This window comes from Arthrobacter subterraneus (assembly GCF_900099735.1).
GTDB classification, from domain to species: domain Bacteria; phylum Actinomycetota; class Actinomycetes; order Actinomycetales; family Micrococcaceae; genus Arthrobacter_D; species Arthrobacter_D subterraneus.
Genome location: NZ_FNDT01000017.1, coordinates 1 through 56682, shown reverse-complemented (window position 1 = coordinate 56682; position 56682 = coordinate 1). Strand labels below are relative to the sequence as shown.

51 protein-coding genes, 1 pseudogene and 1 riboswitch are annotated in these 56682 nt (G+C 65.4%); of the genes and pseudogenes, 22 read left to right on the top strand and 30 right to left on the bottom strand.

Annotated features, from left to right (window positions below; genetic code table 11):
• A partial coding sequence (locus BLS52_RS14865; protein WP_139186278.1) for an integrase core domain-containing protein occupies positions 1-304 on the top strand: 304 nt, incomplete at its 5' end.
• 194 nt (positions 305-498) lie between these two features.
• On the opposite strand, the gene BLS52_RS14860 is transcribed toward BLS52_RS14865, so the two are convergent.
• The 10 genes from BLS52_RS14860 to BLS52_RS14815 all read right to left on the bottom strand — a co-directional run bounded on the left by BLS52_RS14860 (position 499) and on the right by BLS52_RS14815 (position 13174).
• A complete protein-coding gene (locus tag BLS52_RS14860; RefSeq protein WP_090587740.1) occupies positions 499-1572 on the bottom strand; it encodes an alkene reductase in 1074 nt (357 codons plus the stop codon).
• A gap of 139 nt (positions 1573-1711) precedes the next feature.
• On the bottom strand, positions 1712-2617 hold the full coding sequence (purU, locus tag BLS52_RS14855; RefSeq protein ID WP_090587739.1) for a formyltetrahydrofolate deformylase: 906 nt from the start codon (positions 2615-2617) through the stop codon (positions 1712-1714).
• A complete protein-coding gene (locus tag BLS52_RS14850) occupies positions 2607-3437 on the bottom strand; it encodes a methylenetetrahydrofolate reductase (protein WP_090587737.1) in 831 nt (276 codons plus the stop codon). Before BLS52_RS14850 ends, purU begins: the two co-directional genes overlap by 11 nt.
• A gap of 34 nt (positions 3438-3471) precedes the next feature.
• The gene (lipA, locus tag BLS52_RS14845) at positions 3472-4479 is read right to left on the bottom strand and encodes a lipoyl synthase (RefSeq protein WP_090587736.1); all 1008 of its coding nucleotides are present in this window, start codon (positions 4477-4479) and stop codon (positions 3472-3474) included.
• Between the two features lie 13 nt (positions 4480-4492).
• Complete coding sequence (locus BLS52_RS14840) at positions 4493-5890, bottom strand: L-serine ammonia-lyase (RefSeq protein WP_090587734.1); 1398 nt, start codon at positions 5888-5890, stop codon at positions 4493-4495.
• A 96-nt stretch (positions 5891-5986) separates the two neighbouring features.
• Positions 5987-7318 carry a serine hydroxymethyltransferase gene (gene glyA, locus BLS52_RS14835; protein WP_090587733.1) on the bottom strand — a complete coding sequence of 444 codons (1332 nt, stop codon included), beginning with the start codon at positions 7316-7318 and terminating at the stop codon, positions 5987-5989.
• Positions 7315-7698, bottom strand: coding sequence for a glycine cleavage system protein GcvH (gene gcvH / locus BLS52_RS14830; protein ID WP_090587731.1), 384 nt, complete (start codon positions 7696-7698; stop codon positions 7315-7317). The genes glyA and gcvH overlap by 4 nt, the downstream gene beginning before the upstream one ends.
• 128 nt (positions 7699-7826) lie before the next feature.
• Positions 7827-8975, bottom strand: a complete 1149-nt coding sequence (gene gcvT, locus BLS52_RS14825; protein WP_090587729.1) for a glycine cleavage system aminomethyltransferase GcvT — start codon at positions 8973-8975, stop codon at positions 7827-7829.
• A gap of 10 nt (positions 8976-8985) precedes the next feature.
• A complete protein-coding gene (gcvP, locus tag BLS52_RS14820) occupies positions 8986-11841 on the bottom strand; it encodes an aminomethyl-transferring glycine dehydrogenase (protein ID WP_090587728.1) in 2856 nt (951 codons plus the stop codon).
• Positions 11842-11998: 157 nt separating this feature from the next.
• A riboswitch (glycine riboswitch) is annotated at positions 11999-12096 on the bottom strand.
• A 76-nt stretch (positions 12097-12172) separates the two neighbouring features.
• Positions 12173-13174: an Lrp/AsnC family transcriptional regulator gene (locus BLS52_RS14815; protein ID WP_090587726.1), complete on the bottom strand. Its 1002-nt coding sequence runs from the start codon at positions 13172-13174 to the stop codon at positions 12173-12175.
• A 136-nt stretch (positions 13175-13310) separates the two neighbouring features.
• Here BLS52_RS14815 and BLS52_RS14810 point away from each other — a divergent pair, with 136 nt between their 5' ends.
• Genes BLS52_RS14810 through BLS52_RS14800 form a run of 3 tightly spaced genes read left to right on the top strand, consistent with a single transcriptional unit; the run spans position 13311 to position 16077 of the window.
• Entirely contained in the window at positions 13311-14066 is a 756-nt protein-coding gene (locus BLS52_RS14810; protein ID WP_090587745.1) for a DUF5058 family protein, read from the top strand.
• A gap of 29 nt (positions 14067-14095) precedes the next feature.
• Entirely contained in the window at positions 14096-14803 is a 708-nt protein-coding gene (locus BLS52_RS14805; RefSeq protein ID WP_090587725.1) for a hypothetical protein, read from the top strand.
• A gap of 47 nt (positions 14804-14850) precedes the next feature.
• Complete coding sequence (locus BLS52_RS14800; RefSeq protein WP_090587723.1) at positions 14851-16077, top strand: amidohydrolase; 1227 nt, start codon at positions 14851-14853, stop codon at positions 16075-16077.
• Between the two features lie 57 nt (positions 16078-16134).
• On the opposite strand, the gene BLS52_RS14795 is transcribed toward BLS52_RS14800, so the two are convergent.
• On the bottom strand, positions 16135-17538 hold the full coding sequence (locus BLS52_RS14795; RefSeq protein WP_090587722.1) for an LLM class flavin-dependent oxidoreductase: 1404 nt from the start codon (positions 17536-17538) through the stop codon (positions 16135-16137).
• A gap of 165 nt (positions 17539-17703) precedes the next feature.
• On the opposite strand from BLS52_RS14795, the gene BLS52_RS14790 reads away from it, so the two are divergent.
• The 4 genes from BLS52_RS14790 (at position 17704) to xdhC (ending at position 23259) form a co-directional block, all read left to right on the top strand.
• On the top strand, positions 17704-18192 hold the full coding sequence (locus tag BLS52_RS14790; protein ID WP_090587720.1) for a flavin reductase family protein: 489 nt from the start codon (positions 17704-17706) through the stop codon (positions 18190-18192).
• Between the two features lie 387 nt (positions 18193-18579).
• On the top strand, positions 18580-20076 hold the full coding sequence (locus BLS52_RS14785) for a xanthine dehydrogenase small subunit (protein WP_090587719.1): 1497 nt from the start codon (positions 18580-18582) through the stop codon (positions 20074-20076).
• Positions 20073-22460: a xanthine dehydrogenase molybdopterin binding subunit gene (xdhB, locus tag BLS52_RS14780; protein WP_090587717.1), complete on the top strand. Its 2388-nt coding sequence runs from the start codon at positions 20073-20075 to the stop codon at positions 22458-22460. Before BLS52_RS14785 ends, xdhB begins: the two co-directional genes overlap by 4 nt.
• A gap of 1 nt (position 22461) precedes the next feature.
• Positions 22462-23259 (top strand): xanthine dehydrogenase accessory protein XdhC, encoded by a 798-nt coding sequence (gene xdhC, locus BLS52_RS14775; RefSeq protein WP_090587716.1) that lies wholly within the window; start codon positions 22462-22464, stop codon positions 23257-23259.
• Between the two features lie 30 nt (positions 23260-23289).
• Here the strand turns inward: xdhC and BLS52_RS14770 are convergent, their stop codons facing one another.
• From BLS52_RS14770 to BLS52_RS14755, 4 genes are all read right to left on the bottom strand, one after another.
• Positions 23290-23526: a hypothetical protein gene (locus BLS52_RS14770; RefSeq protein ID WP_090587714.1), complete on the bottom strand. Its 237-nt coding sequence runs from the start codon at positions 23524-23526 to the stop codon at positions 23290-23292.
• 237 nt (positions 23527-23763) lie between these two features.
• The gene (locus BLS52_RS14765) at positions 23764-24627 is read right to left on the bottom strand and encodes a formate/nitrite transporter family protein (RefSeq protein ID WP_090587713.1); all 864 of its coding nucleotides are present in this window, start codon (positions 24625-24627) and stop codon (positions 23764-23766) included.
• A gap of 175 nt (positions 24628-24802) precedes the next feature.
• Entirely contained in the window at positions 24803-26308 is a 1506-nt protein-coding gene (locus tag BLS52_RS14760) for an NCS2 family permease (protein WP_090587711.1), read from the bottom strand.
• A gap of 9 nt (positions 26309-26317) precedes the next feature.
• Complete coding sequence (locus BLS52_RS14755) at positions 26318-26812, bottom strand: nucleoside deaminase (RefSeq protein WP_090587709.1); 495 nt, start codon at positions 26810-26812, stop codon at positions 26318-26320.
• Between the two features lie 352 nt (positions 26813-27164).
• On the opposite strand from BLS52_RS14755, the gene BLS52_RS14750 reads away from it, so the two are divergent.
• Positions 27165-27752: a pullulanase X25 domain-containing protein gene (locus BLS52_RS14750; protein WP_090587708.1), complete on the top strand. Its 588-nt coding sequence runs from the start codon at positions 27165-27167 to the stop codon at positions 27750-27752.
• Positions 27753-27762: 10 nt separating this feature from the next.
• Here BLS52_RS14750 and BLS52_RS14745 read toward each other — a convergent pair whose 3' ends face one another.
• The 4 genes from BLS52_RS14745 to BLS52_RS14730 are packed head-to-tail and all read right to left on the bottom strand — an operon-like array spanning position 27763 to position 30960.
• Positions 27763-28023 carry a hypothetical protein gene (locus BLS52_RS14745; protein ID WP_090587706.1) on the bottom strand — a complete coding sequence of 87 codons (261 nt, stop codon included), beginning with the start codon at positions 28021-28023 and terminating at the stop codon, positions 27763-27765.
• A 48-nt stretch (positions 28024-28071) separates the two neighbouring features.
• A complete protein-coding gene (locus tag BLS52_RS14740; RefSeq protein ID WP_245702886.1) occupies positions 28072-28914 on the bottom strand; it encodes an ABC transporter permease in 843 nt (280 codons plus the stop codon).
• Positions 28915-28918: 4 nt separating this feature from the next.
• Positions 28919-29875: an ABC transporter ATP-binding protein gene (locus BLS52_RS14735; protein WP_090587703.1), complete on the bottom strand. Its 957-nt coding sequence runs from the start codon at positions 29873-29875 to the stop codon at positions 28919-28921.
• Positions 29872-30960: a LolA family protein gene (locus tag BLS52_RS14730; RefSeq protein ID WP_090587702.1), complete on the bottom strand. Its 1089-nt coding sequence runs from the start codon at positions 30958-30960 to the stop codon at positions 29872-29874. The genes BLS52_RS14735 and BLS52_RS14730 overlap by 4 nt, the downstream gene beginning before the upstream one ends.
• 180 nt (positions 30961-31140) lie before the next feature.
• On the opposite strand from BLS52_RS14730, the gene BLS52_RS14725 reads away from it, so the two are divergent.
• The 10 genes from BLS52_RS14725 to BLS52_RS14680 all read left to right on the top strand — a co-directional run bounded on the left by BLS52_RS14725 (position 31141) and on the right by BLS52_RS14680 (position 41898).
• Positions 31141-32136, top strand: a complete 996-nt coding sequence (locus tag BLS52_RS14725; RefSeq protein WP_090587700.1) for an acyl-CoA thioesterase — start codon at positions 31141-31143, stop codon at positions 32134-32136.
• 12 nt (positions 32137-32148) lie between these two features.
• The gene (locus tag BLS52_RS14720; RefSeq protein WP_026544380.1) at positions 32149-33045 is read left to right on the top strand and encodes a LysR family transcriptional regulator; all 897 of its coding nucleotides are present in this window, start codon (positions 32149-32151) and stop codon (positions 33043-33045) included.
• A gap of 69 nt (positions 33046-33114) precedes the next feature.
• Complete coding sequence (locus tag BLS52_RS14715) at positions 33115-34257, top strand: tartrate dehydrogenase (RefSeq protein WP_090587697.1); 1143 nt, start codon at positions 33115-33117, stop codon at positions 34255-34257.
• 70 nt (positions 34258-34327) lie between these two features.
• The gene (locus BLS52_RS14710; RefSeq protein WP_175460188.1) at positions 34328-35332 is read left to right on the top strand and encodes a tripartite tricarboxylate transporter substrate binding protein; all 1005 of its coding nucleotides are present in this window, start codon (positions 34328-34330) and stop codon (positions 35330-35332) included.
• A complete protein-coding gene (locus BLS52_RS14705; RefSeq protein WP_090587694.1) occupies positions 35333-36892 on the top strand; it encodes a tripartite tricarboxylate transporter permease in 1560 nt (519 codons plus the stop codon). It abuts the gene before it with no gap.
• Between the two features lie 2 nt (positions 36893-36894).
• On the top strand, positions 36895-37335 hold the full coding sequence (locus tag BLS52_RS14700; protein WP_090587693.1) for a tripartite tricarboxylate transporter TctB family protein: 441 nt from the start codon (positions 36895-36897) through the stop codon (positions 37333-37335).
• A gap of 26 nt (positions 37336-37361) precedes the next feature.
• The gene (locus tag BLS52_RS14695) at positions 37362-38453 is read left to right on the top strand and encodes a tartrate dehydrogenase (RefSeq protein WP_090587691.1); all 1092 of its coding nucleotides are present in this window, start codon (positions 37362-37364) and stop codon (positions 38451-38453) included.
• Positions 38450-39616 carry a mandelate racemase/muconate lactonizing enzyme family protein gene (locus tag BLS52_RS14690; protein ID WP_026544384.1) on the top strand — a complete coding sequence of 389 codons (1167 nt, stop codon included), beginning with the start codon at positions 38450-38452 and terminating at the stop codon, positions 39614-39616. Before BLS52_RS14695 ends, BLS52_RS14690 begins: the two co-directional genes overlap by 4 nt.
• Positions 39616-40608, top strand: a complete 993-nt coding sequence (locus BLS52_RS14685; RefSeq protein WP_090587689.1) for a 2-hydroxyacid dehydrogenase — start codon at positions 39616-39618, stop codon at positions 40606-40608. Before BLS52_RS14690 ends, BLS52_RS14685 begins: the two co-directional genes overlap by 1 nt.
• Positions 40609-40695: 87 nt before the next feature.
• Positions 40696-41898, top strand: a complete 1203-nt coding sequence (locus BLS52_RS14680; RefSeq protein WP_090587688.1) for an IS30 family transposase — start codon at positions 40696-40698, stop codon at positions 41896-41898.
• Between the two features lie 78 nt (positions 41899-41976).
• Here the strand turns inward: BLS52_RS14680 and BLS52_RS14675 are convergent, their stop codons facing one another.
• The 6 genes from BLS52_RS14675 to BLS52_RS14650 are packed head-to-tail and all read right to left on the bottom strand — an operon-like array spanning position 41977 to position 48486.
• Entirely contained in the window at positions 41977-42831 is an 855-nt protein-coding gene (locus BLS52_RS14675; RefSeq protein WP_175460187.1) for an HpcH/HpaI aldolase family protein, read from the bottom strand.
• Positions 42816-43601, bottom strand: coding sequence for a 2-oxo-hept-4-ene-1,7-dioate hydratase (gene hpaH, locus BLS52_RS14670; protein ID WP_090587686.1), 786 nt, complete (start codon positions 43599-43601; stop codon positions 42816-42818). The genes BLS52_RS14675 and hpaH overlap by 16 nt, the downstream gene beginning before the upstream one ends.
• Before the next feature lie 2 nt (positions 43602-43603).
• Positions 43604-44689 carry a 3,4-dihydroxyphenylacetate 2,3-dioxygenase gene (hpaD, locus tag BLS52_RS14665; RefSeq protein WP_090587685.1) on the bottom strand — a complete coding sequence of 362 codons (1086 nt, stop codon included), beginning with the start codon at positions 44687-44689 and terminating at the stop codon, positions 43604-43606.
• Positions 44690-44724: 35 nt separating this feature from the next.
• Positions 44725-46260 carry a 5-carboxymethyl-2-hydroxymuconate semialdehyde dehydrogenase gene (gene hpaE / locus BLS52_RS14660; protein WP_090587684.1) on the bottom strand — a complete coding sequence of 512 codons (1536 nt, stop codon included), beginning with the start codon at positions 46258-46260 and terminating at the stop codon, positions 44725-44727.
• Positions 46257-46985 (bottom strand): GntR family transcriptional regulator, encoded by a 729-nt coding sequence (locus BLS52_RS14655; RefSeq protein ID WP_245702887.1) that lies wholly within the window; start codon positions 46983-46985, stop codon positions 46257-46259. Before BLS52_RS14655 ends, hpaE begins: the two co-directional genes overlap by 4 nt.
• 1 nt (position 46986) lies before the next feature.
• The gene (locus BLS52_RS14650; RefSeq protein WP_090587682.1) at positions 46987-48486 is read right to left on the bottom strand and encodes a fumarylacetoacetate hydrolase family protein; all 1500 of its coding nucleotides are present in this window, start codon (positions 48484-48486) and stop codon (positions 46987-46989) included.
• 227 nt (positions 48487-48713) lie between these two features.
• Between BLS52_RS14650 and BLS52_RS14645 the strand changes: the two genes are divergently transcribed.
• Together BLS52_RS14645 and rraA are read left to right on the top strand one after the other, a co-directional pair.
• Entirely contained in the window at positions 48714-50609 is a 1896-nt protein-coding gene (locus BLS52_RS14645) for an FAD-binding monooxygenase (RefSeq protein ID WP_090587680.1), read from the top strand.
• Complete coding sequence (gene rraA / locus BLS52_RS14640) at positions 50606-51082, top strand: ribonuclease E activity regulator RraA (RefSeq protein ID WP_090587679.1); 477 nt, start codon at positions 50606-50608, stop codon at positions 51080-51082. The genes BLS52_RS14645 and rraA overlap by 4 nt, the downstream gene beginning before the upstream one ends.
• 336 nt (positions 51083-51418) lie before the next feature.
• Here the strand turns inward: rraA and BLS52_RS14635 are convergent, their stop codons facing one another.
• Genes BLS52_RS14635 through BLS52_RS14615 form a run of 5 tightly spaced genes read right to left on the bottom strand, consistent with a single transcriptional unit; the run spans position 51419 to position 56361 of the window.
• Complete coding sequence (locus tag BLS52_RS14635) at positions 51419-52105, bottom strand: HAD-IA family hydrolase (protein WP_090587677.1); 687 nt, start codon at positions 52103-52105, stop codon at positions 51419-51421.
• Positions 52102-53148 carry an NAD(P)-dependent alcohol dehydrogenase gene (locus BLS52_RS14630; RefSeq protein ID WP_090587676.1) on the bottom strand — a complete coding sequence of 349 codons (1047 nt, stop codon included), beginning with the start codon at positions 53146-53148 and terminating at the stop codon, positions 52102-52104. Before BLS52_RS14630 ends, BLS52_RS14635 begins: the two co-directional genes overlap by 4 nt.
• 26 nt (positions 53149-53174) lie before the next feature.
• Positions 53175-54074 (bottom strand): carbohydrate ABC transporter permease, encoded by a 900-nt coding sequence (locus BLS52_RS14625; protein ID WP_090587674.1) that lies wholly within the window; start codon positions 54072-54074, stop codon positions 53175-53177.
• Complete coding sequence (locus BLS52_RS14620; RefSeq protein ID WP_090587672.1) at positions 54071-54928, bottom strand: carbohydrate ABC transporter permease; 858 nt, start codon at positions 54926-54928, stop codon at positions 54071-54073. The genes BLS52_RS14625 and BLS52_RS14620 overlap by 4 nt, the downstream gene beginning before the upstream one ends.
• Before the next feature lie 59 nt (positions 54929-54987).
• Complete coding sequence (locus tag BLS52_RS14615; protein ID WP_090587671.1) at positions 54988-56361, bottom strand: ABC transporter substrate-binding protein; 1374 nt, start codon at positions 56359-56361, stop codon at positions 54988-54990.
• Between the two features lie 126 nt (positions 56362-56487).
• Here BLS52_RS14615 and BLS52_RS14605 point away from each other — a divergent pair.
• Positions 56488-56682: pseudogene (locus tag BLS52_RS14605) on the top strand (ISL3 family transposase); the annotation flags it as partial.

Below are 56682 nucleotides of genomic sequence, written 5' to 3'. Positions count from 1 at the left end.
ATACCGGGCCATCCGTTACGCCGAGCGACTCGCCGCCGAGGACGCCGTCGCTTCTGTGGGTTCCCGCGGGGATAGCTACGACAATGCGATGGCCGAGGCGCTGAACTCGCTGTTCAAAGCCGAGCTGGTCCGCAACAAAGGCCCCTGGAAGGACATCAACCACCTCGAAGTCGCCCTCGCCGAATGGGTCGACTGGTACAACCACCGACGCCTCCACGGCGAACTCGGCCACGTCCCACCCAGCGAATACGAACAACAACACGCCGGTGTCAATGCCGGCCTACTAACCACAATTTCCAACTAAAAATCTCTCCACCAAACCCGGGGCTTGACAAGATATCCGGCGATCAGTTCACCGACGAAACCGGTCACACCGAAAAGGACAAGGTCGTGGTCGCGCGCCGGGGCCTCCATGCCAGCAGTTTGTCACGGCAGCGGACTGACCGCGGGGTCGATGCCCTGACCAATCATCGACTTGTTTCTGGTCCCCTTACGGGATCAGGCCGGCTGGTACACCGGGTAGTCCGTGTAACCCTCGGCGCCGCTCGTGTAGAACGTCGCCATGTCCGGTTCATTGACCGGCAGGTTCTCCTGCCAGCGGCGTACCAGGTCCGGATTGGCGATGGCCGGACGGCCGACGACGACGGCGTCAGCCAGCTCCCCCTCGACCAGGGAGATCGCTTCATCCCGGGTGGTCATGACGCTGAAGCCGGTGTTCAGCAGAAACGCGCCGTTGAACTCTCCGCGGAGTTCCCGGACCAGCCCGCCGGACGGCTCGTTGTGCAGCACGCTCAGGTAGGCCAGGCCCAACGGAGAAATCGCCTGCACCAGTAGGGAGTAGGTGCGGTGGAGGTCTTCGCGGTCCAGCTCGACGGCACCCTGGACGTTGTGCTCCGGCGAAATGCGGATGCCCACCCGCTCCGCTCCGACCGCCTCGACAACCGCTTGCACCACCTCGACGACAAACCGGATGCGGTTTTCGGGTGAGCCGCCATACCGGTCGTCGCGCTGATTGGCTGCCGGCGTGAGGAATTCGTGGAGCAGGTAACCGTTGGCGCCGTGCAGTTCAACGCCGTCGAACCCGGCCTTGATCGCGTTGACCGATCCCTGGACGAACTCCTGGATTACGCCCGGAATCTCATCCTCCGTGAGGGCATGCGGAACGGGGAAGGGCTGCTTGCCCTTGTTGGTGCGGGTCAGGCCGTCCACTGCCACGGCGCTCGGTCCCACCACGGTGCGGCCGCCGTTGGTGTCCTCGTGGGTGACACGGCCGGCGTGCATCACCTGGGCGAAGATGCGCCCACCCTCGGCGTGCACGGCGTCGGTCACCTTCGACCAGCCCTCAACCTGCTCATCGGTCACGAGTCCCGGCTGCCCGGGGAAGCCCTGGCCGGCATGGCTGGGGTAGGTCCCCTCGCTGACAATCAGGCCCAGCGACGCGCGCTGGCGGTAATGCTCGACGACGATGGGCCCGGGGACGCCATCCGCCCCGGAGCGGCAGCGGGTCAGCGGGGCCATGATGAGGCGGTTGGGCAGGGTCAGCTCGCCAAGGGTGATCGGTGAGAACAGCATAAGGAGGTCCTTTCGCGGAAGCTTTCACTGGGAAAGCGCCGACGGCCCCGCAGCTATTCCGCGTGGGACCTACCTCACACGTTCCGCGGCCCTCAGCGAAGGCTCCTCAACGGAGGATGGCCTCAGCGAGGGATGCTCCTCAGCGGAGGATGACGGTGCGGTTTCCCAGCAGCACAATTCTTCCCTCGCAGTGCCAGCGCACCGCGTTGCGCAGCGCGGCGCACTCGGCGTCGCGGCCCACCGCCACCAGGTCATCCGGCGTGTAGGTGTGGTCCACCTCGATGACCTGCTGGGAGATGATCGGCCCCTCGTCCAGCTCCGCGTTGACGTAGTGGGCGGTGGCTCCGACAGTCTTCACGCCACGCTCGTACGCCTGGTGGTAGGGCTTGGCGCCCTTGAAGCTCGGCAGGAACGAGTGGTGGATGTTGATGACCCGGCCGGCCATCCGGTTGGACAGTTCGTCGCTGAGGACCTGCATGTAGCGGGCAAGGACCACCAGTTCGACGTCGAACCGGTCAACAATGTCGAGGAGCCTCGCCTCCGCTTCCGGCTTGGTGTCTTTGGTGACCGGCACGTGGAAGAACGGGATGCCATGCCATTCGACCAGTCCCTGCTGGTCAGGATGGTTGGAGACGACGGCCACGATTTCCACCGGAAGGTCACCGGTGCGGGTCCGGAAGAGCAGGTCATTGAGGCAGTGGCCCATCTTCGACACCATCACCAGGACACGCCGCTTACGTCCCTGCGGCTCCAGTTGCCAGTTCATCTGCCACTGTTCGGCGACCGGGGTGAAGTCCCGGCGCAGTTCGTCCGTGCTGAAGGTCTGCTGCACCGCTCCAGCTGCCGGGGAGGAGGATGATCCGGAAGAGAAGTGCACCCGCATGAAGAAATGCCGTTGCGCCGTGTCCCCGTACTGCTTGATGTCGAGGATGTCGCAGCCGTGCTCAAACAGGAATCCCGAGATCGCGTGAATGATGCCGGGGGACTCGGAGCAGTCCAAGGTGAGGACGTGCTCCGTCGGGGAGACGGTGGTGTCAGTGGTCATGTGCTGCTCCTTGAATCAGTGCGGACCCGTGACCGGCCGCCGATGCCAGGTCCGGTCCGCCCGGAACCGGGTCGAGGTTGTTGAAACTGTAGAGGTGGATTCCGGCGACGCTGCCGGCCTGGCCGTCCAGTTCGGAGACCAGGCCCTGGGGCGAATAGTGGTCACCGCTGAGCAGCTTGCGGGCCAGCGGCCCCTTCCGGCTGAGAAACTTCAGTGAGCTCCCGACGCCGATCTGAGCTGCCAGCGCGATCAGGCGGGTGCGCGGGACGGCTCCGGCCACCCCGGCCCAGACCGGCAGCTCCACGCCGACGCGCCGCAGCAGCGCAACGTAGTCGTGAATCCGTGGCGCGGAGAAGCACATCTGGGTGACCACGTGCGAGGCCAGGGACTGTTTGGCCAGCAGGGCCTCCACCCCGGCGCCCCGATCCAGGAAGGGGTGGCCCTCCGGGTAGCCGGCAATACCGGCCCGGATCAGACCGCCGGAGTATTGCGCGATGTCCTCCAGCAGCGGCAGCGCCGAGTCATAGGCGCCGGCCGGTGATTTCCGGTCACCGCCGATCACAAACACCTCGCCGATCCCCGCGGACATGCTCGCACGCAGGAGCCCGGTGAGTTCTGCCTGGCTGGAGATGCTGCGCGCCGCCAGGTGCGGGATCACCGTGTAGCCCAGCTCAGCGAGCTGCGCGGCCGTGCGTACCGTCCGTTCGACACCGTGGTGAGGCAGGCAGGTGACAGTGAGCGCCGTCGTCGTCGGTACACCGGCGGTGATCCGCTCAACAATTCCCTCGGAAGGGATGATCTCTACTCTGGTGGGGAGCATCGTTGGTCCTCTCAGTGATTCGGGGGCGTGGCACTCAGCCGTGTGCCGCCAGCAGCGAGCTGGCTTCCTGGCGGGTGCTGCCGGAGCTTTCGATGTGCGCCAGGTGAGCGGGGATCTCCCACCCCTTTTTGCGCATCGCGGTGGCCCACAGCCGCCCGGCCCGGTAGGACGAGCGGACCAGCGGGCCGCTCATCACACCCAGGAAGCCGATCTCGTCCGTTTCCTGCTGGATGTCGACGAATTCCTGCGGCTTGACCCAGCGGTCCACGGGTAGGTGGCGTTCACTGGGACGCAGGTACTGGGTGATGGTGATCAGGTCGCAGCCGGCGTCGTGCAGGTCGCGGAGTGCCTCCGAGATCTCCTCCCGCGTCTCGCCCATGCCGAGGATCAGGTTGGACTTGGTGACCATCCCCAGGTTCCGCCCCTGAGTGAGAACGTCGAGCGAGCGCTCATAGCGGAACGCGGGCCGGATCCGCTTGAAGATCCGCGGCACGGTCTCGACGTTGTGGGCGAAGACCTCCGGTTTCGAATCGCAGATCGCCTGGATGTGCTCAGGTTTGCCGGAAAAGTCGGGGATCAGGAGCTCGACGCCGGTGCCCGGGTTCAGCTCGTGGATCTTGCGGACCGTCTCGGCGTAGAGCCAGACGCCCTCGTCCTCAAGGTCATCACGCGCCACCCCGGTCACGGTGGCGTAGCGCAGCTGCATGGCCTTGACCGAGCGCGCCACCTTGGTGGGTTCGAACCGGTCCACCGGGGACGGCTTGCCGGTGTCGATCTGGCAGAAGTCGCAGCGGCGGGTGCACTCGGACCCGCCGATGAGGAACGTGGCTTCCTTGTCTTCCCAGCACTCGAAGATGTTGGGACAGCCGGCCTCCTCACAGACGGTGTGGAGGCCCTCCTTCTTGACGAGCTTCTTGAGCTGGACGTACTCGGGTCCCATCTGGACCTTCGCCTTGATCCAGTCGGGCTTGCGTTCCACCGGTACTGCGGAGTTGCGCTGTTCAACGCGGAGCAGTTTGCGGCCTTCTGGTGCCAGTGTCATGGGGTTGCTTCCTTCAGCATTCGACGACGTTGACGGCGAGACCACCGAGCGCCGTTTCCTTGTACTTGTCACTCATGTCCCGGCCGGTCTCCCGCATGGTCACGATGACCTCGTCCAGGGAGACGCGGTGGGTGCCGTCGCCCCAGAGGGCCATCTTCGCGGCGTTGATGGCCTTTGCCGCAGCGATCGCGTTGCGCTCGATGCAGGGAACCTGCACCAGCCCGCCGATGGGGTCGCAGGTCAGGCCGAGATTGTGCTCCATGGCGATTTCCGCCGCGTTCTCGACCTGCTCGGGCGTGCCGCCCATGATCTCGGCGAGGCCGGCCGCCGCCATGGACGACGCCGAGCCCACCTCGCCCTGGCAGCCCACCTCCGCGCCGGAAATGGAGGCCTGCTCCTTGTACAGCACGCCGATGGCTCCGGCGGTCAGCAGGAACTTAACAACGACGTCGTCCCGCTCCTGCTGCGTGGCATCCGCCATGCCGGGAGCAAAATGCAGCGCGTAGTACATCACTGCCGGGATGATCCCGGCGGCGCCGTTGGTGGGAGCGGTGACCACCCGCCCGCCGGAGGCGTTTTCCTCATTGACGGCCAGGGCCACGAGGTTCACCCATTCCTGCCAGAACTTGGGATCCCGGTCCGGATCTTCCTTCAGCAGCCGCGCATGCCAGTCCGGAGCACGACGGCGGACCTTGAGCCCGCCGGGGAGCAGCCCCTCACGCTTGAGGCTGGTTTCCACACAACCCTCCATGACCGAGTGGATGTGCAGCAGCCCGGCTCGGATGTCTTCTTCAGGGCGGCTTTCCTTCTCGTTGGCGAGCATGAGGTCGCTGATGTTGAGGGACCGGGCGTTGCAGTGCTCCAGCAGGCCGGCGGCGGTGCGGAAGGGGAACGGAAGTTCCTTTTTGGTCTCCTCGAGTTCCTGCCGGGCGCTTTCCTCTTCACCCTCGCGCAGGATGAATCCGCCGCCCACGGAGAAGAAGGTTTCCGCGGCCAGGACTGCCCCGCCGTCGTCATACACGGTGAAGGTCATGCCGTTGGTGTGGCGGGGCAGGACGGTGAGCGGACGCAACACCATGTCCTTGACGCCGTACGGCAGCGGCACGGCGCCGCCCAGCTCCAGTGTCCCCGTCTCCGCGATGGCTGCCAGGCGTGCTTCGACCTCATCGGGCAGGATGACCTCGGGGTGGTAGCCCTCCAGTCCCAGCAGGATCGCGGTCATGGTGCCGTGGCCGTGCCCGGTCGCCGCGAGTGAACCGTAGAGATCCACCCGCAGCGACGCGACGTTCACAAGCGTGCCGCTGGCCTTGAGCTCCTCGACAAACACCGCGGCGGCCCGCATGGGACCCACCGTGTGCGAGCTCGAGGGCCCTATTCCGATGGAAAAGAGATCGAATACTCCAACAGCCATTGGTCATTCCTTACTGCGTGGAAGGTCAGAAGTTTTGTCCAGATATGGAGACCTGAACGTCTCCGAACTCTCCTTATCTGGACAAAAGTTCAGAGGTCAGGCGAGGTTCGAGACGCCTGGGTAGAGCGGGTGGGCGGCGGCGAGGGCTTCCACCCGGGAGCGCAGCCCGGAGAGGTCCGCACCGGCGTCGGCAATCAACGCCTCGGCGATGATGTCCGCCACCTCCGCGAAGGCTGCCGCACCGAATCCCCGGGTAGCCAGCGCAGGAGTGCCGATGCGCAGCCCGGAGGTGACCATCGGCGGCCGCGGGTCGAACGGCACGGCATTGCGATTGACCGTGATGTCGATCTCCGCCAGCCGGTCTTCGGCCTCCTGACCGTTGAGCTCGCAGTCGCGCAGGTCCACCAGGACCAGGTGCACGTCGGTCCCGCCGGAGATCACGTTGATTCCCTTGGCGGTGACGTCGGGCTGGACCAGCCGGTCGGCCAGGATCCGGGCACCGTTCAGGACGCGCTCCTGGCGCTCCTTGAACTCGGGCGAGGCCGCGATCTTGAACGCGACAGCCTTGCCTGCGATGACGTGCTCCAGCGGTCCGCCCTGCTGGCCCGGGAAGACAGCCGAGTTGACCTTCTTGGCGACGTCGGCGTCATTGCTCAGGATGATTCCGCCGCGCGGACCGGCAAGGGTTTTGTGCGTGGTGGAGGTGGTGACATGCGCGTGCGGCACCGGGGAGGGGTGCAGCCCGGCGGCGACGAGGCCGGCGAAGTGCGCCATGTCCACCATGAGGTAGGCGCCCACCGAGTCGGCGATGCGGCGGAACTCGGCAAAATCGAGCTGCCGGGCGTAGGCCGACCAGCCGGCGACGATGAGCTGCGGCTTGTGTTCCTGCGCGAGGCGCTCCACCTCGGCCATGTCGATCCGGTGGTCATCCTCGCGCACCTGGTACGGGATGACGTTGTAGAGCTTGCCGGAGAAGTTGATCCGCATCCCGTGGGTGAGGTGTCCGCCATGGGCCAGGTTCAGGCCCATGATGGTGTCACCGGGCTTGATCAGGGCGTGCATCACCGAGGCGTTGGCCTGCGCACCGGAGTGCGGCTGCACATTGGCGTACTCCGCGCCGAAGAGTGCCTTGACCCGGTCGATCGCGAGCTGCTCGATTACGTCCACGTGCTCGCAGCCGCCGTAGTAGCGCTTGCCGGGGTAGCCCTCGGCGTACTTGTTGGTCAGGACGGAGCCCTGCGCCTGCATAACGGCTGCGGCGGTGTGGTTCTCCGACGCGATCATCTCCAGGCCGGAGCGCTGCCGGTTCAGTTCGTCGTCGATCTTCGCGGCAACTTCAGGGTCCAGCTCGGACAGCTGTGCGTTCAGCGACGGCGATGCCACCTGCTCGAAGGCGACTGTGGCCTGGCTTGTGCCTGCCGGGCTCACAGCTCGCCGCCGTTGGCTGCGGCGTACTCTTCGGCGGACATCAGGGGGCCTTCTTCGGTGACGGCCACCTTGAAGAGCCAGCCGTTGCCGTACGGATCGCTGTTGATCAGTTCCGGGCTGTCGACGACGTCGGCATTGGTTTCGACGACCTCGCCGGTGACGGGTGCGTACAGGTCCGAAACAGACTTGGTGGACTCAACCTCGCCGCAGGTTTCGCCTGCGGTAACGGTGTCGCCGACCTCGGGCAGGTCAACGTACACGATGTCCCCGAGCGCATCAGTGGCGACGGCGGTGATGCCGATCGCTACGGGCCCGCCGCCATTGCCGGCAACCCATTCGTGTTCGGCGGAGTACAACAGGTCAGCAATAACCTTGCTCATTTGGTTTTCCTTTACAACGAGAAATTTGTGGTGGGGGGGGGTGCTCCAGCAGAGTCGGCATTTTCACGCGTGCTGCTTCGCTTAACGCACGCTTCCGAAAACGCCGGCTCTGCCGGAGGATCCACGGCTTACTTGGAACGCTTATAGAACGGCAGCGACACAACTTCGAACGGCTCTGCCTTGCCGCGCAGGTCGATGTCCAGTGCGGTGCCCGGCTCGCTGAGTTCGACGTCGACATAGGCCAGGGCGATCGGGTACCCGAGGGTCGGGGAGGGCTGGCCGGAGGTCACTTCGCCGACCACGTTGCCGTCCTTGAGCACCGGGTAGTGGCTGCGGCCGGCGCGGCGCCCAAGGCCCTTGAGGCCCACGAGCTTCCGGCCGGTGGTGGATCCTGCGCCGTCCGCCTTCAGCTCGGCCAGGGCGGTCTTCCCGACGAAGTCGGATTCCTTGGCCAGGGAGACAACCGGGCCGAGGCCTGCGGCGTACGGGTTTCCTTCGCGGGAGAGCTCGTTGCCGTAGAGCGGCATGCCCGCCTCGAGACGCAGCGAGTCGCGGCTGGCAAGGCCTGCGGGGATCAGTCCGTGTCCCTCGCCGGCTTCCAGGAGTGCTTCCCACAGCTCCGGGGCGTCGACGTTGGGGACGTAGATCTCGAACCCGTCCTCACCGGTGTAGCCGGTGCGTGCCAGCAGCAGCTGCTTGACAGCGCCATTGACGGTGATACCTACCTCGACCGCTGCGTAGTACTTGAGCTCGGTCACGAGCGAGTGCTGGTCCGCCGGCACCAGCGTCAGCAGGATGGTTTCCGCGTTGGGGCCCTGCACGGCGATCAGGGAGGTCTCGGCGGACACATCGTCCACGGTGACGTTGAAGTTCGCGGCGCGTTCAGTCAGCTCCGCGGCAACCACTGGGGCGTTGCCGGCGTTGGGGACCACCAGGTACTTGGCCGTTCCGTCCGCGGCTGCGGGAAGGCGGTAGGTGATCAGATCATCGATGATGCCGCCATCCGGCTGGCAGATCAGCGAGTACTTGGCCTTGCCGACCGCCACTGCGGACAGCTTGCCGGCCAGCGCGTAATCCAGGAAGGCAGCGGCGTCCGGGCCGGTGACCCAGACTTCCCCCATGTGGGAGAGGTCGAAGAGACCGGCGGCCTTGCGGACCGAGTGGTGCTCGGACAGCTCGGAGCTGTACTTGAGCGGCATCTGCCAGCCGCCGAAGTCGGTGAAGGAGGCGCCGGCTTTCTTGTGCTGCTCGTAGAGAGCGGTGTAGTTCTCAGTCATTGCGGGATCCTTAGTTCTCAAAAGATTCGAGCGGAGGGCAGGAGCAGACCAGATTACGGTCCCCTGCAGCGCCGTCGATGCGGCCAACCGGAGGGAAGTACTTGTCCTGGGTCAGGGAGGACACGGGGAATGCGGCCTGCTCGCGTGGGTACTTCCGGGCCCAGCCGGAGGAAACCACGGCGGCTGCGGTGTGGGGAGCGTTGCGCAGCGGGGAGTCCTCCACGGAGAAGTCTCCGCTGGCTACCTGCTCCATTTCCCGGCGGATGGTGATCATGGCTTCGATGAAGCGGTTGATCTCCGCGAGATCCTCGGACTCGGTCGGCTCCACCATGAGGGTGCCAGCGACGGGGAAGGACAGGGTGGGCGCGTGGAACCCGAAGTCGATCAGGCGCTTGGCCACGTCCTCGGCGGTGACGCCGGTGCGGGCGGTGAGCTCGCGCAGGTCGAGGATGCACTCATGCGCCACGAGGCCGCTTTCACCGGTGTAGAGGACCGGGAAGTGCTCGTTGAGCCGCGAGGCAACGTAGTTGGCCGCGAGCAGCGCGGACTTGGTGGCCTCCGTCAGGCCGGTGGCACCCATGAGCTTCACGTACGCCCAGGAAATCGGCAGGACACCGGCCGAGCCGAAGCGTGAGGCGGAGATAGGAACACCGGTGGCGCCGCCTGTGGAACCCTGGCTGTTCGCGTCACCGGGCATGAACGGGGCCAGGTGCGCCTTCGCGGCCACCGGACCCACGCCGGGTCCGCCGCCGCCGTGCGGGATGCAGAAGGTCTTGTGCAGGTTCAGGTGCGAGACGTCGCCGCCGAACTTGCCCGGCTGGGCGAGGCCCACGAGGGCGTTCAGGTTGGCACCGTCCACGTAGACCTGGCCGCCGGCTGCGTGTACGGCGTCGCAGACCTCGCGGACATCGGCGTCGTACACGCCGTGCGTGGACGGGTAGGTGATCATGATGGCCGACAGGACGTCCCGGTTGGCTTCGATCTTGGCGTTGAGGTCCGCGTGGTCAATGGTGCCGTCTGCGGCGGTGGCCACGACAACCACCTTCATGCCCGCCAGGACGGCGGAGGCGGCGTTGGTGCCGTGGGCAGAGGCCGGAATCAGGCAGACGTTCCGCTGGCCTTCGCCGCGGGAGGAGTGGTAGCCGCGGATGGCGAGCAGGCCGGCGAGCTCACCCTGCGAGCCGGCATTGGGCTGGATGGACACCTGGTCGTAACCGGTGATCTCGGCGAGATCGGCTTCCAGGCCGGAGATCAGCTCACGCCAGCCTTCGGTCTGCGAATCGGGTGCGAACGGGTGGATGGAGGCGAATTCCGGCCAGGAGATGGCTTCCATCTCGGCGGTGGCATTGAGCTTCATGGTGCAGGAGCCCAGCGGGATCATGGTGCGGTCCAGCGCCAGGTCCCGGTCGGAAAGCCTGCGGATGTAGCGCAGCAGCTGGGTCTCGGAACGGTGGGTGTTGAAGACCGGGTGCTGCAGGTAATCGGAGGTGCGCAGCACCTCACCAGGCAGCTCGAAGCCGGCGGCCTCCCTGACCGGACCGGCGCCGAAGGCGGCGGACACGGCTGAGAGGGTTTCCGGCGTCGTCGTTTCATCAACGGAGATGCCGACGGTGTCCGCGTCGATGCGGCGGAGGTTGATGCCCCTGGCCTCGGCGGCGGAGATGACCTTGGAGGCCTCGCGGGGTACGCGGACGGTGAGGGTGTCGAAGAAGGAATCGCTTCCCAGCTCCCAACCGGCAGCACGCAGGGTGGTGGCGAGGGTGCGGGCGTTGGTGTGGACCGTCCCGGCGATGGCCTTCAGTCCGTCCGGGCCGTGGTAGACGGCGTAGAACGAGGAGACGATGGCCAGCAGGGCCTGCGCCGTGCAGATGTTGGAGGTGGCCTTCTCGCGGCGGATGTGCTGTTCGCGGGTCTGGAGGGCCAGCCGGTAGGCGGGGACGCCGGCGTTGTCCCGGGAGACACCGACAATCCGGCCCGGGAGGGTGCGCTCCATGCCTTCGCGGACGGCCATGTACGCGGCGTGCGGGCCGCCGAAGAACAGGGGAACGCCGAGACGCTGGGCGGATCCGACGGCGATGTCCGCGCCCTGCTCACCCGGAGGGGTGATGAGCGTCAGGGCGAGGAGGTCGGCGGCGACCGTCACGAGGGCGCCGCGCTCCTTCGCTTCGGTGATGACGGTGGACTGGTCCCAGACGCGACCGGAGACGCCGGGCTGCTGGAGGACGACGCCGTTGATGTCACCGCTGGGCAGTCCTTGCGAGAGGTGGGCGACCTCAACCTCGAAGCCGAGCGCTTCGGCGCGGCCGAGGACAACCGCGATGGTCTGGGGGAGGCAGTCGGCGTCGAGGACGGTCTTGCCGTCCCTGGCCGACTTGTTTTTGTTGGCCCGGCGCATCAGCAGCACAGCCTCGGCAACGGCGGTGGCCTCATCGAGCAGGGACGCGTTGGCCACCGGAAGGGCGGTGAGGTCCTGGACCATGGTCTGGAAGTTCAGGAGGGCTTCAAGGCGGCCCTGGGAGATTTCCGGCTGGTACGGGGTGTAGGCGGTGTACCAGGCGGGAGCTTCAAGGACGTTCCGGCGGATCACCGGGGGAGTCACGGTGTCGTAGTAGCCCTGGCCGATCATCTGCACGGCGGTCTTGTTCTTGCCGGCCAGCGTGCGCAGCGCGTTCAGTACCTCGACCTCGCTGAGTGCGCTGTCCAGCTTCAGCGGCCGTTCCTGGCGGATGGAATCGGGAACCGCGCTGTCTACCAGCCCATCGAGGCTGTCGTACCCGACGGCCTTGAGCATGGCATCGATATCACTCTGGCGGCGGGCGCCGATGTGACGGTCTGCGAATGTGGGGACGGATGACTGGATTGTCATGGAAGGAACTCCGAAGTTCAGGTGGCCATGAAGCCACGATGATCTGGGTTCCTCCCCGCTCTGTATTGGACCTGAGAGTTTCCGCTTTGCCCGTTGTTTCCGGGCTCCACTTGCACCGTCGGTGAGCCCGGTTTCCCGGACTGCTTTCCAGAGTTGCCTCGCCGTGGCGGTACGTGGGCCTGAGAGATTCCTGGGGAGGATTTGCTCCTACGGCGCCTGCTGAACGTACCGGCAGGACTCTCCCGCCACAGATCGAAGGCTGCGCCACCTGGTCGGGTGACGCGATTCACACACCTTAGCGGTTAGTTGAGGGTTCACGCAAGTTGGTGGCCTACCAGGCGTCTCCGGGCACCGTCACTTCGCCGGTTGTGGTGCCGTCCCGGTTCAGCATCCAGCCCACCCGCTTGCGCACGTTCGCAATCACCACGCTTTCGACCAGGTCCAGGTCCGGGATGCGCTCGGCCACGGCCTGTTCCACGGCCATGATGTCGGCGGCCGTGCGCAGCCACATCATGAACATGAAGTTGGTGGCACCGGTGGTGGAGGCGCACAGGCGAAGGGAGCCCAGGGAGCCCAGCTGCGCTGCGGCGTCCTCGTGCCGGCTGGCCGGGAGGCGGGCGAACCACTGGCAGATGATGGGGAAACCGATCAGGCCGTTGGCCACCTCGCAGCGGAAGGACAGGACACCGGCGTCCAGGATCTTCTGAAGCTGGCGCCGGGCAGTGGCGGGGTGGAGGCCGATGGCCTCGGCGATCTCCGCCGCGGTGGCTCGGCCGTTGCGGCTCAGCTCCTGGATGATCGGCCGGTATTTCGGTGGGAGCGCGCCCCGGTAGGGTGTCCGGCCGCCGGCCGCGTGCTGCAGCGCTATCCGCTGGTTGGCGGTGAGGGTGTCCAGTCGCCAGCTGTACGCGCCGTAGTGCAGCTTGGTGCAGAACGAGGTCTCATACCGGGTGAGACCGGGCACCTGGTCGAGCTGCGGGTAGACGGACTCGATCAGCCACGTCGGGGTGGGTGTGATGACGGTCAGCATCATGTCCCGGTTGCGGTAGCACTCCTCAATGGTGAAAACATCCGGGATGCCGGCGATGGCGCGCACCGCGTCTTCACGCCGGGCCGGATCGCACTGCACGTCGTGGAAGGAGAGGGACATCTGGTCCGGCCTGCCGACGGGGTGTGCGGTGATCCAGGCCGCACCTGACGCCTGCAGCCGGTCCCACCGGGCGGCAAGCGAGGTGGGGTGCCTGTCGAGCGCCTCGCCGACCACCGTCCACGGCAGTCGGGGGCCGATCTGCAGGGCGTTGATGAGCCGCAGGTCCTCCTCATCGAGATTCATTGCGCAGTGATCACTTCCTCCGGAAATAGCACCTGATCTGTAAATTATCAGGGATTCAGCGCCATGTGGTGCAGGTCACTCCACAATGAAAGCAAGTGTTTTACCCATCACCAGCAGCCCCGGAAGGCCTCCCATGATGCCCACCCAGCTTGTCGAGAACGGCAGCTCGACGAACATTCTCTCCATCGCCAACATGCCCGTGCTGTGGGCCTGTGCACTCGGCGTCTTTGCCGTCATCATCCTCCAGTCCGTGATCTACATCCGTGCGGCACGGAAGGCAGCTCCCGCAGCCGGGATCACCGGAGCGGAGCTGAAAACGTCTTTCCGCTCGGGAGCGGTTGCGGCGATCGGGCCGTCACTCGCCGTCGTGCTGGTTGCCATCGCGCTCCTGGCACTCTTCGGCACACCGGCCGTGCTGGTGCGCATCGGGCTGATCGGATCGGCCGCCTACGAGACCGGCGCCGCCAACATCGCCGCGACAACCATGGGCGCCACGCTCGGTGATGCCACCTACACGCAGCAGGTTTTCGCCGTCGCATTCTTCGCGATGAGCATCGGCGGGGCAATGTGGATGCTCACTACCCTGATTGCAACGCCGCTGCTGAAGCGCGGCGAGCACAAGCTCGCCAAGGTGAACCCGCTGATCATGACCGTGGTTCCGGCCGCAGCGCTGCTGGCCGCCTTCATTTCCATTGGAATCGGTGAGATCCCCAAGAGCGCCGCGCACCTCATCACCCTCCTCACCGCGGGCGTTGTCATGGCACTCTGCCTGTTCCTCGCGAAGCGGTTGAACCGGGTCTGGCTGCGGGAGTGGGGCCTCGGCTTCGCGATCGTCGCTGCCCTCTTTGTTGCCTACGCCGCCCACACCGCCGGCCTCGGCCCAGTCGCATGACCGCCCAACTGTCCGGAAGGAACAATCCAATGACCACTCTGAGCCCAGCGCAGGCCACGGCGGACCTCGCGGAATTTGACCGCACAACCTCCCGGTGGGGGCGGCTGACCATGATCGCCGGTCTCATCATCTCCGTCGGCGGCCCGCTCTACCTGGTCCTGTTCGGAAACCTCGGCATCACCTCCACCCAGCTCTGGACCGCCGTCGCCGCCGTCCTCGGCACCTTCTTTGTCATCTGGCTGGTGGAGCCGATCACCTACTTCCCGATCCTCGGGCCCGCCGCCATGTACCAGGCGTTCATGATCGGCAATATCTCGAACAAGCTCCTGCCCTCGGTGCTGGTGGCACAGACCAGCATCGGTGCCAGGCCCGGGACGGAGCGCGGCAACTTCGCCGCCATCATGGCGATCTGCGGAGCAGCGGCCGTCCACCTCCTGTCACTGCTGGTCTTCGTGGGGATCCTCGGAACCTGGCTGATCAGCGTGGTGCCGGCGGGTGTCACCGACGTGGCCCGCATCTATGTGCTGCCGGCCGTGATGGGCGCGGTCATTGTCCAGGCCATCATCTCCATGAAGCAGCTGCGGCCCACGCTCATCGCCTTCGCCGTGGTCCTGCTGGTCCAGTTTGTCCTGCTGCCGCTGGTGCCGGGCCTGGCCATGGTCTCCACCGCGATCTCGGTCATCGGTACGATCATCATCGCCTGGTTTGCCCGCAAGGAAGCCCAGCCCGCAGCCTGAAACTGCCCTGGTCCCAGAATCCTCCGCAACAGAGAGCCCTCACCACCATGATCACCACCTCGCCCGCACCCGTACTGACCGACGAGCAGCGCGCCGAAATGCATGACCTGTACCGGCATCTGCACGCTAACCCCGAACTCTCGATGCAGGAGCACCGGACTGCCGCGCTCATCCAGGCGGAACTGGAGCGAGCGGGACTGGAGACCTTCGTCTGCGGAGGCACCGGCGTCGTCGGCGTTTTGCGCAACGGTGAGGGCCCGGTGGTGGCCTTCCGCGCCGATACTGACGGGCTGCCCATCCGGGAAGACACCGGCGTGCCCTACGCCAGCACCGCTACCGGAACGCTCGACGACGGAACGGAAGTTCCGGTGATGCACGGCTGCGGACACGACACCCATGCCGCGACCCTCCTGACGGCCGCGAAGGTCCTTGCCGGATCCACCGACCGCTGGTCCGGCACCGTTGTGCTGATCTTCCAGCCGGGCGAGGAGACCGCCGCCGGAGCCAGGGCCATGGTGGAGGACGGTCTATGGGACAGGGCGCCGAAGCCGGAAGTGGTCTACGGACAGCACGTCATGCCGGGCCTGGCGGGGACCATCCAGTACGCCTCCGGCCACACCATGACGCAGGCGGATTCCTGGAAGGTCACGCTGCTGGGCCGGCAGTCGCACGGGTCGCAGCCGCAGGATTCGATCGACCCCATTGTGCTGGGAGCGCACATCATCACCCGGATCCAGACGATCGTCTCGCGGGAGATCGATCCCCGCCGCGCGGCCGTGGTCACCGTAGGTTCTTTCCACAGCGGGCTGAAGGAGAACATCATTCCCGCCGATGCCGAGTTCACGCTCAACATCCGCACGTTCGACGACGCGGTGCGCGCAAAGGTGCTCGGCGCGCTGCGGCGGGTCATCCGGGCTGAGGCGGAGGCGTCCAATGCTCCCGAGCCGCTCATCGAGGAGCTGTACACGTTCCCCAAGAACTACAACGATCCGCAGGCCACCTCGGACGTGGTGGAAGCACTCCGCCGGGAGCTCGGCGAAGGCAGCGTCAACGAGATCGAGCCGCTGATGGGATCCGAGGACTTCGGCCTGCTGGCCGAGTCGATCGGCGTTCCTTCCGTCTTCTGGTTCTTCGGCGGCCACACCGAGGAGACCCTGGCCGCCGACCCGGTGCCGATGAACCACTCCCCGTTCTTTGCGCCCGCCATGGAGCCGACCCTCTCCACCGGCGTGCAGGCCGCGCTGGCGGCGATCCTGTCGAAGGTCGGCGTGTAGGCGGGCTCTACCGCCCTACATCTGCCCCCCTATACCTGCCGGGCTGCACCTGCCGGGTTACACCTGCCGGGCAGCGGCTCCGATGCGGTACCCGCTGCCCTTGTGGTCCTCCGGAAGCTTGTCGCCCTTGCCGAACAGCTTGTTCCGCAGCGTGCCGGGCGCGTATTCGGTCTGGTAGGCGCCGCGCTTCTGCAGTTCGGGGACCACGTACTTCACGATGTCCTCGAACGTGCCGGGCGTGATGGCGTAGGCCAGGTTGAAGCCGTCGACGTCGGTCTCATCCACCCAGGAGATGAGCTCCTCGGCGACCTCGGCGCCGGAACCGACCAGGCGCGGTCCAAGGCCGCCGATGCTCGCCGATTCGGCGATGTCACGCACGGTCCAGGGCTTGCCGTCGTCGTTCACTTTCTGGAAGTTGGACACCGTCGACTGGATGGCATTGGACTTCACTTCCCCGATCGGGTCATCGAGGGAGTACTCGGACAGGTCGATGCCCATCCAGCCGGACATCAGGGTCAGCGCGCCCTCGTTGCTGGCGTACTGCTTGTACTCCTCGTGCTTGGCGTGCGCGGCCTCGCTGGTCTCATCGGTGATCACGGTGAGCAGGGTGTAGATCCGGACGGAGTGCCGGTCCCGGCCGGCGGCCTCGACGGCGTCGCGGATCTTGGTCACCGTGTCCTTGAGGATGTCCTTGGTGGGGGAGGCGACGAAGATGGCCTCAGCGTTCCCTGCCGCGAACGCGATGCCGCGGGAGGACGCCCCGGCCTGGTAGATCACGGGGGTGCGCTGGGGCGAGGGCTCGCTGATGTGGATGCCGGGCACCTTGAAGTACTTGCCCTCGTGGCGGATCTCGTGCACCTTCTCCGGATCGGTGAAGATGCCGCGCTCGCGGTCGCGGACCACGGCGTCGTCCTCCCAGGAGCCCTCGAGCAGCTTGTAGACCACCTCAAGGTATTCATCGGCATGGTTGTAGCGCTCATCGTGTTCAAGCTGGTCCTCGTTGCCCATGTTCCGCGCGGCGGAGGGGAGATAGCCGGTGACCACGTTCCAGCCGAAGCGGCCGTTGGTGATGTGGTCCAGGGTGGAGAGGCGGCGGGCGAACGGGTACGGGTGCTCGTACGCGGTGCCGGCGGTGACGCCGAAGCCAAGGTTCTCGGTGACTACGGCCATGGCGGAGACCAGGAGGAACGGGTCGTTGACCGGGACCTGCGTCCCCTCGCGCAGCGCGGAGGCGTTGGAGGAGCCATACGTGTCATAGGTGCCGAGCACGTCGGCAATGAAGATGCCGTCGAAGAGGCCCCTCTCGAGCGTCTTCGCCAGATCCGCCCAGTAGCGGATGTCCTTGTACCGCCAGGACTCATCATCCGGGTGGCGCCACATGCCCGGGGACTGGTGCCCCACGCAGTTCATGTCGAACGCGTTGAAGCGGACGTGCCGGCGGGTTCCGTCAGTGGTTGCCATGGGGTCTCCTTTGAAGCTGGCGGCTTTCCCCCAGTATGGGCGCCGGCCCCGGAGTCCCGGGAAGGAAGCGAAACGTGAGGTAAAGAACTGGATACCTCCCCCGAGGCAGTTGAGAGTCTTATGGGTATGCAATGTCGGTCATGGGCCGGCCGAGAGGATCACCGTATGGCACCGTTCCCCGGAGGCGGCAAGACACAGCGAGAGGTGCTGGGCAGATTCTGCTCCGGCATCACCGTGGTGACCGCCGTGACCGACGACGGCCCGGTTGGCTTCACCTGCCAGTCCTTCGCCTCTCTTTCGCTGGACCCACCCCTGGTCAGCTTCAACCCGGCCCGGACTTCCACCACGTGGCCCCTGATCCGCGAGGCCGGCAGTTTCTGCATCAACGTCCTCTCCGTGGAGCAGAAGGACATCAGCAACGCTTTCGCTCGCTCCGGGGCGGACCGCTTTGCCGGCGTCCGCTGGTCGCCGGCGCCTTCCGGCGCCCCGATTCTGGACGGCGGGATCGCCTGGGCGGACTGCACTCTCTGGGCAGAGTACGACGGCGGTGACCACACCATTGTGGCGGCGCTGGTGCACGCGCTGGACGAGGGCGTCGATGAGGATCCGCTGCTGTTCTACCGCGGAGGGTACGGGATCCCGTCCCGCTGGTAATCCTGCGCGGTATGCCCGGAACGGCGGCGCGCATCCGCTGCATCCTCCCGTTGACAACGCCTGAGGCCCGGGCGGAAAATTGTTGCAAGGAGCCCCTCGATGGGATTCCGGAGGCCGGGCGTGATGCGCCTTTCGCATCTGCTGTTTTCATTAGCAGCACATGGGCCTCCGAATCCCTTCCGGGGGCTCCTTGCCATGTCCCCCGGAGTCCGGACACTTGCGCGCGCTTTATCCCGCATTGTGGAAACACAATTCCACGGAATGGGTGTACGCTAGGTCACACCGAAACTACGTAACGAACACTGTGGCACGGACCTTCCACGCGGTCCGGGATCCCCGCACTGTTTGGTTGGCGCGTCGGTCCGGTTAGGTACGGGAGCGTGAACAATGGACGGAATCAAGGTAACCGTCAACGGCAAAGTCCGGGACTGCAGCGGAACAAACCCCTCCACTCGATTACTCGACTGGTTACGGAATGAGGGCCTTACCGGCTCCAAGGAGGGTTGCGCGGAAGGGGAATGCGGCGCCTGCGCCATCCTCGTAGCCCGGCCCGACGGGCCGGACCGCAGCCGGTGGACGTCCGTCAACGCCTGTCTCCCCCCGGCGCTGGCATTCGACGGCCAGGAAATCATCACCGCCGAGGGCCTGGGCAATGTCTCCGACGCCTGCACGCCGGAGGACCTGCACCCGGTGCAGCGCGAAATGGCCGACCGCGGCGGCTCGCAGTGCGGCTACTGCACCCCCGGCTTCATCTGCTCCATGGCAGCGGAGTACTACCGGCCGGAGCGCTCGCCGGCGCAGGAGGACCGGGAAACCGGAACAGCCGTCGTCGGCGAGGAGCACGCCACCGACCACGAGTGCGGCCCCAACGGGTTCGATCTCCACGCCCTGAGCGGCAACCTCTGCAGGTGCACCGGCTACCGGCCCATCCGGGACGCGGCGTACGCGCTCGATGTTCCTGCTGAGTCGGATCCGCTGCTCGACCGTCAGAACCGGCCGGCGCCTGCGCCGGGGCATACCCGGGTCAGCGGTGAGGCGGAGTTCATCCGTCCACAGTCCCTGGACGAGGTGCACGCAGCCCTGCAGGAAAACCCCGACGTGAAATTGGTTGCCGGTGCCACGGACCTCGGCGTCGAGGTCAACCTCCGGCACTCCCGCCCTCCGCTGGTGCTGGCCATCGACCGCCTCGAGGAACTCCGTGGGTTGGCGTTCGGCGCCGATTCCATCGAGATCGGCGCGGCGTTGACACTCTCGGAGGTCGAACGGGCGTTGGACGGCCGGGTGCCGCTGCTGGGCCACCTGTTCCCGCAGTTCGCCTCGCGCCTGATCCGCAACGCGGCGACCTTCGGCGGGAACCTTTCCACCGGCTCGCCCATCGGTGATTCCGCCCCCGTATTCCTGGCGCTGGATGCCCGGGTTGTCCTGTCCTCCGCCGACGGGGAACGTGAGGTGCCGCTGTCGGAGTACTACACCGGCTACCGCCAGAGCGTGCGCAAGCCCCATGAGATGCTCCGCGCCATCCGCATCCCGCTCCCGCTCGCCGAGAGCACCGCGTTCTACAAGATCGCCAAGCGGCGCTTCGACGACATTTCCAGCGTGTCCGTCGCCATCGCGCTGCAGCTGAGTGCCGGCGTCGTACGCTCCGTGCGCATCGGTCTGGGGGGTGTGGCAGCCACGCCGATCCGCGCCCTGGCCACGGAGGAGGCGCTGGTCGGCCAGCCCTGGACGTCCGATACTGTGGCCGCCGCCGCCGCCGTGATGGCGGGTGAAGGGACGCCGATCGATGACATGCGGGCCAGTTCGCTGTACCGGTCGGCGATGCTGAGGCAGGCACTGCTGAAATTCCATGCCGAGAACGCCGAAGAACTGGAGGTGGCCAGGTGAAATCGCTCGCAGACCGCCCCGTAAATCCCGTGGTGGGCATCCCGGTATCGCATGAAAGCGCAGCCGGGCACGTCACCGGCACCGCGCTGTACACGGACGATTTGATTGTCCGCAGCTCCAACGTCCTCCACGCCTGGCCGGTTCAGGCCCCGCACGCGCACGCCCGCATCCTGGACCTGCGCACCGAACCCGCGCTGAAGGTGCCGGGCGTGGTGCGGGTGCTGACGGCGTCGGACGTTCCAGGCGTCAACGACGCCGGCATCAAGCACGACGAACCGCTCTTCCCCAGCGAGGTCATGTTCTACGGCCATGCCGTGTGCTGGGTGCTGGGAGAGTCGCTGGAGGCCGCACGGTTGGGCGCTGAGGCGGTGGAGGTGGACTACGAGCCGCTGCCCTCCATCGTGACGCTGGAGGAGGCCATCGAGGCGGAAAGCTTCCAGGGGAACCGCCCCACGGTTGCCCGCGGCGAGCCGGACAAGGCCCTGGAAAAGGCGCGGCACCGGTTCAGCGGCGAATTCCAGTTCAGCGGGCAGGAGCACTTCTACCTCGAAACGCACGCGTCCTTCGCGTATCTCGACGAGGGCGGGCAGGTGTTTGTCCAGTGCAGCACGCAGCACCCGTCCGAGACCCAGGAAATCGTTGCGCATGTACTGAACCTCGCCAACCACGACGTCACGGTGCAGTGCCTGAGGATGGGCGGCGGGTTCGGCGGCAAGGAGATGCAGCCCCACGGCTGGGCGGCCATCGCTGCGCTCGGCGCCACCCTCACCGGCCGGCCCGTCCGGCTGCGCCTGAACCGCACCCAGGACATCACCATGTCCGGAAAGCGGCACCCGTTCCACGCACGCTGGGAAGCAGGGTTCGACGACGACGGCCGCCTCCTTGCCCTGAAGGCCACACTGACGAGCGACGGCGGCTGGAGCCTCGATCTCTCCGAACCCGTTCTCGCGCGGGCGCTGTGCCACATCGACAACGCGTACTACATCCCGAACATCGAGGTGCACGGCCGGATCGCGAAGACCAACAAGACGTCGCAGACGGCGTTCCGCGGATTCGGCGGTCCGCAGGGAATGCTCGTGATCGAGGATCTGCTCGGCCGGTGCGCGCCGCTGCTGGGGCTGGATCCCAGCGAGCTCCGCCGTCGTAATTTCTATGAGCCGGGACAGAGCACGCCGTACGGGCAGCCGGTGCGGCACGCCGAGCGGCTGCAGGCGATCTGGCGGTCGCTGGAGGACCGTTCGGACATCGCCCGGCGCCGGGAGGAGATTGCTTCGTTCAATGCGTCGCACCCGCACACCAAGCGGGCGCTCGGTATGACGCCGGTGAAGTTCGGGATCTCCTTCAACCTGACCGCGTTCAACCAGGCGGGCGCGCTGGTGCACGTCTATAAGGACGGGTCGGTGCTGATCAATCACGGCGGCACGGAGATGGGGCAGGGCCTGCACACCAAGATGCGGCAGGTGGCGGCGACGGCGCTCGGTGTTCCGTTGTCCTCCGTGCGGCTGGCGCCGACGCGGACGGATAAGGTGCCCAACACGTCCGCGACGGCGGCGAGCTCCGGTGCGGACCTCAACGGCGGCGCAATCAAGAACGCCTGCGAGCAGATCAGCTCCCGGCTCGCGGAAGTCGCTGCCCGGAAGCTCAACATCCACCCGGACGACGTGCGGTTCGACGCCGGCAAGGTCACCGGCATCGGCTTCCACGACGCGTCGCTGACCTTCGCCGAACTGGCCCGCGACGCCTACTTCCAGCGGGTGTCCCTCTGGGCCGCCGGCTACTACCGGACCGAGGGCCTGCACTGGGACAGCACCCGGATGCAGGGCGAGCCGTTCAAGTACTTCAGCTACGGCGCGGCCGTCAGCGAGGTGGAGGTGGATCGTTTCACCGGCGCCTACCGGCAGTTGCGGACGGACATCGTGCACGACGTCGGCGACAGCCTCTCGCCGATGATCGACGTCGGGCAGATCGAGGGCGGCTTTGTGCAGGGCGCCGGCTGGCTGACCCTTGAGGACCTGCGGTGGGACGCCTCGGATGGTCCCAACCGCGGGCGCATCACCACCCAGTCGGCGAGCACGTACAAGCTGCCGAGCTTCTCGGAGATGCCCGAGGAGTTCAACGTCCACCTGTTTGAGCGGGCCACGGAAAGCGGTGTGGTGTACGGGTCGAAGGCCGTGGGCGAGCCGCCGCTGATGCTGGCGTTCAGTGTGCGGGAGGCGTTGCGCCAGGCGGTTGCCGCGTTCGGGCCGGGTGATGTTGCCGTGGAGCTCGCCAGCCCCGCCACTCCGGAAGCAGTGTTCTGGGCGATCGAACGGGTGTCTGCGCCGTCGTCGTCTGCTGCCTCTTCGGAGGATCTTGTGCCCTCCGCTTCGGGTTCAGTGCGTTGAGATGGACTGGCTGGAGGCGCTGCAGCACCTGAGGTCCTCGGGCCTGCCGGGGGTGCTGGCGACCGTGTCGGAGGTGCGCGGGCATTCGCCGCGGGAGGCGGGGGCGAAGATGCTCGTCGGTGCTTCTTCCACCTGGGGGACCATCGGCGGCGGGAACCTTGAGGCGACGGTGATCGACCGGGCGCGGGAGATGATGGCGGCCGGTGTCTCGTCCGCGGAGAACGTCGAGTTCTCGCTGAACGAGCACGCGGTGACCCAGCATGGGCGGCAGTGCTGCGGCGGAAAGGTCCGGGTGCTGCTTGAACCGTTCCTGTCACTGCCTACGGTGGCGGTGTTCGGCGTCGGGCATGTTGGGTATGAGCTCGGAAGGGTTCTATCCAGGCTGCCGCTGAGGTTGTTGCTGGTGGACAGCCGGGCTGAGCAGCTGTTGCCGGAGCGGCTGGCGGATGTCATCTACGGGGTGGCGTCCGTGCAGGCCGTCCACACGCCGGTGCCGGACTCATTCCTGGGTGAACTGCCTGCCGGTGCGCACGTGTTCATCATGAGCCACGACCACTCGGAGGACTTCCTGCTGTGCGATGCCGCGCTGCGCCGGGGTGATCTGGGCAGTGTGGGGCTGATCGGGTCGAAGGCCAAGTGGTCGCGGTTCCGGCAGAAGCTGGCGGCGGAAGGGTACTCCGAGACTGAGATCGGCCGGATCCAGTGCCCGATCGGGTTGCCGGACGTGACGGGTAAGGCGCCGGCCGTGATCGCGGTGAGCGCGGCGGCGGACCTGCTGCGGCGGCTCTCCTCCCGCTAACCGGCCCGCCTAATGGGCGCAGGGCAAGCGTTAGCCGCGGTCGGTGTACCTGCCCTCACGGTCACCGAAACCTTGACGGTGGCCGAGGGAGACATACCGGCCGCGGATCGCTCCTGCGGGCACGGTTCCGCCGTTCTCCGTTGTGACATAGCTGCCGGTGATCACCGGACGCGTACGCGTTGTCACATAGGTGCCGCCGTTCGGTGGCAGTTGTTCGGGGAACTGGGTATCAACGGTTTTAACGGGACGGTTCGCGAGAAGTGTCATGTCATCTCCTGGTTGTTGAACGGTGTGTTCAGGCTGAAGGAGGACGACGCGGTGCTGTCATGGCCGGGCGCGGCGTCCGAGGAGGCGACGCTGCCGGGTAGGGAAGAAGCGGGTGGGCGCCTGACGATCAGGCGGTCCTGCGGCTTCCACGCTAGCAGTTGTTATGAATCACTCATAATAAGATGGCCGGTAAGTGGGCGGACTAACACCGCCGTACCCGCTCGGCCGGACGCAACCTTAGTTGCGGATCCCGCTCTCAATGCGTGCGATGTCATCCACTGTTGGAAGAACCGCGGCGTTCGACGGTGCCTTTGTCCGGGCATGGGTGACGTAGAGGGGAAGCGCCGTGAACAACAGGCCGCCCACGAGGTTGCCGAGCACCGTCGGGATTTCATTCCAGACCAGGTAGTCGAGGATGGTGAACTCGGCGCCGAGCAGCAGCCCTGACGGGAACAGGAACATGTTGACGATCGAGTGCTCGAAGCCCATGAAGAAGAAGAGCATGATCGGCATCCACATGACGATCACCTTCCCGGGGACGTCCTTGGCCATCATGGCGCCTGCGACGCCGATGGACACCATCCAGTTGCACAGCATGCCGCGGACGAACAGCGTCAGCATCCCGGCGGCGCCATGCTCGGCATAGCCCAGCGTGCGCCCCTCGCCGATGTGACCGATGGCGACGCCCACCTCATTCGGCGGGATGGCGAAACCGAAGGTCACCACGATCGCCATCAGCACGGCCACCGTGAACGCTCCGATGAAGTTCCCCACGAACACCAGGCCCCAGTTGCGGAGGACGCCGCGCACCGTGACGCCGGGGCGCTTGTCCAGCAGCGCGAGGGGCGTCAGGACGAACACCCCGGTCAGCAGGTCGTAGCCGAGGAGGTAGAGCAGGATGAACCCGACGGGAAAGAGGATCGCCCCCGCCAGCGGGATGCCGGTGGTCACGCTCACTGTGACGGCGAACGCAGCCGCCAGGGACAGCAGTGCGCCGGCCATCGCCGCGCGCACTACCGTGTCCCGGGTGGACATGAAGATCTTCGACTCGCCTGCGTCGATCATCGTTGTGATCAGGTCACTGGGCTTCACATAGGACATAGGAATGGGCTCCGGGGGTCTCGTTTCCATGCAGTCCGGGCCGGGCAGCATGGGAAGACGCTATTGATCCGGTATTTCCGCCACGTTTCCCGCGGAGTCCTGCCGCGTTACCTTTCGCCCACCGCTTTGGCTCACCACTGTGAGAAGCCTGCCCTCCCGGCCAGCGCCGGCGTGCTCACCCGCCCATCCACACCGTGATCGGTCCGCGGGCGAAGTAGACCAGGAACCCGGCCGCCACCACCCAGAGCAGCGGGTGGATCTTGCGTGCCTTGCCGGACGATGCGCGGATGATGACCCAGCTGATGAATCCTGCGCCGATCCCGTTGGCGATCGAGTAGGTCAGCGGCATGGTCACGATGGTCAGGAACGCCGGGAGCGCGATCGAGAAGTTCCGGAAGTCGATCTCCCGGATCTGCGCAACCATCATGGCACCGACGACGACGAGGGCCGCCGCCGCTACCTCCAGCGGCACCACTGCGGTCAGTGGAGTGAAAAACATGGCCGCCAGGAACAACGAACCGGTCACCACGGATGCCAGCCCGGTGCGGGCCCCCTCGCCGATTCCTGCAGCGGAGTCGATGAAGACCGTGTTGGATGATGCCGACGAGCCGCCGCCGGCAACAGCACCGACACCCTCGATCACGAGTGCGGACTTCAGCCTCGGGAAGTTACCCCGCTTGTCAGTCAGCCCGGCCTGCTTCGCGAGGCCGGTCATGGTCCCCATGGCATCGAAGAAGTTGGTGAACACCAGGGTAAACACGAGCATGGTGGCAGCAAGTGCGCCGATGCGGTCGAACGCCCCGAACAGGTCGAAGGCGCCGACCAGGCTGAAGTCCGGCAGCGACACGATGTTCGAGGGGATGACCGGCGCGTTCAGATGCCAGCCGGCCGGGTTGTCCGGGCCGCCGGACCCAAGCCGCAACGACATCTCGACAACGATGGCGATCACCGTGGTGACAATGATCCCGATGAGCAGCCCGCCCTGCACTTTCCGGGCGATCAGGATGCCCATGGTCACCAGGCCAACAATGAACACCAGGGTCGGAACCGTGGTGATGGATCCGCCGTCGCCCATTTGAACCGGTGGACCGCCGGCGGTCCGGGTCACGAAGCCGGAGTCCACAAAGCCGATGAAGGCGATGAAGAGTCCGATTCCCACCGTGATCGCCGCCTTGAGCTGACGCGGAACGGCGTTGAAGATCGCCGTCCGGGCGCCGGTCACGGCCAGCAGTACGATCAGCAGTCCGTTGATGACCACCAGTCCCATGGCTTCAGCCCACGTCACGTCGCCAACCACGGAGACGGCGAGGAACGAGTTGATGCCCAGGCCGGCGGCGATGCCGAACGGCAGGTTGGCGACCACCCCGAAGAGGATGGTCATGACGCCGGCAGTCAGCCCCGTGACCGCGGCGATCTGCGTTGCCTGGAGCCAGCCGCCCTCAACATCCAAGGGGGCGGCGTCGGGGCTGAATCCACCGAGGATCAGCGGGTTGAGGATGACGATGTACGCCATGGTGAAGAAGGTGACAAAGCCGCCGCGGACCTCACGGTTTCGCGTGGAGCCGCGCTCGGTGATCTTGAAGAAACGGTCCAGCGGGCTGAGATTCCCGGGCTGGACGGGGCGGCGGGTTGTGGGGCGGCCGGGCTCGGGGTGGCTGCCGGTGTCGGTCAGGATTGCCATGGCGGTCTCCTAGTAATCCACGCGGGCGGTGAGGGAGTTCCACGCCTCGAAGGGCGATGAAGCAGGAACGGGAGCCGACGTCGTCAGCTTGTACTGGCGCACCGGCATCGACCGGTCCTCCACAGGGGTAGCGAAGTAGTCGTAGAACACGGCGTCGTCGAATCCGGCCCTGGCGGCGTCGTTCCGGTCAGCAGCGAATACGACGGCGTCCACCCGGGCCCAGAGTGCGGCCGACAGGCACAGGGGGCACGGTTCGCAGCTGGTGTAGAGGGTGCTGCCGGAGAGATCGAACGTCTCAAGGGAAGCGCACGCGTTGCGGATGGCCATGACCTCCGCGTGCGCCGTCGGATCATTGTTGGCGGTAACCCGGTTGGCGCCCTCGAAGGAGCGCCCGTCGAGTGTCACAATCAGCGCGCCGAACGGGCCGCCGGAATTGTAAACGTTGTCGGTCGCCAGGGAAATGGCCTTGGAGAGGAACTGCTCTTCTTTGGTGGTGGTAGTCATGGAGATGCTCCCGAATGTGGGGCAGCAATCGCTCGAGTCCACGGACGCCAACTAGAAGACGGTGTTCTGCGACCAGACTGCTGCGGTATGGGGATTTGCAGGTCCACCTGGTAGATAGCTCCGAAGAAGGAGCCCGCCGTTGGCTTCGAGGTATCACGTTAGCAGCGCGTTGTGACCTACACCATAGGTTTCACGAAATATCTTTCTCACTCAGTGAAATAAGACGCAAGGGTCCCGGGAGGCGTCAGTCACAATTCGACACGACATGCCGGGTCGCGCGCGGGCTCCCCGGCAATGCCGGGATGCGCTGTCAAAATTTTCTCGGAAGTACAGCAAATCGAGAGGTCCACACATGAGTGCCCAAGACAACACCGCAGCCCGCTTGAAGGCCATCGTCCAGATCCTGGCCGAGCAGCCCGGAGCGCCCGTTAAAGGCACGGAGGTGCTGGCAGCAGCGGTTGCCCGCGTTCCGCTGAGCGAGTGGGAGAGCGAAGTTCTCAGCGGCGGCGTTGCCCGCGGCGTCAAGCGCCTCTCGGCCGCCACCGCCACGCTGGTCAAGGAAGGCTTCATCCTCAAGGGCCGCACCGGGTGGACCGTCACCGAGGAGGGCGCACGCTACGCCACCGCGCCCGACGCCGTTGCGCTCGCCGGCAGCTTCGGTCACCGTCTGGGCGCCGAGGACTGGTCGGCGGCCGCGGATCAGGTCCAGATGGCGTACAGCCCCGTATCGCAGCGCTGGGAACTCACTGCCCAGCTGCCCGCAGGCACGTATGAGTACAAGGTCGCAATCGACCGCTCATGGGAAGAGAACTACGGCGCGTTCGGCGTGCGGAACGGCGCCAACCACGTCCTCCAGCACGACGGCGGTGTGGTCACCTTCCGGTACGACCACAGCTCAAACGATGTTGCAGTGACCGTCCTGGACGGCGCACTGGTCTAGCGTTTACCGGTCAGCTTTCCTCGTTCCGGGGTTCCTTCACCGGGTTTTCCCGGCCCATCTCGTCCCAGTTGCCTGAGTTGTCGGCGGCGTCTTCCGGTTTTTCTCCGGGTTCGTCGCCGCCAACGTAGGCTGCCGGAGCCGCCCCGGCCTCATGCGTTCCCTGCTGTTCACGGATGTTAGAGGCATGCCCTGCGTGCGGCTCGGGTTCGAGAACTTCCTCGCGGGGATCCTCGGGGTGCTCGTGGGTGCTCTCAGCGGCGTTGTCGGTCATGGGTGCGATCCTTTCACCATCGGAGCAGCCGGCGCCAGCACACGTCGGCTACGCGAGCACATCCTTGGTGCTGAAGCGGCCGTAGGCGAGGGCGCCGAACACCACGATGTAGCCCGCCTGCAGCACGGCGTTCGCGGCGAAGGAGTCCCACACCACCGGATCCCGCAGCAGGTCCGCAAAACCGAGCCAGTAGTGGGTCAGCAGCCAGGGATGGATCCACTCCAGTTGCGGCAGCTGCCCCACCACCTGGCTGACCACCGACGCCACCACGGTTGCGGCCATCGCTCCGACCGGGACGTCGGTCAGCGTTGACATAAAGAGCCCGACGGCGCACAGCCCCAGCAGGGACAGCGTCACGTAGAGGCACACCAGCGCAATGCGCACCAGCGACTCGGTCACGTCGATGGTGGTCCCGGACAGGGTGGTCACCGGCCCCACCGGGAACAGCAGCGCGCCCATAAGAGTGCCCACCGAGCCCACGGTGAACGTCGCCGCCAGGCAGAAGACGACGGCGCCCGCGTACTTCACTGCCAGCAACCGTCCGCGCGCCACGGGCGACATGAGGAGATACCGCAGCGTGCCGGTGCTCGCCTCACCGGCGACGGTGTCACCTGCCACCACCCCGACGGTCAGCGGCAGGAACAGCGGAATGGCCACGATGGTGGCGACGACGGCGACAAACAGTCCGTTTTGGCTCACCTGGTCCAGGAAGGCCGGCCCGCGCCCGCGCGGCGGTCCGGATGACAGCTTCACTGCGACGGCGATCAACACCGGGATCGCCGCAAGCGCAGCAAGCAGGGCCCAGGTGCGCCGCCGCCGGAAGAGGACGGACAGCTCCGACCCGAGGAACCGCCACCCGACGGACTTCCGTGACGCCGTGCTACTGGACAACGTCTTACTGGACAACGTCGAACCCCTCCCCGGTCAGCGCCACGAAGAGGTCCTCAAGGCCGGCCTGATCGACGCTGAAACCGTTCACCCGGACGCCGGCTTCAACGAGTTCCCGCACAATCCGGTCCGGCGTCACGCCGTCCGGAAGGGGCGCGGTGATGATGTGCGCGCCGGGGGAGGCGCCGTCGTCGTCGGGTGTTGTTCCGAGCCGGCGCAGCACAGTGTGAGTTTGCGGCAAGTCAGGGGTGACCACGCGGAGGCGGGGTTCGCCGGCCCGGCGCAGTTCCTCCAGGCTGCCCTGGGCCACGAGGGAACCGGCGCTGAGCACGGCGGCGTGGGAGCAGATCTGCTCGACCTCCGTCAGCAGGTGGCTCGAGACGAAGACCGTGGTTCCTTCCTCCGTCAGGGAGCGGACGAGGTGGCGGACCTCGCGGGTGCCCTGCGGATCGAGGCCGTTGGTCGGTTCGTCGAGGACTATCAGATCGCGGTGGGTGAGGAGGGCGTTGGCGATCCCGAGGCGCTGCTTCATGCCGAGCGAGTAGCGGCCTACCTTCTTCCCCGCGGCCTGGGAAAGCCCTACCCGTTCGAGCGCCGTGTCGACGCGCTGCCGGCGTGTGGAGGGGGAAACGTAGCGGTCGGCTGCGTCGAGCCGGAGCAGGTTCGCGGTCCCGGAGAGGAACGGATAGAAACCCGGGCCCTCCACCAGCGCACCGACCCGGGGGAGAACCTGCTGCAGCGCCCGCGGAATGGATTCGCCGAGTACCCGGACGTCTCCGGAGGTGGCTGAGGCCAGGCCCAGCAGGATCCGGATGGTGGTGGTCTTCCCCGAACCGTTCGGCCCCAGGAAACCGAACACCGAACCGCGCGGCACCGCGAGATCAATCCCGTTGAGCACGCTCCGTCCGCCCAACCGCTTGGTCAGGCCGGTGGTCTCGATGACGAGGTCGGCGGCCCCGCTCACTGTCCGGCGGCTACTGCCTGCAGGCGTTCAACCGTGACGGAACCGGCGAGGACACGGCCGTCGTCGGCAAGAAGGACGTTGACCAGGGTGGTGGACAGCAGCTGCCCGCCGTCGACCGGGGTGCTGAGCTGCGCCAGTTCTTCCGGAATCTGCTGCTGCCCGGCAGGAACAACGACGACGGCGTCCCAGCCTTCACCGATGACGGTCGGCTTCTCTGCTTCCGCGGTTTCCTTATGCGTGTGCTCACCGCGCTGGTGATCCTTCGGGTCCACTTCCGTGACGGTTGCACCGTCCGGCGGGGTGAAGGCGAAGAGGCTTTCATCGGGTGCTTCGTAGCTGATGTCGGTGAATGCGGAGCTGAAGGCCGGGTCACTGCTGCCGGCCGCTGCCACGGCGACGCCCAGGGGAAGTCCGGTTTCGCCGTCGACCGCTACGGTGACCGAGCCGACGAGCGTCTCAGCGGAGCGCGGCGTCAGGATGAGGTCGTAGACCGCACGGCCGGCGACCATGCGGTCGGAACCGACGGTGACTTCCGTGGACGGGTCGACTTTCTCGAGGAAGTGGGCGGCGAGGTCGTGCGGTGCCTGGGTGCCGCCGTCGGGCTTCTCATGATCCCCGAGGGTGGCGTGGAGGGCCTCATTCTCATCGGAGTTGTAGTACCAGAGCTCATCTCCGTTGCGGATGACGTTGCGTTCCTCGAGCTGGTCGAGTACCTGCAGGCGCGACTGATCGGGACCGTTGACGTACACCTGGGCCGTGTGGGAGCCGGTGACCAGTTCCATCGCGGCGCTGGCCGGGGAGGTGTCACCGCCGTCGTCGTCGTTTGGCGAGCCGTTCCCGCCGCCGGCCGCGTCCAGGGCCGAGAGATCGGGGAGGCCCAGGTTGGAGGTCTGTTCCACAGTGCCGGAGAACGCTGCGACGTCCTTCTCCTGAACCAGTGCGAGGACCTCTGCGGCGGTCTTGTCCGGGAGGTCAACCGCTGCGTTGGCGGAGAACGGGGCCACCAGCGCCGCTGCTCCGACCGCTCCGGCGGCTATTGCAGCAGGAGTCCACTGACGCCATGATTTTCGACCTGTACGAGTCATTGTGAACTTCCTCGTTCCGGTGGAGTGCTGGGGGGCGGGCCTGTGCGCCACGCTACACCGGGAACCTGAGAATTGCGTTGGAGTTTCGGGGTGGAACTTTTGTGCATTTCTGGTGGCTTCCGACGTCGCGAAAGCACCATAACTGCACGAAAGTTCCGGGTTCCGATACGGTAAACAACCATGGATAACAGGACGCAAGGACGCGTCGACAAGGCTGACCGACCCAACCCCCACTCAGTGACGCTGCGGTTCCTGGCCGCCCCGACGGACCTCGGCCACAGCGGCTCCGTGGATGCCGGAACGGTACTCGAGTGGGTGGACAAGGCCGCCTACGCCGCCGCCGTGGGATGGGCCAAGAGCTACTGCGTGACGGCGTACGTCGGGAACATCCATTTTGCGGACCCGGTGAACGTCGGCGACATGGTCGAAGTTGAAGCCACCATCGTCTATACCGGCAAGTCCTCCCTGCACATCCAGACGGTTGTCTCCTCCGGGGACGTCCAGGGCGGTGAAGCGACCATGCGGAGCCAGTGCCTCGTGATCTTCGTGGCGGTAGGGCCGGACGGCAAGCCGGTGCCGGTACCGCAGTTCGAGCCCTCTGTGCCCGAGGAGGTCGAACGGCGGGATCACGCGGTTGCGCGGATCGAGGTGCGGGACGCCATTGTCGCCGCCATGAAACGGCAGGAATATACCGACGCCGGCACCGCCGAACGGGTGACCCTCCGCTTCCTCGCCGCGCCCACCGACGTCAACTGGGGCGGGAAGGTGCACGGCGGCACGGTGATGGACTGGATCGACGAAGCCGCCTACGTGTGCGCCACCCGTTACTGCGGGCAGGACACGGTGGCAGTCTTCTCCGGCGGAGTGCGGTTCTACCGCCCGCTGCTGATCGGCGATCTCGTGGAGGTGGAGGCGCGGCTGGTCTACACGGGCAACAAGGGCATGCACATCGCGGTGCACGTCCGTTCCGGCAAGCCCACCGGGCGAGACATGCAGCTCACCACCTACTGCCTCACGGTGATGGTGGCGCGCGACGAGACGGGCACAGCGGTCCCCGTACCACCCTGGATTCCACACTCCGAGGAGGACAAGCGCCTCGCCGCGCACGCCCGTGAGCTGCTGGAGATCCGCGGCCGGGCCCCGGGCAGCAGCCTCCCGAACCACCTCTCCCGGTAGCGCAGGAGCAGCATGGATATCCGGCATCTGAAGTACTTCCTCGGGGTCGTTGACCACGGCGGCTTTGGACGCGCCGCAGAACACCTCCTGGTGGCCCAGCCCTCACTCTCGCAGGCCGTGCTGGCACTGGAGCGTGAGCTTGGCGTGCAGCTGTTTCACCGGACGGGACGGCAGGTGGTGGTCAGCGCGGAAGGCCGGGCGCTGATAGAACCGGCACGCCGGGCCGTGCGCGACCTTGACGCGGTGAAGTTCACCGCGGACTCACTCAAGGGCGCGCAGGTGGGACAGGTGGACATAGCGCTGCTCCCTTCCCAGGCGGTGGAACCGTTCAGCACCCTGGCCGTGCGGTTCGGCCGGCTCTTCCCGGCAATGACCATCAGCGCGCAGCCGGCCTACACGGGCGCAGACGTGATGGCGATGTTGTCTGACGGCTCCTGCGAACTCGGACTCTTCGGCAGCGCCCCCTTTTCCCCGCCGCCGGGTATCCGGCTGGAAACGCTCGAGGATCAGGAGATGGTGCTCATCGGTCTGCCGGGACAACCGTTCGCCGACGGGTCCACGGTGCATCCTTCCGAGCTGGCAGGCCAGCGCCTGATCACCTCTCCGGCAGGAAGCGTCATGCGGCATGTGGTGGACGAGATCCTCGCTTCCGGCGTGGACGCCCACATCGCCGTGGAGGTGGCGCACCGCTCCACCCTCCTGCCTCTCGTCCTCGCAGGCGGAGGCCTCACCATCCTGGCTGCGGCCTGGGCCGATCTTGCGCGGCGTTGCGGAGCCGCCGTCATGCGCCTGGAACCGACGTCCACCCTGCGTGTCACGCTGGCCTACCGGGCCGCCGGACCGCTCACCTCGGCGGCCGAGGCCTTCGTCGGGGTCACCCGTGAATACATCTCTGGCAAGGACCTATAGGTATTTCCTATTGCCCGCAGAGGAGAAAAGTCTGAGACATGGCTCACCATGTGACCTAGTGTCGAAGGCATGACCCCCCAGCCCTTTCGCATTGCAGCAATCCCCGCCGACGGCATTGGCCAGGAGGTGACGGCCGCAGGGCAGAAAGTGCTCGACGCCGTGGCGAAGAACTCCGACGGAGCGTTTGCTTTCGAGTGGACCGAGTTCCCGTGGGGTTCCGATTACTACGCTGAGCACGGCGTCATGATGGCCGACGACGGCCTGGACCAGTTGCGTGATTTCGATGCCATCTACTTCGGTGCCGTCGGCTGGCCCTCCGTCCCGGACCACATCAGCCTCTGGGGTCTTCGCCTCGCAATCTGCCAGGGCTTCGACCAGTGGGCCAACGTCCGGCCCGTCCACTTCCTGCCCGGCATCACCAGCCCGCTGCGCAAGGCGGATGACACCAAGCTGGAGTGGATCGTTGTCCGGGAAAACAGCGAAGGGGAGTACGCGGGCCTCGGCGGGCGCAACCTCGGAGCCCGCGGCCACGGCGGCGAGGTCGCCGTGCAATCCTCGCTCTTCACCGAGGTGGGCTGCGAGCGCATCATCCGGTTCGCGTTCGACATCGCCCGCACCCGCGACCGCCGCAAACTCTCCAGCGTCACCAAGAGCAACGCCCAGCAGTACGGCATGGTGCTCTGGGATGACGTCTTCAAGCGGGTGGCGAAGGATTACCCCGATGTGGAGACGGAGAGCGTCCTGGTGGACGCAATGGCCGCGAAGTTTGTCCTGAAACCGGAGGAACTCTCGGTTGTTGTCGCATCGAACCTCAACGCAGACATCCTCTCGGACCTCGGCAGCGCACTTGCCGGCAGCCTCGGCCTCGCCAGCAGCGCCAACTACAACCCTGAACGGCGCTTTCCCAGCATGTTCGAGCCGGTCCACGGCTCGGCACCGGACATCGCCGGCCAGGGCATCTCCAATCCGATCGGCGCCATTGCCAGCGCCGGCCTGATGCTGGAGCACTTCGGCCTCACCGCAGAGGCCGAAAACCTGGCGCGTGCAATCCGCGCCACCACCGCCGCCGGCGTCCTCCCCAGGGACCTCGGCGGATCCGCCACCACAGATGAGGTCACCGACGCCGTCATCGAATTCCTGAAGATCGGTTCACTGAACGGTGAACAGTATGAACACAACCGTGATCTGAGTCACTCCAGCACCGCAGGGTGAGAGTGTTCCCCGGGCCACACAGACCCCCGCACCACCAACGAAGCGCCAACTCTTACCAATGGAGGTAAAGATGAAAAGCCGCCGTACGTTCGCATCCATCGTCGGAATGATCGCCGTCGCCCTCGCCGCGACAGGCTGTGGCGGAGGAGGTGGAGGGGGCGGTGAAGCCGGCGGCGGAGGCGCTGCGGACGAATTCCCGCAGAAGCGCCTCGAATACATCCTGCCGTTCGACGCCGGTGGAGAGTCGGACATCACCGCACGCCTGCAGCAGGAAAAGCTGGCCGAAGTGCTGGGCCAGACCGTCAACATCTCCTACAAGCCCGGCGGCGGCGGCGCCCTGGGCTGGTCCGAGCTCACCCGAATGGCCCCGGACGGCTACAAGTTCATGGGCAGCAACCTGCCGCACATCATCCTCCAGCCAATGCTGCGGGACGACGCCGGCTATGAGACCGAGGACCTGAAGCAGGTCTACATCTTCCAGAGCACACCCAACGCACTGCTGGTTCCGGCGGACAGTGACATCCAGACACTGGACGACTTCATCGAGGCGGCCAAGGCGAATCCCGGCGCCATGTCCGTCGGCGGCAGCGGGGACTTCTCCGCCAACCACATCGGCACACTCATGCTGAACGATATGGCCGGCATCGACGTCACCTACACCCCGTTCTCGGGTACCGGCACGGCTGTTCCCGCCCTGCTCGGCGGACACGTGGACGCGCTGATGTCCTACTCACCGCAGATCTCGCAGCTCGGTGACCAGGTGCGTGCCATCGCCGTCGCCACCGAGGAGCGGATGCCCGGCCTGCCCGATGTCCCGACCTTCGTTGAACAGGGCCATGACCTTGTCGACGGCGCCTACCGTGGCGTCTCGGTCCCAACGGACACCCCGGACGACATTGTCCAGAAGCTTGCGGACGCGTTTGAAGAGGTCAATCAGGATCCCGAATTGGTGACGGCTTTCGAGGAGCAGGCATTTGTCCTGGAGAACTACGGACCTGAAGAGGCCATCGAGCTCACCGAGGAGCGCAAGGCCGTCTACGAGGACCTCCTGACCCGGCTGGAACTGGTTCCGTAAATGTTCGAGGTACTCGGGCAAGGGCTGCTCGCCAACCTTGCCCCGTCCATGCTGCTCCTGGTGCTGATCGGCACCTTGAGCGGCATGGCCCTCGGGGCAATGCCGGGCCTGAGCGCCACCATGGGTGTGGCCCTACTGGTCCCCTTCACTTTCGCCATGGACCCCACCTCCGGGTTGGTCCTGCTCGGCGCCTTCTACATGGGCGCCATCTACGGCGGCTCCTTCACCGCCATCCTGGTCAATGCGCCGGGCACACCGTCGTCCATTGCGACGGCGCTCGACGGCTACCCGCTCACCCGCCAGGGACGCAGCGAATTCGCTATTGTCGGCGCCACCATGGGCTCCTTTGTCGGCGGGATCATCGGCGTGATTGCCCTGATCTTCCTGGCCCCGCCCCTGGCGTCCTTCTCGCTGCGGTTCGGCCCCCAGGAGTACTTCTGGGTGGCGGTCTTCGGCCTCACAATCATCGCCAGCCTGGCCTCCGGTTCGCTGCTCAAGGGACTCATCGGCGGACTACTTGGCCTGCTCCTGGCCACGGTGGGCATTGCGCCGGTGGGCGGTGACGTCCGCTTCACCTTCGGCGAACCGATGCTGCAGGGCGGTGTTCCGCTGGTGCCCGCACTGATCGGCCTGTTCACCATTCCTGAGGTCATCCGCCTCATTGCGCTGCGCACGCGGGACGCCCACATGGTCGACGAGACCCGGCAGAAAGACCGTCTCGGCGGCATGCTGAAGGAGATCCTGAGCCGCCCGGTCAACCTGATCCGCTCGGGCATCATCGGCACCTTCGTCGGCATCCTTCCCGGAGCCGGCGGAAGCGTGGCGAACCTCGTCGCCTACAACGAAGCCAAGCGCGCCTCCAAGCACCCGGAAACCTACGGCAAGGGCGAGATCGACGGCGTCGTCGCCTCCGAGTCGGCGAATAACGGAACGGTCGGCGGCGGGTTCATCCCCACGCTGACCCTGGGAGTGCCCGGAACACCGCCGGACGCCATCATCCTCGGTGTTCTCCTCCTCCACGGTCTTCGCCCCGGCGCCGAACTCTTCACCACCTCCGGGCCGCTGGTCTACACCTTCATCATTGCGCTGGCCGTCTCCGCGGTCATGATGGTGCCGGTGGGACTGGTCGCCGGCCGCGGCCTGCAGCGTGGCGTGATGGCGCTGCCCGTCCGCTACCTCGCCCCCGGGATCACCGTCCTGACCATCATCGGCGCCTACGCCATCCGCAGCTCCGTGGTGGACGTGTTCATCATGCTGGCGCTCGGTGTCGCCGCCTACCTGCTTCAGCGGGTGGGCATCGGCGGAGCGTCGATCGTGCTCGGCCTGGTCCTGGGCACCATCGCGGAGACCGGCCTGGTCCAGGGACTGCTGACCTCGTCAGGCGCCGAGATGCCATGGACTACGTTCTTCACCCGGCCCATCAGCCTGGTGCTGATCGCCATGTGCCTGGTCTCGATCCTCTGGCCCTTCATCCAGAAGCGGCGGACCAAGACGACGACGGCGGGCGGCCAGGCTGCCGTTCCCGCCTCGCAACGTCCCGACACCGGGGAGGGCGACTGATCATGGGAAACATCATTGGCGGCGCCGTCGTCCTCGTCGTGTGTCTGATTTTCTGGGTTCAACGGTCGTATTCAAGTGAATACGGCGGGATCTTCCCGGATGCTGTCCTGGTTGCACTGAGCATCCTCGGCGTGATGCTGGTGGCGCGCGGCGTGCTGTGGCGCGACCGCGAAACCGGCTGGCATGACACCGGCCGGCTCGGTTACAAGGATCTGGGACGGGCGCTCATTCTGCTGGTTGCCTGGGTGGCATCGCTGCCCATCCTCGGGTACCTCTACGGCGGTATCCTGTTCTTTACCCTGGTCGCCGTGATGATGCGCACCTCCCGCCCCACCTGGAAGAACGTGCTCCTCGATTTCGGCGTGGCCGTTGTGGTGGTGGTGCTGTTCTACCTCGCGTTCACCCAGGTCCTCTTCGTCAGCCTGCCGGAACTCTCCCTCTAAACCACCGATCGATCAAAGGAACGTACATGACAAGTCCCAGCTACCGCATTGCCGTCATCCCGGGTGACGGGATCGGCACCGAGGTGATGCCGCCGGCGCAGAAACTCCTCGAACTCGCCGGAACGCGCTACGGCTTCAGCTTCGACTGGCAGGAGCTCGAGTGGGGCTGCGAATACTACTCCCGGACCGGCCGGATGATGCCGGAGGACGGCATCGAACAGCTCGCCGAATGCGACCAGATTTTCCTGGGCGCAGTGGGCTTCCCGGGAGTGCCGGACCACGTCTCTCTCTGGGGACTGCTCATTCCCATCCGGCGGGCGTTCCGCCAGTACATCAACCTCCGGCCGGTCCGCCTGCTCGCGGGCATCGAGAGCCCGTTGCGGAAGGTGCCGGCCGGAGGCATCGACTTCCTGGTGGTCCGCGAGAACAACGAGGGCGAGTACTCCGAGAGCGGGGGCCGGCTCTACCGCGGAATGCCGCAGGAGATGGCCATCCAGGAGTCCATCTTCACCAGGTTCGGCGTCGAGCGGGCGATGAATTACGCGATCAACCTCGCGGAGCAGCGCAAGGGCCAGCTCGCCTCGGCAACCAAGTCCAACGGCATCATCCACACCATGCCGTTCTGGGACGAGATCCTGCGGGACCTCGCCAAGGACCATCCGAACCTCACCGTGTCCGAGTACCACATCGACGCCCTCGCGGCGCTGTTTGTCCTCGATCCGGCGCGCTTCGACGTCGTCGTTGCCTCCAACCTCTTCGGTGACATCCTCACCGACCTGGGGGCCGCGATCATCGGGAGCATCGGCATCGCGCCGTCGGCCAACCTGAACCCCGAGAAGGAGTTCCCATCGATGTTCGAGCCGGTTCACGGCTCCGCTCCGGACATCGCGGGGCAGGGCAAGGCCAACCCCCTGGGCCAGGTGTGGGCGGCGTCCATGATGCTGGACCACCTCGGCCACGAGGACGCCGGGCGGGACCTGATCGCCGCCATGGAACAGGTCCTCACCGAGACCGACATCCGCACCCCTGACCTCGGCGGAACCGCTACCACGGACGAGGTGTCCGATGCCCTGGTGACCGCCTTCGAATCCCTCAGCCCTGCAGGAGTAGAAAAATGAGAATTGTCGAGATCCGCGAAGAAACCCTGCCGATCAGTTCCTCCATCCGGAACGCGTTCATCGATTTCACGAAGATGACGCTCAGCCTCGTCGCCGTGATCACCGACGTTGAACGGGACGGAAAGCCGGTTGTCGGGTACGGCTTCAACTCCAACGGCAGGTACGGCCAGGGTTCACTTATGCGCGAGCGCATCGTTCCCCGGATCATGGAGGCCCGCCCCGAAGACCTGCTCGATGAGACCGGTGACAACCTTGACCCGTCGCTCATCTGGGACGTGATGATGGCCAATGAGAAGCCGGGCGGGCACGGCGAGCGTTCGGTCGCCGTCGGAACCCTGGACATGGCCATCTGGGATGCCGTGGCCAAGATCGAGGGCAAGCCGCTCTTCCGGCTGCTCGCTGAGCGGTACGGGAACAATCAACCCGACAACAAGGTGTTTGTCTACGCCGCCGGCGGGTACTACCAGCCCGGCCGCGGCATCCAGGGCCTGCGGGACGAGATGCAGAGCTACCTGGACCGCGGCTACACCACGGTCAAGGCGAAAATCGGCGGCGCACCGCTGGCCGAAGACCTCCAGCGCATCGAGGCGGTGCTCGACATGCTCGGCCCCGGCCAGAGCCTTGCCGTGGACGCCAACGGCCGGTTCGACCGCAAGACCGCCATCGAATACGCCGAAGCGCTCTCCGCCTATGACCTCTTCTGGTACGAGGAACCCGTGGACCCGCTGGACTACGAGGCGCAGGCCGACGTCGCCGCCGTCTACGCGAAACCGCTGGCCACCGGCGAGAACCTGTTCTCCATGCAGGACGCCCGCAACCTCATCCGTTACGGCGGCCTCCGTCCGGACAAGGACTGGCTCCAGTTCGACTGCGCTCTCAGCTACGGCCTGGTGGAGTACCTGCGGACCCTGTCCATGCTCGAAGAGAACGGCTGGTCCGCGTCCCGCTGTATCCCGCACGGCGGCCACCAAATGTCACTGAACATCGCGGCCGGTCTGGGCCTTGGCGGCAACGAGTCCTATCCCGATCTGTTCCAGCCCTTCGGCGGGTTCCCGGACGGCGTGGCCGTGGAGAACGGCTACATCACGATGCCTGACCTTCCGGGCATCGGGTTCGAAGGGAAGAGCGACCTCTACAAGGTGATGCAGGACCTCAGCGCCTGATGAGCGGTTCCGGAAACCGGCCGCTGGTGGCGGTCACGCGCTCATCCCTCCCGGGCGGGGCCCTCGACCGGCTGCGGAAGCATGCCGACGTCGTCCTCTGGCCGGATGACGATGACGTGCCCGCCGCAGGTGTTGCGCTCCGGGACCTCGCCCGGGGAGCCGATGCGGTGCTGGCCCCCTACGCGAAGGTGGACCGGGAGTTCCTGGAGGCGGTGAGGGGGAGCGTGCGGATTGTCGCCCTGCCCAGCGCCGGCTATGACGCCGTCGACGTCGGTGCTGCGCTCGAGGCCGGGGTGATGATCACCAACGCGCCCGACGTGCTCCACGAAACGACGGCGGACACCACCTTTGCCCTGATGCTCCTGGCGCGGCGCCTCCTGTTCCCGGCCGCCAGGGATCTGCACGAGGGGCGCTGGAAACGCGCGCGGTTCGACGAGCACCTGGGCCTCGATGTCACGGGAGCCACTCTGGGGTTGGCGGGTTATGGGCAGATTGCGCAGGCCGTTGCGCGGCGGGCAGCGGGATTCGGCATGACGGTGCTTCACAGCCTCTCACGCACGGGCACCACGGACCTGTCGACCGCCGTCGAATGGCGTGAGCTGCTGGAACGCTCCGACATTGTCTCGCTTCACGTGCCGCTGACTCCCGAGACCCGGCACCTGATCGGGGCTGCGGAACTGGCCCTCATGAAACCCACCGCGACGCTCATCAACACCGCGCGCGGACCGGTGGTGGACACCGAGGCGCTGCTCCGGGCGCTCGACGACGGTGAAATTCACTCCGCGGGGCTGGACGTTTTCGACGTCGAGCCGCTCCGGGACCCAAAGCATCCCGTGCTGACGCATCCGCGGATCGCCGCGCTGCCGCATGTGGGCTCCGCGACGGAGGCAACCCGGGCGCGGATGGTCGATCACGCCGTCGACAACATCCTTGCTGTACTCGACGGGCGCCCGCCGCTGACCCCGGTCCCGGAGCTGAAGGAACGCGGCTAGCCGGACGGAACTTTTGGGCACGTCCGGTGACTCCGGGGTTGGAAAGTCATACGGTCAGTGCAACGCCTCCCCGAAAGTGGTGTTGTGATGAAGAAGACGTGGTTCCTGCCGGAGCAGTGGGATAAGTTCTACGCGGTGTTGTGCTCGGGGGCCTCATTCAGTGAGGCTGCCCGGGTCGCGGGTGTGTCCCGCAACGGGGCCGCCTATCAGTGGCGTAAAACTGGCGGCATGACATTGATAATGGGCATTCCGGGCGGGCTGGCTGATCCGCCGACATCGGTTGGAACACCGGGGACGGGACGGCTGTCCCTGGTGGAACGGGCCACGATCATGGTCCGGTTACGGGACGGGAAAGGCCACGCCGAGATCGGCCGTGAGCTCGGACGGGACCGTACGGTGATCTGGCGGGAGGTCAAACGCAATACGAACCCGGACGGCTCGTATCAGGCGGATCTGGCCCACGTCCGGGCCCATCAGCGGGCGCACCGTCCCAAGGCGTTCAAACTCACCGCGATGAATCATGACCTGCTGCGTTTCATCGAGGACGCGTTGGAGGACGGGTGGAGCCCGAAGCTGATCTCGCTCGTGCTGGCCAAGGATTACGCCGATGATAAGAGCATGCAGATCAGCCACGAGACGATCTATCAGTGCCTCTACGTCCAGTCCCGCGGTGAGCTGCGTAAGGACCTCTACCGGTATCTGAGCCTGTCCCGGCCTAAGCGGGTGTCCCGGGAGAACCAGCACGCCGGCGGTCGGGCTAAACCGTACCGGGACGCGTTGAAGATCGCGTCCCGGCCCGCCGAAGCCGAAGATCGGGCCGTGCCCGGGCACTGGGAAGGAGACCTGATCATCGGGGCCGGCGGTAAGTCAGCCATCGGCACCCTGGTCGAACGGTCCACTCGCTTCACGATCCTGCTGCACCTGCCCGAACGCCATACCGCCGACGCGGTCGCCGAGGCGATGATCAACGCGATGGGCGACCTGCCGGCCCACCTGCGCCGCTCGGTGACCTGGGACCGGGGAACCGAGATGTCCGGCTATGACCGGATTCAGCTCGAGCTGCAGGCACCGGTGTATTTCTGCGACCCGCACTCACCCTGGCAGCGCGGCACGAACGAGAACACCAACAGGCTCCTGCGGCACTGGTTCGCCAAATCCACCGACCTCTCCGGCTACACCGCTGAGGACCTCAAAACCATCCAGGACAAACTCAACCGCCGACCCCGCCCAACCCTGGACCTGCAAACCCCCGCCCAAGCACTCAACCAAATGCTGCAACAGGCAGCCTAACCCCCACGTTGCACCGACCACTTGACTCTGCCCGTCCGGAAGCCACCATAGGTGCCCGAAAGTTCGGGGAAAATGGGGTCAGTAGCTGGGCCGGAAGTTGCCGCCGCCGTCGTGGGTAGTGGGACCGGCGCCGCCGCTGTCGCCGACGCCGTCGTGGGTTGTGGGAATGAACCGGGCGGCAAGGGCTTCCGACCCGCGGGCCAGCAGCAGGACGTCCGCGCCCACAAAGACAAACCGGGCACCCTTGTCCAGGTAGTGCTGCGCGGTGTCGGGGTTGAAGGCGTTCACGCCCGCCGGTACGCCGGCCCGCACGGCAGCCTCAAGGCAGTGTTCGACGGCGGCACGCACCTCCGGATGCTCCTGCTGGCCCAGGAGGCCCTTCGAAGCGGCGAGGTCGGCGGGCCCCATGAAGATGGCGTCCACTCCGTCGACCTTGAGGATGTCCTCGACGGCCTCGACCGCTGTAGCGGATTCGATCTGTACCGTCACGCTGATTGTTTCGCCGGCGCGCGCGGGGTAGTCGGGAACCCGGTTCCACCGGGCCGCGCGGGCCAGCGCCGAGCCGACCCCGCGCACGCCCTCCGGCGGATACCGGGTGGCGGCCACCGCAGCCTCGGCGTCGGCGACGGAATGGACCATCGGGATCAGCAGGTTCTGCACCCCGAGGTCCAGGTACTGCTTGATCAGCACCGTGTCATTGACGGGCAGCCGGACCATGGTGTGGATGGGGTATCCGTGGATCGCCTGGACCTGGGCCAGAACCGATTCGAGACCGTTGGGGCTGTGCTCCGCGTCCACCAGGAGCACGTCCAGGCCGGAACCTGCACACAGCTCGGCGATCAACGGACTCGCCGAGCACACCCACATGCCTGCGAGCGGACGGTCTGATGAAGCCAGCGCTTCACGGAAGGTGGGGCCTAGTGGAAGTGGCATGTGACAGCTCCTAGGGGTCCGTAGTCGGCGTGGATGGTGTCGCCCCTGTGCACCCAGAGGGGCCGGGTGAACGAGCCGGCGAGAATAATGTCACCGGCCTTCAGGCTATCGCCGTGCGCGGCGATCTTGTTGACCAGCCAGTGCACACCGTTGGCCGGATGGTCCAGCACACCGGCTGCCACGCCGGTCTCCTCAACGGTCTGGTTCTTGTAGAGGATGGAGGAGACCCAGCGGAGGTCCACGGCGTCGGGTTTCACCGGACGGCCGCCCACCACCATCGCGCCCATCGCGGCGTTGTCGGAGATGGTGTCCACGATGGTCCGGCCTTCCATCTCGATCCGGGAATCGAGGATCTCCAGGGCCGGGACCACATAGTCTGTGGCGTTCAGGACATCGAAGATGCTGCAGCCCGGACCCTTGAGTGCGGACTTCAGGACGAACGCCAGTTCCACCTCGACCCGGGGATGCGTGTACTTTTCCCACTCCACCGAGCAGCCGGTTTCCAGCACCATGTCGTCGAAGATGGCTCCGTAGTCCGGCTCGGTGATGCCGGTGGCCGCCTGCATCGCCTTGGAGGTGAGCCCGATCTTGCGGCCCACCAGGGTCCGCCCGGCTTCCTCGTTGCGGCGGCGCCACAGCTGCTGGACGGCGTAGGAATCTTCCACCGTCATGTCCGGGTAGCGTGCGGTCAGCCGGGGAACCGGGGTGCGGCTGCGCCCGGCTTCCACGAGTTCGTCGGCAATGGCCTCTATCGTCGCGTCGTCCAGCATGGCTACAGCTGTGCTCCCAGCTTGAAACCCTGCTGCGCGCCGCCGTCGTCGTCGGATTTGCGGGTATAGGAGAATCCGTCAGCGCCGACCGTGACGGCCATTTCGCTCTTCTCCTCGCGCTCGATGACCGGCTGCGGGTTGCCGTCGAGGTCCAGCACCAGCGAGGCCTCCGTATACCAGGAGGGAACAACAGGGTTCCCCCACCAGTCGCGGCGCTGGTTGTCGTGGACGTCCCAGGTGATGGTGGGGTTGTCCGGATCACCCGTGTAGTAGTCCTGGGTGTAGATCTCGATGCGGTGGCCGTCCGGGTCCAGAATGTACAGGTAGAACGCGTTGGAGACGCCATGGCGTCCCGGGCCGCGCTCAATGCGGTCGCTGATGCGCAGTGCGCCCATCTTGTCGCAGATCTGGATGATGTTGTGCTTCTCATGGGTGGCGAACGCGACGTGGTGCATCCGCGGGCCGTTGCCGCCGGTCAGCGCGGTGTCATGCACCGTCTGCTTGCGGTGCATCCACGCGGCGTAGGTGACGCCGTCGGAATCCTGGATGTCCTCCGAGACCCGGAAGCCCAGGTCCTCCAGGTACTTCCGGCCGCGGGGCACGTCGGGGGTCACCTGGTTGAAGTGGTCCAGGCGCACCAGCTCGCCCGCGGAGTAGAGGTCGTAGCGCTGGGTTAGGCGCTCCACGTGCTCCACCTCGTGGAAGAACTCGTAGGGGAAGCCCAGCGGGTCCTCGACGCGGACTGAGTCGCCGATGCCCTTGGTGAAGCCTTCCTTCCGGCGTTCGGTGCGGCAGCCCAGTTCCTTGTAGTAGGCCTCGGCGGCGTCCACCTCGGCGGGCGACTTCACCCGGTAGGCAAAGGCAGCGACGGCGGCGATCGGCCCCTTGCGCAGCACCAGGTTGTGGTGGATGAACTCTTCCAGGGGCCGCAGGTAGATGTTGTTCTCGTCTTCCTCGGTGACGTGCAGGCCGAGGACGTCGACGTAGAACTCGCGCGACCGGGCGAGGTCGGTGACGACGATTTCCATGTACGCGCAGCGGACAATGTCCGGAGCGGGAAGGGTGGGGGTGGGGACAAAATCAGTCATGGTTTTCTCTTCCTTGAGAAGGGCGTGGGAAGTTGTCAGCCCTCGTTGCGGGCGGCGTCGTCGACGCTGCCGAACTTCGGGGTGTGAACGGCGCCGAGGGTGATGTGCACGGCCTGCTGGTCGGTGTAGAAGTCGATCGAGCGGTATCCGCCTTCATGGCCAAGGCCGGAGGCTTTCACCCCGCCGAACGGGGTGCGGAGGTCGCGGACGTTGTGGCTGTTGAGCCAGACCATGCCGGCCTCCACGTTCTGGGCGAAGTTGTGTGCGCGGGTCAGGTTCTGGGTCCAGATGTAGGCCGCCAGGCCGTACCGGGTGTTGTTCGCCAGAGCCAGCGCTTCGTCGTCGTTCTCGAACGGGGTGATGGCAACAACGGGGCCGAAGATTTCCTCCTGGAAGATCCGCGCTTCGGGCGCGACGTCGGCAAACACCGTGGGCGCGATGTAGTTGCCTTCCGGGAGGTGGTCAGGACGGCCGCCGCCGGCGAGGAGGCGGCCCTCGGACTTGCCGATCTCCACGTAGGAGGCGACCTTCTCATAGTGTTCGGGGTGGACCAGCGCGCCGACCTGCGTCTTGGGATCATGCGGATCGCCGACGACGATGGTCTTCGCGCGGGCGGCGTAGCGCTCGCAGAACTCGTCGTAGATCGCCCGTTCCACGAGGATGCGTGAACCGGCGGTGCAGCGCTCGCCGTTGAGGGAGAAGACGCCGAAGAGCGCGGAGTCAATGGCGGCGTCGAGGTCCGCGTCGGCAAACACCACGCAGGGTGACTTGCCGCCGAGCTCCATCGAGAGGCCCTTGAGGTTGGCGGAGGCGTTGCGGAAGATCGTCTGTCCGGTGGTGGTCTCGCCGGTGAAGGAGATCAGCGGAACGTCCGGGTGCTTCACCAGGGCGTCGCCCGCTTCTTCGCCGAGGCCGTTGACGAGGTTGAACACGCCGTCGGGAAGGCCCGCGTCCTTGAAGATCTGCGCCCACAGGGACGCGGAGAGGGGCGTGAACTCGGCAGGTTTGAGGACCACGGTGTTGCCGGTGGCCAGTGCAGGGGCCAGCTTCCAGGACTCGAGCATGAACGGGGTGTTCCACGGGGTGATCAGCCCGGCCACGCCAATGGGCTTGCGGTTCACGTAGTTGATCTGGGAGCCGGGGACTTTCATGGCGTCGTCGAACTGGGCCACGATGAGGTCCGCGAAGAACCGGAAGTTCTCCGCCGCGCGCAGGGCCTGGCCCTTCGCCTGGGTGATGGGCAGGCCGGTGTCGAAGGTCTCGAGTTCCGCGAGCCGGGATTCCTGGGCCTCGACCGCGTCGGCGATCCGGTTCAGGACACGGGCACGCTCGCGGGGCTTCATCTTCGGCCACGGGCCGTGGGTGAAGGCTTCACGGGCGGCAGCGACGGCGAGGTCGATGTCCTCTTTCTGGCCGGCTGCCGCGGTGGCGTAGTTGTTGTTGGACACGGGGTCCAGGACGTCGAAGGTCTTGCCGCTCACGGAGTCGACGAATTCGCCGTTGATGTAGTGCTGGATGTGCGTGGGCAGGTCCTGCGGGACGTAATGGGTTTCAGGGACGGTAGACGTCATCGTTTCTCTTCCTGACTGGTGGGGAGTGGTTCGGGAATGGCGGACGCCTGCGCGAGGTAGGCGTCGAGGGTTGCGGCGCGGTGCCGGCGTGCCGCGTGTTCGATGGTGTCGGCACTCGCCTGGGACTCAATGAGCTGGAGCAGGTCTTCGTGTTCACGGACAGATTCGCGTGCGCGCCCCGGGACAAACCGGAAGGTGGAGGATCGTAGCGACGCCAGCCGGTTCCAGCCGCGGTGCACGAGGTCGAGGATGTGCGGATTGGGGCAATGTTCAAAAAGGACGCTGTGGAAATCCTGGTTCAGCGCGGTGAAGCGGACCGGGTCGAAGTGGTCCAGGCACTCGCGCATCTCCTCGTTGACGGCACGTGCCCGGGCGATCGCCGCGGAGTCGATCAGCGGCGCCGACAGCGCAGTGGCCGCGCCCTCCACAATGCTGAGGGTCTGCATGGTGTAGAGGTACTCCGTCGGGTCGATCCCGGAGACCGTTGCGCCGACGTTGCGCTCGAACTTCACGAGTCCTTCGGCTTCCAGGCGCCGGATTGCTTCCCGCACGGGCACCACGCTGAAGCCGAGATCCTCGGCGATCTTCACCAGCACCAGGCGGTACCCGGGGGAGAAGGTCCCCTGGACAATACGCGCCTTGATGGAGGTATAGGCCTGCTCGGACTTGCTGCCGGGCTTTATCTCGCCAGCAGTCTGAACGACGACGGATGGCCCGAAGGCGATATCAACCACCGGAGCCGCCTTCCGCGCCGGCCGCCCACTCGCGGTACTTCGCCTTCCAGTCGCCATTCATCGGGAAGAGCCCGTCCACGCTGTGTCCCTGCTTCACCATTTCGAAGATGAAGGTCTCTTCCTTTTCCTGTTCGATGCAGTCGTCCGCGAGCTCCTCAGCCAGCGCCGGCGGGATCACCAGGATGCCGTCGGCGTCGGCCACGATGATGTCGCCGGGCTGCACGGTGGCACCGCCGCAGGCAATGGTGATGTCCGTATCCCAGGGGATGTGCCGGCGCCCCAGCACGGCGGGGTGCGGATTGGAGAAGTAGGTGGGCATGTCGAGTTCCGCGACGGCCGTGTAGTCGCGGACTCCGCCGTCGGTGATGATGGCGGCGGCACCGCGTACCTGCGCACGCAGCGCGAGGACGTCGCCCACTGTGCCCGTGCCCTTCTCGCCGCGTGCCTCCATGACGATGATTTCGCCGTCGTTCACTGAATCGATGGCGCGCTTCTGCGCGTTGAAACCACCGCCGTGGGTCTTGAAAAGGTCCTCCCGGTTGGGTACGTAACGCAGGGTGCGGGCCAGGCCCACCACGCGCCGGTCCGGGCGGGTGCCCTGCAGGCCGTCGATGCTCACGTTGTTGAGGCCGCGCTTGCGCAGCTGGGAGGAGAGCGTTGCCGTGGCGACGCTTTCGAGCTTCTTCTTCAGCTCGGGCGACAGGGCTTCCCCGGCCGGTTCCAGGCCGGCGGCCTCACGTGAACCGTAGGCCTCCTCACGTTGTGCGTCGTCGGCCCTGGGTTGTGCACCGAAGTCGGCGAACGGCTCGGTTCCCTCCACCACGCGGGTTGCCAGGCGGCCGCTGCTGTAGCCGCCCGCGGTGACCTCGATTTCGACGACGTCGCCCGGCTGGGCCACGGACGCGCCGGCCGGGGTGCCGGTGAGGATCATGTCCCCTTCCTCGAGAGTGAGGAGCTGCGACAGGTCTGCGACCAGCTGGGCGAAGGGGAAGAGGAGGTCCTCGGTGGTGTCGTCCTGGACCAGGTCACCGTTGTGCCAGGTCCGGATCCGCAGCGCGGCGGGGTCCACGGCACCGGCCGGGATCAGCTGCGGGCCGACCGGCGTGAACCCGTCGCCGCCCTTCGAGCGAACGTTGGAGCCCTTGTCTGCGTAGCGGAGATCGTAGACACCAAGGTCATTGCTCGCGGTCACCCAGGCAACGTGGCCCCACGCCTCGTCGAGGCTGACCCTGCGCGCCGGTTTGCCGATGATGAGCGCGATTTCTCCCTCGTAGCCCAGCAGCTCACAGCCGAACGGCCGCTCGACAGTGCCTGGATTTCCGGCAGAGCCCAGCGCGAGCGACGACGGCGGCTTGAGAAAGTAGGAGGGCTGCTGCGGAGTGCGGCCGCGCTGGGCGGCACGGCTCGGGTAGTTGATATGGACGGCAATGACCTTGCGGGTCCGGGCAAGCAGTTCCGCGCCGGCTTCCTGCGTCTGGGACTCGATCGTCATTCCGGGGGCTCCTCGTACAGCTGGGATGAAGGGCTACTTTTCAAGTACGAAATCGTATACGATGAGTATTGCCTGTGAAGTGGAGCACGTCAACCCCTCCCGGGGCGCCGGGAATTAGTGTTGTTTCCGCATCTGGGCCGTCATACAGTTCTGGCACCGCCACTCGATTACGCACACGCAGCGGTGGTCCAGGATCCAAGTCCACAAAGAAGTGAGTGAGGAAGCCCGTGCAGTTCCACCATCACGGCTATGTATCCGGTGACCCTCGGGTCCAGCCTGCGGCCGGCGTCGGGCTTAACCGGCCTGAAGAGCTGCCTGAGGAAGTCGACGTCCTGATTGTGGGCAGCGGGCCCGCCGGCATGCTCGCCGCGGCGCAACTGTCCCAGTTCCCGACGATCACCACCCGCCTCGTGGAGCGGCGGCCGGGAAGGCTGGCCATCGGGCAGGCGGACGGCATCCAGGCCCGCAGCGTTGAGACCTTCCAGGCGTTCGGGTTCGCCGAGCGCATCATCGCCGAGGCCTACCGCATCACCGAGATGGCCTTCTGGAAGCCGGACCCGGCAGACCCCTCCCGCATCATCCGGACTGCCCGTCCCGATGACGACCCGACCGGCATCAGCGAATTCCCGCACCTCATCGTCAACCAGGCCCGCGTTCTGGACTACTTCGCCGAGTTCGCGGCGAACGCACCTACCCGCATGAAGCCGGACTACGGGCTGGAGTTCCAGGGCCTTGAAGTCACCGGGGAGGGCGACTACCCGGTCACCGTCACCCTGCTGCACACCGACGGGCCGCTTGAGGGCCAGGAACGGACCGTCCGTGCCAAGTATGTGATCGGTGCGGATGGTGCCCGCAGCAGGGTGCGCAAGGCGATCGGCTGCACCCTTGCCGGTGATGCAGCCAACCATGCCTGGGGGGTCATGGACGTGCTGGCCGTCACCGATTTTCCGGACATCCGGCTGAAGTGCGCCATCCAGTCCGGCCACGGCGGGAGCATCCTGCTCATTCCGCGGGAGGGCGGCCACCTGTTCCGGATGTATGTGGACCTGGGTGAGGTCACAGCGCACACCAAGGGCGACATCCGCAGCACCACCATCGAGGAAATCATCGAGAAGGCCAACGCGATCCTCGCCCCCTACACGCTCGACGTGCGCAACGTCGCCTGGAGCAGCGTGTATGAGGTGGGCCACCGACTCACGGACAGGTTCGACGACGTCCTCCCGGAGGAGCTCGGAACCCGCACCCCGCGCGTGTTCATCACTGGCGACGCCTGCCACACGCACAGCGCCAAGGCCGGCCAGGGCATGAACGTCTCCATGCAGGACGGCTTCAACATCGCCTGGAAGCTGGGCCACGTCCTGGAGGGGCGCAGCCCGGAAAGCCTGCTGTCCACCTACTCCGCGGAGCGCCAGGTGGTTGCCAAGAACCTCATCGACTTCGACAAACAGTGGTCCACGCTCATGGCGAAGAAACCCGAGGAGTTCGAGGACCCCACGGAACTCGAGAACTTCTACGTCCGGACCATGGAATTTCCCGCCGGGTTTATGACTGAGTATTCGCCGTCAATGATCGTGGGGGAGGCAACCCACCAGGACCTCGCCGCCGGCTTCCCGATCGGCAAACGCTTCAAGTCCGCGCCGGTTGTCCGGGTCTGCGATACCAACCCGCTTCACCTGGGCCACCATGCGACGGCGGACGGGCGCTGGCGGATTTATGTGTTCGCCGATGAACCGCTGCCGGGCAACCCGTCGAAGGTCGCCGACTTCGCCGAGTGGCTGGCGACCTCGGCGGAGTCGCCGCTGGCGGCAACGCCCGAAGGTGCGGACCTTGACGCGTGGTTCGACGTCAAGGTGATCTACCAGCAGGATCACAAGAGCATCGACATCAACGCGGTGCCGGCGGTCTTCAAACCGCAGGTTGGGCCGTTCCGGCTGAACTACCTCGAGAAGGTCTTCGGGGTAAACCCGTCCGAGGACATTTTCGAGCTGCGTGGGCTGGACCGGGGCGGCGTCGTCGTCGTTGTCCGTCCGGACCAGTACGTGGCCAATGTGCTGCCGCTGACGGCTAGCGCTGAACTCGGCGCGTTCTTTGCCGGGATGCGGGCGGGGGTGCGGGTACGATGACCACCGCGACGGCAGATCTGTACGACGAGCATGGCGACGATCTCCAGTCAGTCCCGCTGCAGTTCCAGGATCTGGGAGGGGTCCGGGCATTCAGTGGACCGGTGCGGACCGTGAAGTGTCATGAGGACAATGCGCTGCTCAAGTCGGTGCTCTCAAAGCCCGGAGCGGGTGCGGTGCTGGTGGTCGACGGCGGCGGATCGCTTGAGCGGGCGTTGATGGGCGACATGATCGCGACCATCGCCATCGAGAACGGCTGGAGCGGCGTCATCATCAACGGGGCCATCCGCGACCGCGCTGTTCTCGCCGATCTGCAGCTCGGCATCAAGGCGCTCGGCAGCAACCCGCGCAAGAGCACCAAGAACGGGTCCGGAGAGGTTGATGTTCCGGTCACCATAGGGGGTGTGGTGTTCGCGCCCGGGGCCATGGTGCACGCTGACTTGGATGGGATCCTCGTGGAGAAGCCGGCGGCGTAGGGCGCTGCTCGGTTCGCATCTGGCCCGATCTACCGCCGATTCCGTGAGATAGCCTCTGCCCGGGAGTATCGGGTTTTATGCGCGCCTCGCCTTTGAGATCGGCTACTTATTTAGTTGCGGTGACGGACGAGCCATCCGTGCATCAGCATGAGCTCCCGCGATGCTGGCATTGGGGATGGCAGATGTCCGTACTGAACAATGCGGACGCGCACCCATCACGGGGTCTTGCGCCCGCATTGCATCAGCTTTAGTCGGAAAGGCGGCGCAGCAGAAGGCTTATCGTCTGTCCAAATCAGTGATTCCACTTCTTCTGCTGCGCCACAATGGCGCTACATCTCACAGGACGAGTTGCAGACCAATGCGGATGCCCTCGTGGTCAGCGGATGCCACCGTCACTGATACCAGGGATTCGACGACGAAATCTGCATACGGGCTGAGCTCCTCGGCTGTAGCGGTTCCGACGATCGCTACGGTGTCACACCCCGCTCCGCGCGCAGACTTCAAACCTGCCACCGTGTCCTCGAAAGCCAGCGCGCGGCCGGAATGGCGCCGGCCTGCAAGATACGGTGCTGGATCAGGTTTGCCGCGTGCAACGTCATCGCCTGTAACGAGCACGGCAGGAATTCCGAGACCTGCCGCTGTCAGGCGTGCCTCTGCCACCGATCGGGCTGCCGATGTGACGATCGACCAGCGGTTCGGCGGAAGCCGGGTCAGCAGCTCGGTGGCGCCTGGAAGAGTCATGACTGGCGCTGTCGGAGAACTTTCGAGTTCTTCGAGTCTTTTGAGGGCCGCGGATAACCGCTCGGCGACAACCAGTGAACCGAGGAGATCGACCGCAGTCCGTCCGTGAAACGCCCCGCCGGAAGGCACTGTCACTCCTTCTTCCTTCGCAAGCGTGCTCCAGGCAGATTCCACGGCGGCGATGGAGTCGATGAGGGTTCCGTCCATGTCAAAAAGCAACTCGTCCACATGGAGCGTGGCGATCTGCTGTCGAGACCGCCGAAGGTTTTCGACATTTGTCATTGAGCATATTCCGTCAATGAAGGAATGATCATCGTTTTGATGGCGGTCGGATCGGTTTTTGCCTTCATCAGGGCTTCCTCGACTCCATCAAGACCGAAGCGGCCGGTGACAAGCGACGCAACTTCAATAGCGCCTGTAGCGATCAGTTCGATCGCGGTGGGCCAAGTATTGACGTATCGATACGTTCCCGTGAGCACGATTTCGCGGTGCTGGATCATGGCGATCGGGATCTGCAGCTCCTGTCCACCCATGCCGACCAACACTGCTATCCCCCCGGGACGGATGGTTGGAAATGCCGACTGAATGGCCCGGGCGTTCGCGGACGCATCGATATAGACGGTGAAATGCCTATCGTACTTTTCAAGCCCGCCAGCCGCCGGATCAAGCACGGTGCTGGCGCCATGGGACGCCGCGTAGTCCCGCCGATGTGGGATCGGATCACTGACAACGATTTCTGTGGCTCCGAAGGCCCGGGCAACCTGCGCGCAGAGGACCCCGATTGGCCCCGCACCCGTGATCAGTACTTTGGATCCGGCCGTCACCTTACCGCGGCGGCAGGCATGGACGGCCACCGACACCGGTTCTACCAGGGCGGCCTCTTCCGCTGTCATTGTCTTGGGCACGGCGTGAGCGAAATCATCGTCGATAAGGGCATACTCGGAAAATGAGCCGTCTACGGGATAAGCGCCGTAGAAGCGCATGTCGGTGCAGAGGTGGTAACTGCCTTCTTTGCAGAAGTCACACCTGCGACAGGGCATTTGAGGCTCGATGGCGACTTGGGTGCCAATGCGAGCCGGGTCCACGCCTTCGCCTACGGCAACGATCTCACCGGCTGTTTCGTGTCCTAGGACTATTGGGCCATCGACAACGATGTCTCCGATAACGCCTGTCTCGTAAAAGTGCGTGTCAGATCCGCATACGCCGACGGCGGTCACGCGCATCAACACCTGTCCGCGTTGAGGGTGCGGCAAATCGACTCGCTGGAGTTCGATGCTCTTGGGCTCGGTCAGGACGCTTGTGAACATGGTGTCAGGGATGGTCATGGGAACTCCTAAATGGTGTTGGGGCTTCAGCCTTTGACGGTGCCAGCGGTCAGACCGTCGACGACCCAGCGCAGGGAGAGAAGGGCGAACAGGATGCCAGGGATGAGCGAGATAACGGTCGCGGCTGCCATCGGCCCCCAGGCGATCGATTGGAAGGAGATGTACTGCTGGATGCCGGTGGTGATGACTTGGGTATTTCGTCCGCTCAGGACGAGTGGAAGGGTGTAGCTGTTCCACGCCCATATGAAGGACAGCATGAGGCTGGCGCCCAGCCCCGGGGCAATCAGGCGAAAGAGCACGTGGCGGAAAGCGGTCCAGCGGGTGCCGCCGTCGACGGCCACCGCCTCCTCAAGCTCCGGGGGCAAGTCTTCGATGAAGGATCGCAACATCCATACGAGCATCGGCAGGGTCACCAGCTGGTAGGCCAGTATCAGCCCGAGGTAGGTGTCGTTCAAGTTGCTCTGCTGGAAGATCAAATACAGCGGCAGGATGATCAGTAGCTCAGGTGCGAAACGCAGTGAGAGGATACCGAAGGCGATGGACTCCCTGCCCTTGAACGTGAAGCGGGCAAGCGCGTAGGCGGTAGGCAGTCCGATGAATAACGTCAGAACCAATGAGCCGAGGGTGACGATCAGGGAGTTCAGAAACGGGGTCAGAAACTCCGGCCCGCTCAAAACCTGGGCGTAGTTCGCCAAAGTGGGCAGAAAGAAGAACTTCGGAGGGTTGGAAATGATGTCCTCCGGGGTCTTCAACGACATCATGAAAATCCACACGATCGGCGCCAGCGCGAACACCGTCCACCCACTGAGAAGGGCGATGACGACACCGTGTTTGACGTTCTTCTTTCGGCGGCGGCGTTGACTTGCGCTAACGTGCGCACGGGTAGTGCTCTGTGGTAGGGCAGTTTGCTCGAGTGTGGTGCTCATGCCATTGCCTCCTTACGGCGGGCTTTCAGCAGGAAGAACGAGATGAGATAACACAGCAGCCACAAGACGATGAGTGATGCCATGGCCATCCCGAAGTTGAGATTGCGAATTCCGTCGAGGTACGCGAGCACGTGCAGGTTGGTGGTTGCATCAACTGGTCCACCCTGGGTGGTGGTGTAGATGATGTCGAACATCTTCAGCGAATCGATGCCGCGGAAGGTGATGATGACGACCAAGATCGGCATGAGCATGGGTAGGGTCACCGAGATGAAGTTCCGGATTGGTCCCGCGCCGTCGACGGCGGAAGCCTCGCGCAGTTCGGCGGGGATGCTCTTGAGACCTGCCTGTCCAAGCAGGATTACGAAGGGCGTGAAAATCCAGATATCGATCAAGATTACTGACCAGAGCGCGCTATCGGGACCGCTGAGCCATAAGAGTCGCTGCCCGCCGAGCGACTCCAGGAGCCAGTTGACGACGCCGTTTTCCGTCAGCATCACATTCCACATGAGTGCGGCGATGACGGGAGGTAGTAGCAGCGGTAGGACGATCAGCAGACGGAAGGTGTTGCCGTATCGTCCGTAATTCAACAGCATGGCGAGCCCGATGCCGAGTATGCACTCCGCAACGACAACGACCAGCGCATAGGTAAGCGTGACGCCAATGGCATGCAGTCCCTCGCCTGTGGAGAACAGGGACACGAAGTTCTGCCCCCAATTGAACTCAGGTTCTCCGCGGTTGAGTCGATATGAGTTGAACGACCACCAGGCTCCAGTGAGGAACGGGTACAGCATGGCAACGAGAATGGCGATTCCGGGCAAGGCCAACAGATATGGCAGATGGGGCTTATTCTTCATGGAAACCTTCTTGAGGGTCGGACCGTGGCCGACGCGCTTGCGCCGGCCACGGGGGCGCCTTACTTGATGGCTGCGTCGATCTTTGCCGCCGCGTCATCGAGCGCGTCCTTGACACTGGTTTGACCAATGACCGCTGACTGGATTGCCGTTGCCCAGATGTCGCCAACCTCCGGCCAGGTAGAGGACGGCGCATACTGCCATGCGGCGTGCTCAGCGAGGATTTCTTGCCATACCTCGTTGTAGTCATCCCAGCCTTCAGTCGCTGCAGCCATTTCCTCGCTTTCGGCGACGGAGACGCGCGTGGGGTTCATGTTTCCGTCAGCGATAGCTTTCGTGAGCATTTCCTTTGATGTGGCCCACTGAATGAATTGCCATGCAGCGCCTTTTTCTTCGGAAGCCGCGTTCATTCCCAATGACCACAGCCACAAACTAGACGCGCGGCCCTCGGGGCCAGCCGGGGGAAGCTCGTAGCCAACCTTGCCGGCGATCGCACTGCCTTCGCGCTCAAAGTCCGGGGCCATGTGGTCCGCGTCGATGTAGAAGGCGGCATTGCCCGCGATGAAGTCCTGCTGTGCTTCATACCAGGTGTAACTGCTCGCCGCTTGCGGCGCGGTGCCCATGAGTTCCACCCACTTTTCTGTGGCTTCGATGCCTTCGGGCGAGTTGACGGTGGCGACCCCGTCGGTGACGTCCTGCACTCCATAAGCCCCGGCGAAGGTCGAAAACGGATTCAACGTGGGGTAGGTCTTGTCGCCGCGGCTGACGAAACCGGAGATCTTCTTGCCCTCAAATTCGGTGCCGTCGAGCTCCTTCGCGGCCGCGATCAGCTCATCAATAGTTTGTGGTACCTCGATTCCTGCGGCCTCCAGGATGTCCTTGCGATAAAAGAGGGCGTAGCCTTCCTCATTGGCAGGGATGGCCCAAAGGCTTCCCTCGCCAGCACCGCCGAAATCTGTAGTGTCCCAGCGCTCAGCTTCGATGAGGGCTGGATAAAAATCGTCGAAATCGTAATCCGGTGCGGTCTGCTTTTCGTCGTCCACCCATGGCTGAAGATCCTCGATCCATCCGGCGGCTGCATATTGGTAGTTCATGGGCTGGGACGACATGAATACGTCGTACGATCCTGAACCGGACTGTAGCTCAGTCAGGATTTTGACCATATAGTCGGTTTCGGTCAAAGTTTCCAGCGACACCTCAATACCGGTTTTTTCTTCGAACTCCGGAAGATGTTTTTCGATGGCGTTGGAGAGCGGGTGCTCGCTCATCAGAAGATTGAGCTCTCGTCCCTCGAAATTGCGCCAGTCAAACGACTCGACCTCGGCCTGTGCCGTTGGGCTACCACTGCCACCGCATCCCGTCAGGAGCGCACCCACGGCGATCGAGGCAATAGCGGCCCGTGTTAGGTATCCAAAGTTTCCAGACTGCTTTTTCATTTAACGGGCTCTTCGCATTTGAGGGTGTAATCGGAGCGGCTGGGGTGGGCGCGTCGGTCGCTGGATAGAGGTCGAGGCCTTCCGATGATGGAAGTTCCTACACTGCCCATCTGAAAGACCTCGACGATGCTCCACGCTACCTTCGCTGCGCCTGATCTGACCACGTTCTGCCGTCTCGATGAGCTCGGCCTCGAAGCCGTTGGGCAGCATCTGGGCCCTGAGCGGGCGGTGATCAAGTGCCGTGTCGTTAAAGCGGATCCGTGGTGCCAGTCCTGCGGAGCAGAGGGCGTGCCACGAGACACGATCACCCGTCATCTTGCG

Coding starts and splice junctions, on each gene's coding strand:
- gcvH (WP_090587731.1), bottom strand. CDS start 7,698: ATGAGCAAGGTTATTGCTGACCTGTTGTACTCCGCCGAACACGAATGG.
- BLS52_RS14625 (WP_090587674.1), bottom strand. CDS start 54,074: ATGAGCACCACACTCGAGCAAACTGCCCTACCACAGAGCACTACCCGT.
- BLS52_RS14815 (WP_090587726.1), bottom strand. CDS start 13,174: ATGAATCTCGATGAGGAGGACCTGCGGCTCATCAACGCCCTGCAGATC.
- BLS52_RS14725 (WP_090587700.1), top strand. CDS start 31,141: ATGGATAACAGGACGCAAGGACGCGTCGACAAGGCTGACCGACCCAAC.
- BLS52_RS14715 (WP_090587697.1), top strand. CDS start 33,115: ATGACCCCCCAGCCCTTTCGCATTGCAGCAATCCCCGCCGACGGCATT.
- BLS52_RS14690 (WP_026544384.1), top strand. CDS start 38,450: ATGAGAATTGTCGAGATCCGCGAAGAAACCCTGCCGATCAGTTCCTCC.
- purU (WP_090587739.1), bottom strand. CDS start 2,617: ATGACCACTGACACCACCGTCTCCCCGACGGAGCACGTCCTCACCTTG.
- gcvT (WP_090587729.1), bottom strand. CDS start 8,975: ATGACTGAGAACTACACCGCTCTCTACGAGCAGCACAAGAAAGCCGGC.
- BLS52_RS14760 (WP_090587711.1), bottom strand. CDS start 26,308: ATGGCAATCCTGACCGACACCGGCAGCCACCCCGAGCCCGGCCGCCCC.
- hpaH (WP_090587686.1), bottom strand. CDS start 43,601: ATGCTGGACGACGCGACGATAGAGGCCATTGCCGACGAACTCGTGGAA.
- gcvP (WP_090587728.1), bottom strand. CDS start 11,841: ATGACAATCCAGTCATCCGTCCCCACATTCGCAGACCGTCACATCGGC.
- BLS52_RS14630 (WP_090587676.1), bottom strand. CDS start 53,148: ATGACCATCCCTGACACCATGTTCACAAGCGTCCTGACCGAGCCCAAG.
- BLS52_RS14705 (WP_090587694.1), top strand. CDS start 35,333: ATGTTCGAGGTACTCGGGCAAGGGCTGCTCGCCAACCTTGCCCCGTCC.
- BLS52_RS14720 (WP_026544380.1), top strand. CDS start 32,149: ATGGATATCCGGCATCTGAAGTACTTCCTCGGGGTCGTTGACCACGGC.
- BLS52_RS14685 (WP_090587689.1), top strand. CDS start 39,616: ATGAGCGGTTCCGGAAACCGGCCGCTGGTGGCGGTCACGCGCTCATCC.
- BLS52_RS14650 (WP_090587682.1), bottom strand. CDS start 48,486: ATGACGATCGAGTCCCAGACGCAGGAAGCCGGCGCGGAACTGCTTGCC.
- BLS52_RS14700 (WP_090587693.1), top strand. CDS start 36,895: ATGGGAAACATCATTGGCGGCGCCGTCGTCCTCGTCGTGTGTCTGATT.
- BLS52_RS14680 (WP_090587688.1), top strand. CDS start 40,696: ATGAAGAAGACGTGGTTCCTGCCGGAGCAGTGGGATAAGTTCTACGCG.
- BLS52_RS14805 (WP_090587725.1), top strand. CDS start 14,096: ATGACCACTCTGAGCCCAGCGCAGGCCACGGCGGACCTCGCGGAATTT.
- BLS52_RS14750 (WP_090587708.1), top strand. CDS start 27,165: ATGAGTGCCCAAGACAACACCGCAGCCCGCTTGAAGGCCATCGTCCAG.
- hpaE (WP_090587684.1), bottom strand. CDS start 46,260: ATGACGTCTACCGTCCCTGAAACCCATTACGTCCCGCAGGACCTGCCC.
- BLS52_RS14785 (WP_090587719.1), top strand. CDS start 18,580: ATGGACGGAATCAAGGTAACCGTCAACGGCAAAGTCCGGGACTGCAGC.
- rraA (WP_090587679.1), top strand. CDS start 50,606: ATGACCACCGCGACGGCAGATCTGTACGACGAGCATGGCGACGATCTC.
- xdhC (WP_090587716.1), top strand. CDS start 22,462: ATGGACTGGCTGGAGGCGCTGCAGCACCTGAGGTCCTCGGGCCTGCCG.
- BLS52_RS14850 (WP_090587737.1), bottom strand. CDS start 3,437: ATGCTCCCCACCAGAGTAGAGATCATCCCTTCCGAGGGAATTGTTGAG.
- lipA (WP_090587736.1), bottom strand. CDS start 4,479: ATGACACTGGCACCAGAAGGCCGCAAACTGCTCCGCGTTGAACAGCGC.
- hpaD (WP_090587685.1), bottom strand. CDS start 44,689: ATGACTGATTTTGTCCCCACCCCCACCCTTCCCGCTCCGGACATTGTC.
- BLS52_RS14795 (WP_090587722.1), bottom strand. CDS start 17,538: ATGGCAACCACTGACGGAACCCGCCGGCACGTCCGCTTCAACGCGTTC.
- BLS52_RS14620 (WP_090587672.1), bottom strand. CDS start 54,928: ATGAAGAATAAGCCCCATCTGCCATATCTGTTGGCCTTGCCCGGAATC.
- BLS52_RS14770 (WP_090587714.1), bottom strand. CDS start 23,526: ATGACACTTCTCGCGAACCGTCCCGTTAAAACCGTTGATACCCAGTTC.
- BLS52_RS14810 (WP_090587745.1), top strand. CDS start 13,311: ATGCCCACCCAGCTTGTCGAGAACGGCAGCTCGACGAACATTCTCTCC.
- BLS52_RS14860 (WP_090587740.1), bottom strand. CDS start 1,572: ATGCTGTTCTCACCGATCACCCTTGGCGAGCTGACCCTGCCCAACCGC.
- BLS52_RS14745 (WP_090587706.1), bottom strand. CDS start 28,023: ATGACCGACAACGCCGCTGAGAGCACCCACGAGCACCCCGAGGATCCC.
- BLS52_RS14730 (WP_090587702.1), bottom strand. CDS start 30,960: ATGACTCGTACAGGTCGAAAATCATGGCGTCAGTGGACTCCTGCTGCA.
- BLS52_RS14800 (WP_090587723.1), top strand. CDS start 14,851: ATGATCACCACCTCGCCCGCACCCGTACTGACCGACGAGCAGCGCGCC.
- BLS52_RS14840 (WP_090587734.1), bottom strand. CDS start 5,890: ATGGCTGTTGGAGTATTCGATCTCTTTTCCATCGGAATAGGGCCCTCG.
- BLS52_RS14615 (WP_090587671.1), bottom strand. CDS start 56,361: ATGAAAAAGCAGTCTGGAAACTTTGGATACCTAACACGGGCCGCTATT.
- BLS52_RS14710 (WP_175460188.1), top strand. CDS start 34,328: ATGAAAAGCCGCCGTACGTTCGCATCCATCGTCGGAATGATCGCCGTC.
- BLS52_RS14695 (WP_090587691.1), top strand. CDS start 37,362: ATGACAAGTCCCAGCTACCGCATTGCCGTCATCCCGGGTGACGGGATC.
- BLS52_RS14635 (WP_090587677.1), bottom strand. CDS start 52,105: ATGACAAATGTCGAAAACCTTCGGCGGTCTCGACAGCAGATCGCCACG.
- BLS52_RS14755 (WP_090587709.1), bottom strand. CDS start 26,812: ATGACTACCACCACCAAAGAAGAGCAGTTCCTCTCCAAGGCCATTTCC.
- BLS52_RS14765 (WP_090587713.1), bottom strand. CDS start 24,627: ATGTCCTATGTGAAGCCCAGTGACCTGATCACAACGATGATCGACGCA.
- BLS52_RS14675 (WP_175460187.1), bottom strand. CDS start 42,831: ATGCCACTTCCACTAGGCCCCACCTTCCGTGAAGCGCTGGCTTCATCA.
- BLS52_RS14790 (WP_090587720.1), top strand. CDS start 17,704: ATGGCACCGTTCCCCGGAGGCGGCAAGACACAGCGAGAGGTGCTGGGC.